Origin of the sequence: Halomonas saccharevitans, from assembly GCF_900116405.1 — a bacterium.
Lineage (GTDB): Bacteria > Pseudomonadota > Gammaproteobacteria > Pseudomonadales > Halomonadaceae > Halomonas > Halomonas saccharevitans.
The window spans coordinates 1-55800 of record NZ_FPAQ01000009.1; the positions used below are offsets into that span (position 1 = coordinate 1).

The window sequence follows — 55800 nt, forward strand, 5'->3', positions numbered from 1 at the left end:
ACGCAGCCGGCCGACAACGGCGGCGATCATGCTCGGCAGGCGCTTCGTCCACTTCCACGCGGTACGGCGCCGGTGATCACTGAGCGTCTGGGCCTGTTCAGGATCATAGCCACCTGAGGTGGCGTTGCGGCGCAGTTCACGACTGATCGTGCTGCCGTGGAGGCCCAGCTCCCTGCCGATCTGGCGCTGGCTGATGCCCAAGTCATAGCGGGCGTGGATCTGGTATCGTTGGATCTGGGTCAGCTGTCGGTATCCCATGCTCTGCTTCACTTTGGTCGGTAAAGCAGGGAGGGTATCGGCGCTGGCCCTCCTACCTCTACCGTGTGGTCCAAAGCGCTGCAGTTATTCTATGAATCCAGGATCTTAACACTCCCACTCAAAGCTCATCCCAAGTGTCGATCCCATCACCCGAAGAACCGCTACTTTCAAAAAGTTTATCAATATCCGCAATTTTGTTTAAATTCATTACGGCTTCACTGCTATAGTTAAGGCCAGCATTACCACCTGCCCTAAGATCATAGCCACCACCGTGGCCATGAGAATCTTCCGGCTTCAGCTTAACTATCCCTCCATACAGATTAAACGTTCCATTTGCGATATCAAACTCACCCCCCTCTTCGACGATAATCAATCCTTCATGATGGGCCGTACCATTAGCCTTATTAATATATCCTCCATCACGAACGATTATGATACCTGCAGTATCTACACTTCCATTGATTTTTACACCTCCCGTTATTTCTATCACAACTGGATTGCTCCGACTGCCATGCGATCCCATTTTGTTATTTTTTTTGCCTCCATAAGAAGCAACAGGTGCAGGCAAATTTTTTACCAATTCTTCCCATGCCTTTCGCCGATCTTCATACCCATCTCTATCAGGCAAAAAACCAGCAAACTCAGGCACTGAATCCAAGCCATCATCCGAAGGGTAGCGACAACTTTGACCGCTACAGTTGAAAGATTGTCCAGCCACAGGGTGGTCATCCCCATCCAAAGCGTTATCAGCATCAACCCGACTTTCTTCACAACCGAACCCAATGCAGGTAAAAACTGCGTCAAGGCCACCCCCCCCCTCCGGATAAGAAAAAACCAAATACCTCTCTGATAAAATGTCACTGGAACCATCTGCAATTACATAGCCTCGCGACAAGACCCTGCCCTCTCCATCATAATTACATCTCACCACATCACTCACAACAGAATATCCAGAATCATAGCTTTTTTTAAAAACATCTTCCCGCCAGGAAACATCAACTATGTCAACCTCGCCAGCGGAAATATCTGCACACTCCTCTTCAGAATCCGGTATATCATTAAAGCTCAATAAAGATAGCGAAGATGAAGCACCAGCTTCTGCAGCCATATGCGCTTCGGATAATGCCTTATAGTTGCCAGCCAATCGCTCTTCCACCAGCGAGGACTGCATACCGGAAAGGCCTATCATCAGCGACATGGTAAGCATGGAAAGAACGACGACCAGTGCAGCACCACTCTGCTTTTTCATAACTTACCCCCTGACCAGCCAGATACTACTGGACTGCTTGCGTACGATCCATGGCATGGAAACCAATAGGAGAAGCTTCACCAGCCAGCGTAAAGGTGATGCAAAAAAGGCCAGTCACACCATCACAGTCTTTCTCAACATTGAAATTATTATCGCACCCATCCTCAATAGACAAACCATCGACAATAGGCTCATTGGAATCTTTGTCATAGAGGGAGCAGCTCTCACCATCTTGAGATACCTTGACCTCATAGTTATGTTTGACATCCTCACCACGCCGTGCCTCTCGGACCAGAACATCCGCAGCAAACATCAACGTAGCCTGCTTATCACTCAACTCTTCAATTTTCTGAAAATTCTGGAACCCTGTGAGAAATAACTGCCCAGCGCCGAGAATGATAACGAGCCCGATCAGCAGCGCCACCATGAGCTCTACTAGCGAGAAACCCGACTGTTTCATGTTCAGTCCGAAAGAATTTGGCATAGCCTGCCTACCCGCTCAATACCGGAAGCCGAAATCGATAAACAAAGTCACCTTTACCACCTCTTATGGAAACCTCATATTCACAATCTGCTAGAGAATTACCACCCGCATCTTTATCTCGCAACTTAATTCCATTACCTTTTAATACCTTACCTTCTCCGAACCAAGTTGACTTCCACTCGCCCTCAATAGTGCTCAAAGCATCCTCATAAGACGGTTTCAGCCCCGGGCACCAATTTTCATTGCCAGCCAAATACCCCCATACTCGCTCCTGAGCATCAACAGCAGCTAAGCTAACAACAGATCGCTGATACCCCATATGCGCACTCTTTAGGGCATTGAGCTGCATGGCCGCCACGCCCAGCATGCCGATGGAAAGCACCAACAAGGCAACCAGTGCCTCGATTAGGGTAAAGCCGCGCTGACGTCCAACCATCATGAGCCACCTCTACCGACTCTCCCAAAGCCACTGATATAAATAGCTTTACTGCCAGCACCACTATAGCTAATCGTCAATGTACATCCATCTTCGCAATAAGAGCTCTTGACTATCCGCCCCAGCTTGTTAAATGACACTTCTTCACCAGCACCCTCGCCGTTGCTCAGTGCGACAGTGCTTTTCAAGCTATCACGACTCCTCAGCGCACCACCGTTAAACACTACTTCATAAGAGTTAATTTTCGGCTTTAAAGAAACATCCTGTCGCCGCTTAACAGCCTCGCTACGCGCAAGATGGAGCCCAGACAACATCTCATTATAGTCGCTAGCGAGCTGGCTACTCGCCATCATTCTTTGAAAACCGGGAACGGCAATAGTAGCCATAATGATGATCACGGCGACAGTGACCAGAAGTTCGATCAGCGTGAAACCTTTAGCCACCTTCACCAGCAGCCCCCACCATCTGGCGACTTAACTGCGCTAACTTTAGTTGGAGCAGTGTCAGAACCCCGCTGCCCAAGACTATCTACCCAAATAGTCCCACAGTTTTCTGGCACTCTTCCAGAACCTGTCGCTGAAATCACAAAAGCTGCACCGTCGTCATAAACTTTTACTACAGGGCTTGGGCTTTTCGTATCATCAGAAAAATAGGGACTTTGCTCGGATAAAGTATCGTTGATCGCGATAGCCTCATACTTATATTTTGACGTGTAACGCCTTTCCATCCGCCCCGCCGCTTCCATCAAAGCCGATTTTGCTTCAGCCAAGTTTGACCGCTCCACATATCCCTGATAACTCGGATACGCAATCGACGCCAGAATGCCGATGATGGCGACGGCGATCATCAGCTCGATCAGCGTGAAGCCGGCGCTGAGCCGGGGGCTGCCTTTGGGGCTCTGAGGCTTGGGTCGGGGCTCTGAGAAGGTCACGCCGCGCGTCTCCCTGGGAGTCAAGGCATTTGTTTCAGTATGTATCAAGACTTAGCGCTCTGATAGGGTACACGATCAAAAACGTCATGCGTCGTACATGAGTATTGCCCTACGCGAATGCGTCAACGGAGTGGCGTTGCAGCGCCGCTAGGCTAGCTCTCCTCGCGATGGCGTCGCGGTCCCCTACCCTGGGATGCAGAAACGCCGCCGTCAGGTTCCTGACAGCGGCGTTTCTATCTCGGCACGAGAAAGGGTTCGCTACTCGCTGGCGATGACCCGCTCGCGTAGCTCCCGAGGCATCGAGAAGGTGATGGTCTCCTCGCGGCCGGCGAGCTCCTCGGGCGCGGTGGCGCCCAGCGCCTGCAACCGCTCGATCACGCCCTTGACCAGCACCTCCGGTGCGCTGGCACCCGCGGTCACGCCGATGGCGCCAACCCCCTCGAGCCAGGCAGAGTCGACCTGATCGGCGCTGTCGATCAGGTAGGCCGGAGTGCCGACCCGCTCCGAGAGCTCACGCAGACGGTTGGAGTTGGAGCTGTTGGGGCTGCCCACCACCAGCACCAGGTCCGCGCCTTCGGCCAACTCGCGCACGGCGTCCTGGCGGTTCTGGGTGGCGTAGCAGATGTCGTCCTTGCGCGGCCCCTCGATCTCGGGGAACTTGGCGCGCAGGGCGTCGATGACCCGGGCGGTATCGTCCATGGAGAGCGTGGTCTGGGTGACGAAGGCAATCCGGCTCGGGTCCTTGACCTCGAGCTTGGCAACGTCCGCCTCGTCCTCGACCAGGTAGATCTGGCCGCCATGAGACGTGTCATAGCGGCCCATGGTGCCTTCCACCTCGGGGTGACCCTCGTGGCCGATCAGGATGCACTCCTGGCCGCGGCGGGCGTAGCGCAGCACCTCCATGTGTACCTTGGTGACCAGCGGGCAGGTGGCGTCGAACACCTTGAGGCCGCGCTCTTCGGCCTCCTGCTGCACGGCACGGGAAACGCCGTGGGCGGAGAAGATCACGATGACGTCATCGGGCACCTCGTGAAGTTCCTCGACGAAGATCGCGCCCCGCTCGCGCAGGCTGTCCACCACGAAGCGGTTGTGCACCACCTCGTGGCGCACGTAGATCGGCGGGCCGAAGACGTCCAGCGCGCCGTTGACGATATCGATGGCGCGATCGACCCCGGCGCAGAAGCCGCGCGGATTGGCCAGCTTGATCTGGGTGGGATTGCGTTGCATGTGGGCCTTGCCTCGATGCCTGGGCATCACGTCATGGGAGATGTCGGCGGGTGGGGCTATCCCGCGGCGCCCCACCTCCCGATAAGCTCTGGAACAGCGTTCTAGTGGGTAGTGGCGGGCTTCACATCCAGCACTTCCACTTCGAAGGTCAGGGTACGCCCCGCCAGCGGATGATTGAAGTCCACCTCAACCTGCTCACCCTCGATGCTCTTGATCACGCCGGGCAGTTCGCCGCCGGCGGCGTCGGCGAAGGACATCACCATGCCCACTTCCGGCTCGTCGCTCTCGAAGTCGTCACGCTTGAGCATCTGGATGTTCTGCGGGTTGTGCTGACCGAAGGCGTGCTCCGGAGTGATCTCGAAGGTGCCGCTCTCGCCGGTGGAAAGTCCCTTGAACGGATGCTCGAAGCCGGGCGGCAGGTTGCCATCGCCCACCTTGAACGTCGCGGCCGCCTTGTCACGGGTGGAATCCACCACGGTGCCGTCTTCCAGGCTGAGGGTGAAGTGAAGGGTCACTTCCATGCCCTCGTCGATACGGAGTTCCTGGGATTCCTGATGGCTCATGGCGTGTCTCTCAATCAGTGCGTGCGATGGGTGCGTGCGCGAAAGGTCGCGATCGTCTCGATGTCGATGATCCGGATATCGGGGCGCCGGGCCGGATTCTCAACCGCGCCGCCGGGCCCGGCGGCGCTCGGCGAAGAGCGACTCCCAGATCAGGCCGATGGCGCCGAGGGTGATGCCGATATCCGCCACGTTGAAGGCCGGGTAGTACCAGCCGGCCGCATGGAAGGAGAGGAAGTCCACCACGTAGCCGTGCACCAGCCGGTCGTAGAGGTTGCCCAGCGCCCCGCCGATGATCAGCCCGAGCGAGACGCCGAGCAGCGTCTCGTCGGCCTTGAGGCGGCGCATCCACACCGTCAGGCCGATGCTCGCCCCCACGGCGATGGCGGCGAACAGCCAGCGCTGCCAGCCGGGATGGCCGGCGAGGAAGCTGAAGGCCGCACCGGTGTTGTGCAGCAGCGTCAGGTTGAAGAACGGCAGCACCTCCACCGGCCGCGCGTAGTCGAGCAGCCCGCTGGCGAGATACTTGGTGCTGAGATCCAGCACGATCAACGCCACGGCCAGCCACAGCCAGCGCAGTGGCTGGCGCATGGGCGCCGTGTGATCCTGACCTGTCTGCCGTTCGCTCATGCGCGCCTCGCCTTGCTGGGACATCGAACTTCTCCTGCGTGAGCCTTAGGCAAACTGGCGCGTCTCGCCGGGACCGTCCGGCAGGTTGCTGATGCAGCGCCCGCACAGGTCAGGGTGCTCGGCATGAGCGCCCACATCCTCGCGATGGTGCCAGCAGCGCTCGCACTTGCCGTTGGCGCTCTCGGCCACGGCCACCTTCAGCCCTTCGAGCTCGGTGGCCACGGCCGCCTCGCTTGCTTCGGGCTTTTCGCTATTAGACAGGGGCGCCAGGCGCACTTCGCTGGTCAGCATCACGAAGCGCAGCTCGTCGCCCAGCCTAGCCAGGGTCTGGCGCAGCTCATCGTCGACGTACAGAGTGACCTCGGCGGCCAGGCTGCCCTTGATCGCCTTGGCGTTGCGGGCGTCTTCCAGGCACTTGTTGACGGCCTGCTTGACCTCGAGCACCCGCTCCCAGAAGTCGCGACCCATGGCGGCGTCATCCGCCAGGGTGTCGAGCCCGGTGTAATACTCCTCGAGCAGCACGCTGTCGCCACGCTTGCCGGGGATGTTCTCGTAGATCTCCTCGGCGGTGAAGGAGAGGATCGGGGCCACCCAGCGCACCAGCGCCTCGACCACGTGATAGAGCGCGGTCTGGGCGCTGCGACGGGCCACGGAGTCGGCCTGGGTGGTGTACTGGCGATCCTTGATCACGTCCAGATAGAAGCCGCCGAGCTCCCGGGCGCAGAAGCCGTGCACCTGCTGGTAGACGTCGAGGAAACGGTATTCCTTATAGGCGACCTCGATGCGCGCCTGCAGCTGGGCGGCGCGATCGACCACCCACTGGTCCAGGGCCAGCATCTCGTCGAAGGGCAGCACGTCGCGCTCGGGCGCGAAGCCATTCAGGTTGGCCAGCAGGAAGCGCGAGGTGTTGCGGATGCGCCGGTAGACGTCGGCGGTGCGCTTCAAGATCTCGTCGGAGACCGCCATCTCGCCGGAGTAGTCGGTAGAGGCGACCCACAGGCGCAGGATGTCGGCGCCGAGCTTGTCCATCACCGCCTGGGGCGCCACCACGTTGCCCAGCGACTTGGACTGCTTGCGGCCCTTCTCGTCCACGGTGAAGCCGTGGGTGAGCAGCTGCCGGTACGGCGCGTGGCCGTCGATGGCGGCGCCGGTGAGCAGCGAGGAGTGGAACCAGCCGCGGTGCTGGTCGGAACCTTCCAGGTAGAGATCGGCGATCGGCCCCTCGGCATGGCCGTGGGGGTGCGAGCCGCGCAGCACGTGGCGATGGGTGGTACCGGAGTCGAACCAGACGTCCAGGGTATCGGTAACCTTGTCGTAGTCGGCGGCCTCCTCGCCCAGAAGCTCGGCGGGGTCGAGGCGGAACCAGGCGTCGATGCCTTCGGCCTCGACGCGCTTGGCGGCCTCTTCCATCAGCTCGACGGTGCGCGGGTGCAGATCGCCGGTGGCCTTATGCAGGAAGAAGGGGATCGGCACGCCCCAGTTACGCTGGCGCGAGATGCACCAGTCCGGGCGGTTGGCGATCATGCTGTGCAGGCGCGCCTTGCCCCAGGCGGGGGTGAAGGCGGTGGACTCGATGCCGTCCAACGCCCGCTCGCGCAGGGTGCGGCCGTCCTTGCCCTTTACGTCCATGCCCACGAACCACTGGGCGGTGGCGCGGTAGATCACCGGCGTCTTGTGGCGCCAGCAGTGCATGTAGCTGTGGGTGATCGGCGTATGGACCATCAGCGCGCCGACCTTCTCAAGCTTGGCGACGATCTGCGGGTTGGCCTTCCAGATCATCTGGCCACCGAAGTACGGCAGGTCATCGACGTAGACGCCGTTGCCCTGCACCGGGCTCTCGATCTCGTCGAAGCTCATGCCGTGGGCGCGGCAGGTGACGAAGTCGTCGACGCCATAGGCCGGGGCCGAGTGGACGATGCCGGTGCTGCCCACTTCGGACTCCACGTAGTCGGCCAGGTAGACCGGCGACAGGCGGTCATAGAAGGGGTGACGAAAGCGGATGCCGTCGAAGGCCTCGCCCTTGGCCGTGGCGATCACCTCACCCTCGAGGCCGTAGCGCGACAGGCACGACTCGACCAGCTCCTCGGCCAGCACCAGCAGCCGCGCGCCGGTATCTACCAGGGCGTAGGTAAAGTCCGGGTGCATGTTCAGCGCCTGGTTGGCGGGAATGGTCCAGGGGGTGGTGGTCCAGATGACCACGGCCGCGGCCTTGGGCAGCGTCTCCAGGCCGAAGGTGGCGGCCAGGCGGTCGGCGTCCTCGATCGGAAAGGCCACGTCGATGGCGTCGGACTTCTTGTCTTGATACTCCACCTCGGCCTCGGCGAGGGCCGAGCCGCAGTCGAAGCACCAGTTGACCGGCTTCAGGCCCTTGAAGACGTAGCCCGCCTCGACCATGTCGGCCAGCGCCCTGATCTCGCCCGCCTCGTTGACGAAGTCCATGGAGCGATAGGGGTTGTCCCAGTCGCCGATCACGCCCAGGCGGATGAAGCCCGCTCGCTGGTCCTCGATCTGCTCGGCGGCGTACTCACGGCACAGCGCGCGGGCCTGCTCGGGCTCGAGATGCTTGCCGTGAGTGGTCTCGACCTTGTGCTCGATGGGCAGGCCGTGGCAGTCCCAGCCGGGCACATAGGGAGCATCGAAGCCGGCCAGGTTCTTCGACTTGACGATGATGTCCTTGAGGATCTTGTTGAGCGCATGCCCCAGGTGAATGCTGCCGTTGGCGTAGGGAGGGCCATCGTGGAGCACGAAAAGTTCCCTGCCCTGGCGCTCCTCGCGCAGGCGATGGTAGAGATCCATCTCCTTCCACTGTTCCACCCGGGCGGGCTCGCGCTTGGGCAGCATGCCGCGCATGGGGAAGTCGGTTTCTGGCAGGTTCAGAGTGTGCTTGTAGTCGCTCATATCCTGGGGGTCAGCCGTCGTCGTGGTCGGCGGGCTCACCCGCCGAGGAATCGGAAGTCACGGCCTCGCGCGCCAGCGGCGCCGATGCCAGAGGAAGAGAATCGTCGTGCGTATCGCCCACTGCGCCATTCGAGGACGCGTCGGCCGCCAAACCGGCACCGGGGTGCTGTAGACCGTAGGCACCGGTACCGGGGTGCTGTGGACCGTTCGCACCGGCAGCGGGGTGCTGTCGAATATCGGCACCGGGAGCGGGGTGCTGTAAAAAGTACTCCCGAGCCCGCGCCAGATCGCTGCGGATCTGCGCCTTCAGCGCCTCGAAGTGCGCGAACTTCACCTCGCCGCGCAGCTTGGCGCAAGGCAGCACCGTCAGGCGCTCGCCGTAGAGGTCGCCATCGAAGTCGAACAGGTGCACCTCGAGCACCGGACGAGTGCTTCCCACCGTGGGACGCCAGCCGATGTTGGCCACGCCGTTCAATCGGCGACCGTCGGGCAGCTCGGTCACCACCACATAGACGCCCTGCAGGGCCAGCGAGTGGGTCGGCTGGGGCAGGTTGGCGGTGGGCACGCCGATGGTGCGGCCGAGCTGACGGTCCGGCACTACCCGGCCGCCCAGCCGGTAGGGGCGGCCCAGCAGGCGCGCGGCGGCGGCGAAGTTGCCGCTGGCCAGCAGGGTGCGCACCCGGGTACTGGAGACGCGCTCGTCGGCGATGGTGAAGGTGCGGGTGTGTTCGACGCCGAAGCCCCTCGCCTGCCCCACCTCGGTCAGCAGGTGGAAGTCGCCGCGCCGATCGCAGCCAAAGCGGAAGTCATCCCCCACCACCAGGTGGCGCACGCCGAGCCCGTCGATCATCACGCGGTCGATGAATTCACCGGCGGTGAGGCTGCGCAGGGCATCGTTGAAGGGCAGGCAGAGGATGCGATCGACCCCGCACTCGCCGAGCAGCGCCACCTTGTCGCGCAGCCGGGTCAGCCTGGGCGGCGCCTGGCCGCCGGCGAAGAACTCGCGCGGCTGGGGCTCGAAGACCACCACGGTCACCGGCAGGCCGAGCCGGGCGGCCTGCTCGCGACACTGCTCGAGGATCGCCTGATGCCCGCGGTGCACGCCATCGAAGTTGCCGATGGTGGCCACGCAGCCGCGATCCTCGTCGCGCAGGTTGTGCAGACCTCGAATCACTCGCATGGGCGTCATCACGCTGGGAAATAAAGTGTTCGATTATAACGGACCGAGGGCCCCTTGACAGCCGGCGCGGCTTGGTCTTTCCCCGCGACCTCGTGACGGCGCCGAACGCGGCCCGTTACCCCCGCATCCGGAAGTGGCGAAGCCGCAGGCCGAAGGCCGCCAGCCAGGCGAAGTAGACCGTCGCGCCGGCCGCGACCAGCCCCGCCATCCAGGCGGCGCGGATCCAGACGCTCCACGCAAGCCAGGCCTGCCAGTCCGGTGCGAGCCACCAGAGCCCGCCCCCCATCACCGCGCAGCCGCCGAGCAGCTGCACGGCGTAGCGCCCCCAGCCCGGCTGGAAGACCAGCACGCCCTGCTTGCTGAGCAGCCAGCCGAGCAGCCCGGCGTTGAGGAAGGCCGAGAGCGCCGTGGCCAGCGCCAGGCCGGCGTGGGCCAGCGGCCAGATCAGGATCAGGTTGAAGACCATGTTGGCGACCATGGCGACGATGCCGACCTTGACCGGCGTCTTGGTGTCCTGGCGGGCGAAGAAGCCAGGCGCCAGCACCTTGATCAGCATGAACGCCACCAGCCCGACGGCATAGGCGCGCAGGCTCATGGCGGCCATGGTGATGTCGCGTTCGGTCATGGCGCCGTAGTGGAACAGCGAGATCAACAGCGGCTCAGCCAGCACGGATAGCGCCACGGCGGCGGGCAGGCCGAGCAGCAGCACGGTGCGCAGCGCCCAGTCGAGCATCGCCGCGAAGTGCTCGCCGGACTGTTCGGCGTGGCGCCGCGAGAGCGCCGGCAGGATCACCGTGCCGATGGCGATGCCAAACACCCCCAGCGGCAGCTCCACCAGGCGGTCGGAGTAGTAGAGCCAGGAGACGCTGCCCGCGGCCAGCAGCGAGGCCAGCACGGTGTCGAGCAGCAGGTTGATCTGCGACACCGAGACCCCGAACAGCGCCGGCGCCATCAGCCGGAGGATGCGCCGCACCCCGCTGTGGGCGAAGTCGGGCCAGGGCCGCGGCAGCAGCCCCAGTCGCGCCAGAAACGGCACCTGGAAGGCCAGCTGGGCGCCGCCGGCGATCAGTACGCCCCAGGCCAGCGCCATGGCCGGCTGCTCGAACAGCGGCGTCAGCAGCAGCGCGGCCCCGATCAGCGACAGGTTGAGCAGCACCGGCGTAAAGGCCGGCACGGCGAAGCGGTTCCAGGTATTGAGCGTGCTGCCGGCGAAGGCAGTCAGCGAGATCAGCAGCAGGTAGGGAAAGGTCAGGCGCAGCATGTCGGCGGTCAACGCCAGTTTTTCCGGGTCGCGACCGAAACCCGGCGCGAAGGCCCACACCAGCCAGGGGGCCGCCAGCATCGCCAGCGCCGTGATCAGCGCCAGCACCGCCGTGAGGCTGCCGGCCACTGCATCGAGCAGCTCCTTCACCTCGCGCTTGCTGCCCCGGGTGGCGACCTCCGAGAGCACCGGCACAAAGGCCTGGTTGAAGGCACCCTCGGCGAACAGCCGGCGCAGGAAGTTGGGGATCTTGAAGGCAACGAAGAAGGCATCGGCGCCGTCGCCGGCCCCGAAGAGGGTCGCGATCACCACATCGCGCACCAGTCCCATGACCCGCGAGAGCATGGTCATCACGCTGACCACCAGGCCGGAGCGCATCAGGCCGCCCGCCTTGGGCGCCACGGCGCGATCGTCGTCTGCGACCACTGGCGCAGCGTCGGGCGCGGTGGGCTTGTCGTCCCGGGACTCGGGGGGCTGCTCGTGATCCATCACCGTCTACTCCTCGTGCGGCGCGCTCGGCAAGAATAGCGGACACAAAAAAACCGGCCGCAGCCGGTTTTTCTGCTGGCGCTCGGCTGGCTTACGCCGCGAGAGCCTTGACGCGCTTGTTCAGGCGGCTCTTCATGCGAGCAGCCTTGCGCTTGGACATCACGTCCTTGTCGGCGATGCGGTCGATGACCGGCTGCGCCGCCTTGAAGGCACCCATCGCCTCGGCGTGGTCACCGCTCTGGATGGCCTTGATGACGCGCTTGACGTAGGTACGAACCATGCTGCGCTGGCTCGCCTTCATTACACGACGACCTTCTGCCTGACGGGCACGCTTGCGGGCTTGCTTGCTGTTAGCCACTGACTGTCTCCTTGGAGAAAGTTGTTGCCACCAACTGGGGGTGACATTTGATAACGTTTTGATCCAACAGGGAAATAAAAAAATCCCCGCCGGCCTGGCCATCTTTCCCGACGGCGCGAGTGAGCGCCATCGTCTACGGGCCGTGTCTGAGAGGATGGCGTATCCTATCACGCGCCCCCAGGGCTTGCCAGCCCTGAACACCGGCAGCCCAGGCGCCACCAGCCCGCACCGCGCGCGGCCCGAGCGGAGCGCCGGATCACCCGGCGGCGCCCTGAAGCAGCCTAGAGCACCACCAGGTTGTCGCGGTGGATCAGCTCCGGCGCTTCCATGTAGCCGAGGATGGCCTCGATCTGGTGGCTCGGCTTGCCGACCAGCAGGCGAGCCTCGTCGGCGCCGTAGTTGACCAGCCCCTTGGCCACGCGCTGACCGTGCTCGTCGACGCAGAGCACCATGTCGCCGCGGCGGAAGTCGCCGCTGACGCCGGTCACGCCCACCGCCAGCAGGCTGGAGCCGCTGCTCTTGAGCACCTTCACCGCCCCGGCGTCCAGGACCAGGCTGCCGCGCACCTGCAGCTGCCCCGCCAGCCAGCGCTTGCGCGCCGCCATCGGCGCCTGCTCCGGCAGCAGCAGGGTACCCAGCCGCTCGCCCTCGGCCAGCCGCGTGAGCACCGCCGGCTGGCGCCCGCTGGCGATCGCCGTGACCGCCCCGGAACGGGCCGCCAGCCGAGCGGCCCGCACCTTGGTAGCCATGCCGCCGCGCCCCAGCGCGCCACCGCCGCCGGCCACCGCGGCCAGGCTCGGATCGTCGGCGCGCCCCTCGGCGATCAGCGTCGCCGAGGGGTTGCTGCGCGGATCGGCATCAAACAGCCCCTCCTGATCGGTGAGGATCACCAGGGCATCGGCCTCAAGCAGGTTGGCGACCAGGGCGCCGAGGGTGTCGTTGTCGCCGAAGCGGATCTCGTCGGTGACCACGGTGTCGTTCTCGTTGACCACCGGCACCACCCGCAGGCCGACCAGGGTGCGCAGCGCCGAACGAGCGTTGAGGTAGCGCTTGCGGTTAGAGAGGTCGTCGTGGGTCAGCAGCACCTGGGCGGTCAGCAGGTCGTGGCGCGCGAAGTGGCCTTCATAGCACTCGGTGAGGCCGTTCTGCCCCACCGCCGCCGCGGCCTGCAGTTCATGAACCGCCGAGGGCCGCACCTGCCAGCCCAGGCGCACCATGCCGGCCGCCACGGCTCCTGAGGAGACCAGCACCACCTCGATGCCGCGGCGGTGGAGCTCGGCGATCTGGTCGACCCAGCCGCCGATGGCTGCCTCATCGAGGCCGCGACCGTCGTTGGTCAGCAGCGCGCTGCCGATCTTCACCACCACCCGGCGGGCGCGCTTGAGCGCCTCGCGACCGATCACCTGCTCGTTGTCTTCCATCCGACCCTCGGTTCACCGTCGACAGGCGCTCGGCCTGCATGCTGCCTCAGGGAGCGTATTCGATCTCGACGTCGTGATCATCGTCGTCATCGAAGTCGTCGTCATCGTCAACGTGCGGGCGCTTGCGACCCAGGCGGGCCTCGGTGCGCGCCACGGCCTCTTCCTCCATGCGCGAGCGCATCTCGCGAACCCGCTCGGCGGCCTCCTCGTCCTCGTGCTCCAGCCGGCGCTGCTCGGTGAGCCAGCGGTAGGCGGTCTGCACCAGGACATCGGTACCGTCGCTTCCGATCGCCGAGATACGAAACACCGGACCCTGCCAGCCGAGCCGGCGCACGATCTCGTCGACCGTCGCCTCGCGCTCCTCGACCGGCAGCAGGTCGAGCTTGTTGAGCACCAGCCAGCGCGGCAGCTCGGCCAGCGCCGGCGAGAACTCGCCCAGCTCGTGGATGATCGCCTCGGCGGCCTGCACCGGGTCGGACTCGTCGAAGGGCGCGACGTCCACCACGTGGAACAGCAGCCGGGTGCGGGTCAGGTGCTTGAGGAAACGCAGCCCGAGGCCGGCGCCGTCGGAGGCGCCCTCGATCAGGCCAGGCACGTCGGCCATCACGAAGTGCTCGTGCAGGCCGAGCTTCACCACGCCGAGGTTGGGCACCAGGGTGGTGAAGGGGTAGTTGGCGACCTTGGGCTTGGCCGCCGACACCGAGCGGATCAGCGTCGACTTGCCGGCGTTGGGTAGACCCAACAGGCCCACGTCGGCCATCACCTTCATCTCCAGGCGCAGGTTGCGCCGCTCCCCCTCGGTGCCCGGCGTGGTCCGCCGCGGCGCGCGATTGGTGGAGGACTTGAAGTGGATGTTGCCGAGCCCGCGGCGTCCCGCCTGGGCCACCATCACCACCTGGCCGATCTCGGTGACGTCAGCGATCACCTCGAGGGTATCCTCGTCGATCACCGTGGTGCCCACCGGCACCTTGACGTGCAGGTCCTCGCCGGCGCGCCCGCTCATCTGCCGACCCCGGCCGGGCTGACCGTTCTGCGCCTTGTAGAAGCGCTGGTACTTGAAGTCGATGAGGGTATTGAGGGCATCGTCACCGATCAGGTAGACGTTGCCGCCATGACCGCCATCGCCCCCGTCGGGGCCACCCTTGGGGACGTACTTCTCGCGGCGGAAGCTCAGGCAACCATTGCCGCCATTGCCGGCTTCCACGATGATCGAGGCTTCGTCGACGAACTGCATCTGTCACTCTCCAGGCGGCCTGTGCCGCCATGATACAAGAAGGCCCCGCCTGGGCGGGGCCTTCTCGCTGCAAGTGCCGGTGGTCTCAGGCAGAGACGATACTGACGAACTTGCGGTTCTTCGGGCCCTTGGTCTCGAACTTGACCACGCCTTCGTCCAGGGCGAACAGGGTATGGTCCTTGCCGATACCGACGCCGGTGCCGGCGTGGAACTTGGTGCCACGCTGGCGCACGATGATGTTGCCCGGGTTGACGACCTGGCCGCCGAAGAGCTTCACGCCAAGGCGTTTGGATTCGGAATCGCGACCGTTACGTGTGGAGCCCGCTGCCTTCTTATGAGCCATTGCAAATACCTCGCTCGTTCAGGGGGTCAGCCGCTTACGCGGAGATCCCGGTGATCTTGACTTCAGTGAACCACTGACGGTGGCCCTGACGCTTCATGCTGTGCTTACGGCGACGGAACTTGATGATGGTCACCTTGTCACCACGGCCGTGAGACACGATCTCGGCCGCCACCTTGGCGCCCTCGACCAGCGGAGCGCCGATCGTGACGTCCTCGTCGTTGCCCACCAGCAGGACCTCATCGAACTCGATGGTGTCGCCGGTCGGTACTTCCAGCTTCTCGAGCTTGAGAGTCTGGCCTTCCTGAACGCGGTACTGCTTGCCACCGCTCTTGATCACTGCGTACATGCTTTACTCTCCAGGACTCATCGGGTGTTGGCTCTTCATCGACCTGCTGCGAGTGGCGCCTCTCTTGGCAGCCATCTGACAGGGAGCATGATGAGTGGGGTCGCGGATTATAACCGCGCGCGAGATCGCACACAACCCGCACCGCGCGCGCCTCTATTCGCCGCCGCGGCCCGCTCAGGCCCCGCCGCCGCCGCGCCTTGACGCCCCCATGGGGGGCCCATAGCATGACCGGCAACCCAAGGCCACCAGGGCTATCTCGCCCCGGCCCCACCTACTCGTCGATACCGCCTCCATGCCAGCCAACGCCCCGCCCCAGTCGCCCAGCGCCACCGCCAACTCGTCGCTTCATGCGGTCGTTGCCGACGACTTCGCCGCCGTGAACCGGACCATCCTGGACCAGCTCGCTTCGCGCATCCCGCTGGTGGAGACCATCGGCCAGTACATCATCGAGAGTGGGGGAAAACGGCTGCGCCCGCTGCTGGTGCTGCTGGCGGCGCGCTCGCTGGGCTACGCGGGCGACCGGCACGTGACGCTCGCCACCCTGGTCGAGTTCATGCACACCTCAACCCTGCTGCACGACGACGTGGTCGACGAATCGCACATGCGGCGCGGCAAGGCCACGGCTAACGACTCCTGGGGCAACGCCCCCTCGGTACTGGTGGGTGACTTCCTCTATTCGCGCTCGTTCCAGATGATGGTCGAGGTCGGCTCCATGCGCATCATGGAGGTGCTCTCCCAGGCCACTTGCACCATCGCCGAGGGCGAGGTACAGCAGCTGACCAACGTCGGCAACCCCGACACCGACGAGGCCGCCTACTTCGAGACGATCCAGGGCAAGACCGCCATGCTCTTCGAGGCGGCCTCCCACAGCGGCGCCATCCTCGCCGACGCCACCCCGGAGCAGGAGGTCGCCCTGCAGCATTACGGCCGCTACTTGGGCCTGGCCTTCCAGCTGATCGACGACCTGCTCGACTACCAGGGCGACGCCGAGGCCATGGGCAAGAACGTCGGCGACGACCTGGCCGAGGGCAAGCCGACCCTACCGCTGATCCAGGCCATGGCGACCGGCACGCCGGAGCAGCGCACGCTGATCCGGCGTGCGATTCGCCAGGGCGGCCTCGACCACCTGGATGAGGTGCTGGCGATCGTGCACGACACCGGCGCGCTGGAGTACACCCGGGCTCGCGCCGAGGAGATGGCCGACAAGGCGCTGGCACAGCTCGACGCCCTGCCCGACAGCCCCTACCGAGACAGCATGGCCCACCTTGCCCGCCTGGCGGTGGATCGCCAGAGCTGAACGACGGGCATCGCACAAAGCCGCCGCGAGGGCTTGCACCCCGGCGCGGTTTGCGTATAATGCCGATCCGTCGCCAGCAGTTACGGCGAACATCGGAGTATAGCTCAGCTTGGTAGAGCGCTGCCTTCGGGAGGCAGAGGTCGTAGGTTCGAATCCTGCTACTCCGACCAAAGAATTCAGTAAAAACGGCCACTTAGCTCAATCGAGCGGTGGCCGTTTTTCGTTGCGTTCCTGCGTTACGACAGTTACCGCCGACCTTTCCCTCTCTGCCACGTTGGCGACACGCGCCCCGCACTTACCTTCCATCCGGTTGATGCTCCACGACCGTGCTAGCATTCAGGCTACACGCGTTGAGAAAGGAGTCACGACGATGTTTGATCCGCAGAGTTTCCGCCTGGAGGATCAGGTCGCTCTCGTCACCGGTGCCGGCGCCGGCATCGGTCGAGCTATCGCCGAGACCTTCGCCCTCGCCGGGGCCGCGGTGGTGGTCAGCGACCTGGATGCCGCGTCGGCCGCCGCGGTGGCCGAGGCGATCGAGGCCGACGGCGGCCGGGCGACCAGCGCGGCCTGCGACGTCACCCGGGAGGAAGACCTCGCCGCGGTGGTGGACGAGGCCGTGAGCGCCTTCGGCAAACTGACGCTGCTGGTCAGCAATGCCGGCGGCGGCGGCCCCAAGCCCTTCGACATGCCCATGGAGGAGTTCCGCCGCGCCTATGACCTGAACGTCTTCTCGCTGTTTCGCCTGGCCCAGCTGGCCGCGCCCGAGATGGAGAAGGCCGGCGGCGGGGCAATACTCGCCATCACCTCGATGTCGGCCGAGAACAAGAACCAGCGCATGGCGGCCTACGGCTCCTCCAAGGCGGCGGCCAGCCACCTGGTGCGCAACATCGCCTTCGATCTTGGGCCGAAGAACATCCGGGTCAACGGCATCGCCCCGGGGGCCACCCGCACCGAGGCCCTGCAGTCGGTGCTCAACGACGAGATCGAGCAGCGGATGCTGGCCCACACCCCGCTCAAGCGCCTCGGCGAGCCAGAGGACATGGCCAACGCGGCGCTATTTCTGTGCGCGCCGGCCTCGAGCTGGATCAGCGGCCAGATCCTCACCGTCTCCGGCGGCGGGGTGCAGGAACTGGATTGAGCGCAGACCGTCGACGGCGCACGAGATCTCGGATGGATTCGGCAGCGTCGGCGAATGGTTGATGGCACAGACACCGCCCGGAACGGCGCGAACGCCGTGGGCTCAGCGAGGCACGCCATGAAACGCACCCTGACCACGGCACTCTTCAATGCATTCTCCGTGACCCTCTCCACTACGCTGCTGCTCGCCGGCACCGCCTTCGCACAGCAGGCCCCGACCGATGCGACCAGCGGCTGGATGCAGGGCTTCCCGCCGCCGGAGGAGCGCACCATCCGCTTCACCGACGAGGATTACTTCGCCGGTGATAAGCTCCGCTGGACGGTCTGTCACTTCCGTGAGCTGATGCCCACCGCCGGGGTACGCAACGGGACCGGCGCAGCCCGCCCTCTGCCGTACGCCCTCGACCCGGCGATCGATGAGGTGAGCTTCCAGCCCACCGACGGCGACGCGCCGATGACCTGGGGCGAAGCCTTCGAGGTCAATCGCAGCGACGGCCTGCTGGTGCTGCATCGCGGTCGAGTGGTCTACGAGCGCTACGCCGGCTGCCTGGACGAGACCACCCTGCACGGCGTGATGTCGGTGACCAAGTCGATCACCGGGCTGATCGGCGAGAGCCTCGTCGCCGAGGGCACCCTGGACGAGGGCGCTCTCGTCGGCGAGCTGGTGCCGGAGCTTGCCGACAGCGCCTTCGGCGACGCCACCCTGCGCCAGGTGCTCGATATGACCACCGCGCTGGACTACTCCGAAGATTACGCCGATCCCGAGGCCGACGTCTGGACCTATGCCCGCGCCGGCAGCCCGCTGCCGCCTCCTTCCGACTACACGGGGCCGCGCAGCTACTTCGCCTTCCTCGAGACGGTCGAGAAGGCCGGCGAGCACGGCGAGGCCTTCGGCTATCGCACCATCAACTCCGATGCGCTGGGCTGGATCATCGCCCGCGCCACCGGACAGAGCGTCGCCGACTGGCTGGCCGAGCACGTCTGGTCGCGCCTGGGCACCGAGCGGGAGGCTTTCTACACGGTCGACTCGATCGGCACGCCCTTCGCCGGCGGCGGCTTCAACGCTACGCTGCGCGATCTCGGCCGCCTGGGCCAGTTGATCCTCGACGAGGGGCGCCTGGACGGCGAGCAGGTACTGCCCGCTGCCGCCATCGCGCGCCTTCAAGAGGGCGGCAGCAAGGCGGCCTTCGCCAAAGCCGGCTACGCCGCCCTCGACGGCTGGAGCTATCTCGGCATGTGGTGGGTCAGCCACGACGACCATGGCGCCTTCGCCGCGCGCGGCGTGCATGGGCAGACGATCTGGATCGACCCCACCGCCGAGATGGTCATCGTGCGCCTGGCCTCCCACCCGGTGGCGGCCAACGCGGCCACCGACCCGACCTCGCTGCCGGCCTATCGGGCGCTGGCCGCCTACCTGATGGCACAGCCGGAGACGCCTGAGTAAGGCACCGATCATGCATAAAGAGGCCCGACCGTATGCGGCCGGGCCTCTCTGCATCACCCCTCGTTGTCTCGCGAGTCGACAGACTCGCCGCTTTCTTCTCTTATCGCCGACTCAGTCACCCCGGCTCGCCCTATCGACTTCGACAGCCCCTCGCGACGACTCAGATAGAGCCCCAGGTCGTCGATCTTGACGATTCCCGCGACCTGCATGCCCAGGGCCACGCCGGCAACCGTCCCCAGGGTGATCACGATGATCTCGGCGGAGAGGATGAAGTCGGTGCGCACCGCGCCCTTGATCCGCTGCGCCTCGAAGACGCGCATGTCGGCGGTCTTCTTGGCCGCCACCCTGGTGATCAGCGAGACGTCATGAGGAGCGTGGCGATATCGTCGATCAGGGTCAGTAGGCTGCTGCCGGCCAACGCGGAGGCGCCGTGGGAGGCGGGTCGACAGTGCAGAAGATCACTGCCACAGGATCGGGCCCGCAGAAAATGCAGGCCCCGGAGGAAGGCGCTGGAAGAAGGCCCTTATCGACAGGCCCTGATCAACCGGGCCCGTCAGGTCACGGTGACCACGGTGCAGCCGGCAGTATGGCTGACCTTGTGGGAGACGCTGCCGAAGACCATGCCGCGCATATCGCTGACCCCGCGGCTGCCCATGATGATGGTATCGACGCCGAGGGTCTCGGCCGCCTCGTTGATGCGCTCGGCCGGACGGCCCTGGCGCACCACCTCCTCGACCTCGATGCCCTCGAGGTCGACCGCACTGCGGGCCTGATCGATGACCTTGCGCGCCTCGTCCTTCATGCCGGCGGCAAGCTTCTCGCGATCCTCCTCGGAGAACGGCTCGGCGGTGCCGCCGGTGAACAGGCCGATGTTGTCGGGCGGAAACTCGGCCACGGTCATCAGATGCAGGGTCGCCCCCGCGCCGCGGGCCAGCTGGGCCGCCACGGTGAGCGCCTTCTCGGCATGGGAGGATCCATCGAGCGGGACAAGGATTGAGGTATACATGGCGGGTCTCGGTCCTGTGCAGGTGGGAAGCGGGCCGCGGACGGCCGGGCCGTGGCCGGCCCTTTACTCTCAGACTAGACGCTGCCCCCATTTCGGCAAACCGCGATATATAGGCGCCCATGCCTCAGGGGGCGGCGAAGGCCTCCGAGCGAAGCGACTCGATGACGAAGGCCTCCATGGCCTGGGCCGCCGGAGAGAGGCTGCGCTGGGCGGGCCGCAGCAGGCCGAGCTCGCGCTCCACCAGCGGATCCACCAGCGGGATGAAGCGCAGCCGCTCGTACTCCTGAGGGAAGGCCAGCCGCGGCAGGGTGGTGATGCCGATCCCCGCCACCAGCATGGCGGTCAGCGAGATCATGTTGGAGATGTCGAAGGCGCTCTCGGCCAGCAGCGGTTCGGCCTCGGTGCCCTCCAGCAGCCGCGAGGTGCCGTTGCGGATCAGCACCTGGCCCTGCAGCGCCTCCCACCCCAGCGAGTCCCGCTCGGCCAGGGGATGATCGTCCCGGCACACCACGCCGACATCGTCGCGCATCAGCGGCGTGAAGGAGAGCTCGTCGTCCTCCCGCCACAGGCTGGTAAAGCCCAGCTCGACCTCGCCGCCGGCCACCAAGCGCCTGACGAAGTCCGCGCTGCCGTCCTGCAGGCTCACCTTGAGGTCGGGATAGCGCAGGATGAAGTCGCTGAGCAGCCGCGGCATCAGCCGGCTGGCCACCGAGGGCACCGCGGCCATGTCGACGTGCCCCGCCTGCTTCTGCACCTGTGCCCAGAGCTCCCGGCTCAGGCGATCGTGCTGGGTGATCAGCTCGCGGAAGCGCGGCAGGCAGTAGCGACCGAAGGGGGTGAGGGCCGCCTTGCCCCCCTTCTCGAACAGCGACTCGCCCAGCCGCTGCTCCAGCTCGCGCACCGCCATGGACACCGCCGGCTGGGTGCGATGCAGCTGGCGCGCCGCGGCGTGGAAACCACCCTCGTCGACGATGGCCAGCACGCAGCGCAGCGGTTGAATCTTGAGCTCCGGCAGCATGGCCACCTCCCGAACTTGTGGTAAGAAAAGCTGATCATCGGATCTTTTTTATTGATTATGCTTATCTTGGGCTCTCACCTAGGATGATGGCAACGTCACTAAGGAGGTTTCCATGTCACACGTTCATTCCCTCTACATCGATGGCAGCTGGGTCGACGGCCAGGACAGCATCGCCAACGTGAACCCGTCCGACACCAGCGACGTGATCGGCCACTACGCTCAGGCCGGCGTCGACCAGGTCGGCGTGGCCATCGCCGCGGCGCAGCGCGGCGTGAACGAGTGGCGCAAGAGCGGCCTCGAGCAGCGTTACGGCGTGCTGATGGCCATCGGCGACGAGCTGATCGCCCGCAAGGACGAGCTCGGCCGGCTGCTGGCGCGCGAAGAGGGCAAGGCCCTGGCCGAGGGCGTGGGCGAAGTCTACCGCTCCGGGCAGTTCTTCCACTACTACGCCGCCGAGGTGCTGCGCCAGATCGACGAGCGGGTCGACTCCGTGCGCCCGGGCGTCGAGGTCGACACGCGCCGCGAGCCGGTGGGCGTGGTGGGCATCATCAGCCCCTGGAACTTCCCCATGGCCACCGCGGTATGGAAGATCGCCCCGGCGCTGGCCTTCGGCAACGCCGTGATCTTCAAGCCGGCCAACCTGGTGCCGGCCAGCGCCTGGGCGCTGACCGAGATCATCAGCCGCCAGGCGCTGCCCGCCGGCACCTTCAACCTGCTGATGGGCCCGGGCGCAAGCGTCGGCGATGCGCTGATCGCAAGCCCCGACATCCACGCCCTGAGCTTCACCGGCTCGCTGGAGGTGGGTCGCCGCGTGGCCGCCGCCACCGCCGGCAACCTGGTCAAGTGCCAGCTGGAGATGGGCTCCAAGAACGCCCTGATTGTCGCCGATGACGCCAACCTGGACCTGGCCGTGGAGGCCGCCTTCGCCGGCGCCTACTCCGGCACCGGCCAGAAGTGCACCGCCTCCTCGCGCCTGATCGTCACCGAGGCCGTCCACGACGCCTTCGTCGAGAAGCTCATCGCCAAGCTCGAGACCATCCGGGTCGGCCATGCCCTGGAAGAGGGCGTGCACATCGGCCCCGCCGCGGATGCCCGCCAGCTGGAGTCCAACCTGGCCTGGATCGAGCGTGGCCGCGCCGACGGCGCCACCCTGGCCTTCGGCGGCGAGCGCCTCACGCGCGACACCGACGGCTTCTACATGGCCCCGGCGCTGTTCGTCGATACCACCAACGACATGGCCATCAACCGCGAGGAGGTCTTCGGGCCGATCGCCTGCGTGATCAAGGTCCGCGACTACGAGGAGGCCATCGCCACCCTCAACGACACCCACTTCGGCCTCACCGCCGGCATCATCACCGACTCCCTCGCGCTTGCCAGCGACTTCAAGGCCCGCGCCGAGACCGGCTGCGTGATGGTCAACCTGGCCACCGCCGGCACCGATTATCACGTGCCCTTCGGCGGTCGCAAGAACTCCAGCTTCGGTCCCCGCGAGCAGGGCCGCTACGCCCGCGAGTTCTACACCGTGGTCAAGACCTGCTATGTGAAGGCCGGCTGAGCCGAAGCCTGAGGAGAGCGTCATGTCAAAAGAGATGCTGATCGTCGACGGCCTGCAGTACTCCAACTGGTCGCGGGAGATCTTCGAGCAGATGCGCGAGGGCGGCGTCGATGCCGTCCACGCCACGCTCGTCTATCACGAGAACATCCGCGAGACCCTGACTCGCCTGGGCGAGTGGAATCGCCGCTTCGAGGCTCATGGCGACCTGATCATGCCGGTGAAGGAGGCGGGCGACATCGAGCGCGCCCGCCAGGCCGGCAAGGTGGGGATCTTCCTGGGCGCCCAGAACTGCTCGCCCATCGAGGACGACATCGACATGGTCGCGGTGATGCGCGACCTGGGGCTGCTGATCATGCAGCTGACCTACAATAACCAGAGCCTGCTGGCCTGCGGCTGCTACGAGGCCGAGGACAGCGGCATCACCCGCTTCGGTCGCCAGGTGATCCGCGAGATGAACCGGGTGGGCATGGTCATCGACATGTCGCACAGCGCCGAGCGCTCGACCCTGGAGGCCATCGAGCTCTCCGAGCGGCCGGTGATCATCTCGCACGCCAACCCGAGCTCCTTCCATGCGGCCAAGCGCAACAAGTCGGACAGGGTGCTCGAGGCGATCGCCGAGTCCGGCGGCCTGCTGGGCTTCTCCGCCTACCCCTTCCACCTGAAGAACGGGCCGGACTGCAGCCTCGAGGACTACTGCGACATGATCGCCCGCACCGCCGACCTGATGGGCATCGAGCATATCGGCATCGGCACCGACCTGTGCCAGGCGCAGCCGACCTCGGTGCTGGAGTGGATGCGCAACGGTCGCTGGTCCAAGGAGATGGACTACGGCGAGGGCAGCAAGGGCAACGCCGGCTGGCCGCGGCCGCTCGCCTGGCTGCGCGACAGCCGCGACTTCCCCAACCTGGTCGCGGGACTGCGCCAGCGCGGCTTCGACGAGGCATCCATCGCGCGCATCATAGGCCAGAACTGGGTCGAGCTGCTGGAACGGGCCGCCACGCCGACCCGGGCCGAGGAGACCGCCGCCTGAGATCACCGCGCGCTTTGGGACAATAATAAGGGCCCCTCAGGGGCCCCCATGCATAGGCCAACGACATGACACAACACAACGCCACTCACTCCGCTACGCCGACGCGGCGCGAGCACCGCCTGGGCGATCCTGTCGTCCTTACGCTCAGCGTCGGCTTCATCCTGCTGTTCATCGCCCTGTCGCTCTACGACATCGACCGGGTGGCCGAGGTCATCGGCGCCGGCTTCGCCTGGACCGCCAGCACCCTCGGCTCCTATTTCCAGCTGCTGCTGCTGCTGACCTTCTTCATCGGCATTGGCGTGGCCCTCACCCCCGCCGCCAACGCCCGCATCGGCAACCTCGCCACGCCGGAGATCAGCACCTTCAAGTGGCTGTCGATCATCATGTGTACCCTGCTGGCCGGCGGCGGCGTGTTCTTCGCCGCAGGCGAGCCGGTCTATCACTTCGTGGTCACGCCGCCGGCCTTCGACAGCGAGGCCGGCACGGTCGACGCCGTGGCCGGCGCCCTGGCGCAGTCGTTCATGCACTGGGGCTTTCTGGCCTGGGCGGTGCTCGGCTCGCTGACCGCGGTAGTGCTGGCCCACGCCCACTACGACAAGGGCCAGCCGCTGCAGCCACGTACCCTGCTCACCCCGATCCTCGGCGAGCGCATCATTCAGGGGCCCGTCGGCGGCGTGATCGACGCCCTGTGCGTGATCGCCGTGGTCGCCGGCACCGTGGGCCCGATCGGTTTCCTGGCCACCCAGGTGAGCTTCGGCCTGCATGAGCTGTTCGGGATCTCCGAGGGCTATGGCACCCAGCTGATGATCCTGGTGGCACTCGCCGTAGTCTACGTCACCTCCGCGGTGACCGGTATCCACAAGGGCATCCAGATACTGAGCCGCTTCAACGTCTTCCTGGCGCTGGCCATCGCCGCGGTGATCTTCGTCTTCGGCCCGACGCTGTTTCTGACCAACGCCTTCACCCAGGGCTTCGGCACTTACCTGACCTCGTTCTTCTCGATGGCCACCATGACCGCCGAGACGGCGCCCGCTTGGTGGATGCAGTGGTGGACGGTGTTCTTCTTCGCCTGGTTCATCGGCTATGGGCCGCTGATGGCGATCTTCGTGGCGCGCATCTCGCGCGGACGCTCCATCCGCCAGATGATCCTGGCCGTGGCCGTGCTGGCGCCGATCGCCACCACCATCTGGTTCACGCTGCTCGGCGGCTCGGGCATCCACTACCAGCTGACCGGGGTGATCGACCTCACCGAGGCGCTCAACAACTTCCAGTTCGACGTGGCCACCCTCACCGTGGCTCAGGCGCTGCCCGGCGGCACCCTGATGGCCCTGGCCATCCTGGTGCTGACCACCATCTTCGTCGCCACCACCGGCGATTCCATGAGCTACGCCATCGCCGTGGTGGGCTCCGGCCATGATCGCCCCAGCTCGCTGATTCGCGCCTTCTGGGGCATCGCCATGGCCATCATGGCGGGCATCCTGCTCTACATGGGCGCCGGCCAGATCAGCGTGCTGCAGCAGTTCATCGTCATCACCGCCATTCCGGTCTCGCTGGTGCTGCTGCCCTCGCTGTGGACCGGCCCCCAGGCCGCCTACGCCATGGCCCGCGAGCAGGGCCTGATCGCCCGCCGCCCAGTGGAGTCCCACGATGCTTGAGTACCGCTACCCGATCGCCGGCACGGTGCCGCTGCGCGCCGCCGGCGAGACCATGGACCTCGAGCGGCTGGGCAGCCTGCCGGCCAGCCGCCTGAGCTTCGTGCGCAGCCTGGTGCGCCAGATGGCGCGCCAGCGCTGGCAGATCAGCACCGCCCGCTTCGACCTGGACGCGCAGGGTCACGGCGTCGCCATCTATCGTCTGCAGACGCCCCAGGGCCGCTACCACGGAGTGATCTTCTCCCAGCAGCTGGCCGACGATCAGCGCTCCGACCGGGTGATCGCCCAGGCCTGGGACGTGACCTTCGGCGTGATCGAGGGCGACGTCGACGACGCCCTGCTCGAGCAGATGGCCGCCAACGTGCCGCTGCAGGAGGCCGGCCGCCAGCACCCACGGCTGCTGGTGCTGTCTCGCGCCAATCGCAGCCTGCGCAACTTCGCCCACTTCGTGGAGTCGCTGTCCGCCGGTCAGCAGCCCGACCCCGCCTGGCTGACCCGGGTCGGCTACCTCTACCGGACCACGGCGGTCTACGGCAACGGTAAGTTCGGCATCGCCGACTTCGTGCGCCTGCAGGACAACCCCGACTTCCACCGTCCCTTCTCGGCCCAGATGCTGGCGGTCTACCTGCTACGCCACTTCTCCATCGAGCAGGTGGAGCATATCGCCCGCTGCCAGGCGCCCGAGCAAGCGGTGCCCATGGCCACCGAGCTGCGCCGCTACCTGGGCATCGGCAACTCCACCGGGCTTGGCATGGCGCCCTTCCTGATCAACCACCCCCAGCTGATCCAGCAGTGGGTGACCTGCCGGGAGACCGCCCTGGCCCTGGCGCTCGGCCAGACGCCCGACGAGGAGCGTCGCCAGCGGCTGATCGCGCTGACCCGTCGCGCTATGCGCCACCTCGACCAGACCGTCACCGAGGACGCCGAGCAGGGCGAGCGCAATGCCGCCGTCGTCGCGGCGCTGCCGGAGGTGATCGCCTGGCTCGAGGAGGTGCCGCTGGAGGAGACCCTCTGGCCGCAGCTGGCGGCCTGGAGCGCGCGCACCCTGCCGCTGGAGGCCCAGGAGCTGGTCAATACCCTGCTGATCGAGCTCTATCCCGAGCAGGTCGATCCGCTGGAGGACCAGATGGGCATCGAGGAGCGTCTCGAGCTGACGCCTGACATGCCGCTAGTGCGCCTGAAGCAGCTGATCGAGACCCACTACGACTGGGCCCTGGCCGAGGACTTCGAGGCGCCCGAGTCGCGCTACTGGTTCTGGTACCGCTCCGCCGAGAAGGAGGAGCCGCGGCTCGGCGTGCGCGGCCGGGAGCCGGGTGCCGAGAAGGAGCTGTCGCTGGCCATCGCGCCGCGGGTCCATCACACCCACGGGGTGCTGTCCGAGTTCCTCGAGGCCAATCCCCGCGCCCTGGTGGTGGAGTTTTTGATCGCCCATCCCCGCCACAAGGACATCGTACGGCGCATCCAGACCATGGCCGAGACGCCCTACGGCGAGATCCGCGCCAACCTCTGGCATCACGAAATGAAGCCCATGCACCTGCTGCGCACCAAGCTGTCGTTCTTCGGCGCCGGGCGCTTCGATCCCAAGTCCGACCGCTGGGTGCGCATCACCCTCTTCCAGGGCGCGCCCCTGGTCGAGGAGATCAACGCCGAGCCCCGTGACCTCGCCGAGGTCGATGACTGGAGCTTCCCGCTGGAGCCCGAGGGGGTCATGCACGCACCACGACAAGAGGTAGGAGAGACATCATGAAGGCGTCCTACAACGAGCTGCAGGGTCTGTGCCGCAAGGCGTTCATCGGCATGGGCTTCGAAGAAGGCGACGCGGCCGATGCCGCCGACATGGTCGCCTGGATGCAGTGCTTCGGCCTGGGCGGTCTCGCCGCCCTCAACCGCGGCCTGGACTTCCTGCTCACGGACGACCCCGACGAGATGCCCAGCGTGCTCTACCAGGACGGCGACCTGGCGGTGGTCGACGGCCACGGCCAGAGCGTGCTGCGAAGCTCCACCCTGGCGCTGGAGCTGGGCTTCGCCAAGGCGCGCGCGCGCGGCCTCTCGGTGATCAAGATCCGCCACTGTCACAACCGCCAGCTGATCATGGGCTACCTGGCGCGACTGGCCGGGCGCGGCATGAACGTCACCGCCTTCTGGCGTAACGCCGAGCATCCGCCGACCGAGCAGGTCGTCGGCTTCCAGGCCAACAGCTCGGTCCCCGAGATCCGCGTCTACGCGGTCAAGGAAGTCCCCGAGGAGAACGAGCCCAACGACGGCATCACCCTGGTGATGGCCAACCACGTCGACCTGCTGCCGGCGATGCGCTCGGACTATCGCTACGACGTGTTGGCACGCCACAACGAATCCGACCTGCTGGCCTGCCGCCACCGGTCCCTGGCCGAGGGCATCGAGGTCGACGAGGCCGTCTGGGAACGCCTCAAGCACCTCGCCACCCGCATGCTGGTGGAGGCCACCGAGGCCTCCCGGGAAGGTGCCGGCGCCGGCACCAACGATAACGACTGACCCTGAGACTGAGACGAGACCACCGACATGATTCACCCCGTCAGCACCGACCTCTTCGCCTCCAAGGCGCCCCTGGAATGGGCCGTCGTCGGTAACGGCATCCTGTTCACCGCCCAGATCCCCATCGGCGCCGACGGCCAGGTGGTCCAGGGTGGCATCGAGGCCCAGACCCGCCAGACCCTGGACAACCTCGCCCACACCCTGGAGAAGGCCGGCGCCGGCGTGGAGGCCCTGACCCAGGTACTGATCTACGTCACCGCCCGCGAGGACCTGGCCACGGTCAACAAGGTCTACGCCGAATACGTGCGCGAGCCCTACCCCAACCGCGCCGCCATCATCGTCTCCGGCTTCGCCCGGGAAGAGATGCTCGTCGAGATGGTGGCCTACGCGGCCGTGGACGCCGACGCGTCCTGAGGCGCGATCCCCTCGGGAGGGCATTTCCTCAGTCCTCCCCCAGCCTGCCCAACTCCTCAAGATAGCACTCCAGCACCCGGTTGGGCGGCGCGCCCTTCCGGGTGATCGCGCTGTAGTGGGTCACGTAGCGGCAGGTGTCCGGCCTCAGGGCGCGCATCCTGCCGTCGCGCACCCAGCGCTCGGCAACGTGCGTCGGCAGATAGCCGATGTAGCGCCCGGAGAGAATCAGGAAGGCGATGCCTTCGCGATCGGTGGCCGAGGCGGTGGCCCGCAGGGGCTCATGCAGCGCCTTGATCTCGGGACTCTGGGCGTAGGCCGGCGTCACGGCATCGCTGCTCCCCAGCTGCGCCTCCGTCACGGTCTCAGCGTCGAATAGCGGATGTCCCTGCGCGCAGTAGAGCTGCGACGTCTCCTCGTAAAGCGAGAGGTAGTGCAGCCCGGGCAGGGTCTTGATCGCCGGCACCACGCCGGTGTGAAGGCGACCATCCAGCACGCCGAGCTCGATGTCGTGGGGCGGAATCATGCGGATGTTGATCTGCACCTCGGGACCGCGCGCCTTCAAGGCGCTCAAGGCATCGGTGATGTGCATCTGCGGCATGGTCACCAGGTTGTCGGTGATGCCGATGTTCAGCTCGCCCTTGAGCCAGGCGTGGAGGCCGTTGACCCGGGTACGGAACCCCTCCGTGGCCGCCTTCAGCTGCAGCGCGGCCTCATAGATCTCGGCCCCCTCATCGGTCAGCGCGAAACCGCTGCGGCCCCGCTGGCAGAGCCGCAGCCCCAGACGCGTCTCCAGGTCGCTCATCGCCATGCTGATGGCGGCGCGGCTGATGTTGAGCTCCACCTCGGCGGCGGAGAAGCCCCCGCACTCCACGACCTTGCGATAGATCCGCAACAGCCGCAGGTCCGCATCGCTGAGCTGTCCCGTCAGGGCCTCCTTGCGACGTGACATCGTTCCCTCCTCTTCCCCCAGTGAGTCGGCCCGATGGCTCGGCCCGCGCCCCGCCAGGACGCGCCGGAAAGTTAACTTTATGCTTACATGAAATTCAATACGTCGGAATTTATCTGATCGCCGTCCTGATCCACGCTGTGCTCAACCGTCACCCACACGACAATCACAAAGGGGTGTGTCATGTCAGATCGTTCTCCCCAGCAGACCGCGGGCCTGACCGACGCGCAGCTGGATGCCTACTGGATGCCCTACTCCGGCAACCGCCAGTTCAAGCGCGACCCGCGGATCATCGTCGGCGCCGAGGGCAGCTACTACACCGACGCCGAGGGGCGCCGGATCTACGACGGGCTCTCGGGCCTCTGGACCTGCGGCGCCGGCCATGGCCGTCCCGAGATCGCCGAAGCGGTCTCCCGTCAGCTTCGCGAGCTGGACTACGCCCCGGCCTTCCAGTTCGGCCACCCCAAGGCCTTCGAGCTGGCACACCGACTGCGCGAGCTGACCCCGAAGGGGCTCGACCACGTGTTCTTCACCGGCTCCGGTTCCGAGAGCGCCGACACCTCGCTGAAGATCGCCCGCGCCTACTGGCGCAAGAAGGGCAAGCCCAGCAAGACCAAGCTGATCGGCCGCATGAAGGGCTACCACGGCGTCAACTTCGGCGGCATCAGCCTGGGCGGCATCGGCGCCAACCGGATGATGTTCGGCCAGGGCATCGACGCCGACCACCTGCCCCATACCCTGCTCAAGGAGAACGCCTTCACCCGCGGCATGCCCGAGCGCGGTGCCGAGCGGGCCGACGAGCTGCTGGAGCTGATCGCTCTGCACGATGCCTCCAACATCGCCGCGGTGATCGTCGAGCCCATGGCCGGCTCGGCCGGGGTGATCCCACCGCCGGTGGGCTACCTCAAGCGGCTGCGCGAGATCTGCGATGCCAACGACATCCTGCTGATCTTCGACGAGGTGATCACCGCCTTCGGGCGCGTGGGATCGATGACCGGCGCCGAGGAGTTCGGCGTGGTCCCGGACATCATGAACATCGCCAAGCAGCTGACCAACGGGGCGGTGCCCATGGGCGGGGTCATCGTCAAGGGCGAGATCTACCACACCTTCATGGAACAGGGCGGCCCCGACTACATGCTCGAGCTGCCTCACGGCTACACCTACTCGGGGCACCCGGTGGCCTGCGCCGCGGCCCTGGCCGCCCTGGACGTGCTCGAGGATGAGCGCCTGATCGAGCGCGTAAAGGAAATGGCGCCGATCTTCGAGGATGCCCTGCATTCTCTCAAGGACGGCCCCAAGAGCAGCCGCTATCTCACCGACATCCGCAACTATGGGCTGGCGGGCGCCCTGCAGATCGCGCCCTACCCCGGAGAGCCGGCTCGCCGTCCCTTCGAGATCGCCATGAAGTGCTGGGAGAAGGGCTTCTACGTGCGTTACGGCGGCGACACCATCCAGCTCGGCCTGCCCTTCATCGTCGAGCGCGAGGAGATCGACCGGCTGATCAACGCCCTGGGCGATGCCCTCGGCGAGCTGGACTGAACGAGGCACTCACCGCGACGAGGGGCGCCGGGGGGCGGGACGAAGAGGAGGTCTTTTCCATGGGTGAGGCGTATTCGCCGAACGGGCTGGCCATGGATGGCCAGCACCGGTCCTGCGAGCGGAGCAGGATGCGAGAGCGAAGCAGGGCAAAAGTAGCCCCCATGGAAGGGTTCACGGCGCCTCCGGTGGGCCGGCCCCGCTCGCAGACCCGTCGACGGATCAGCCCCGAATATCTCAGTCAACGACGACTGACCTGCAGCGTAAAGACTTCAACCAACAACACTCCATCAGTGAGGATACCCATGACCACGCTTGGCCACCTGATCAACGGCACCCGCGTCGACGCCGACGGGCGCACCCAGGACCTCTACAACCCCTCCACCGGCCAGGTCGGAGGCCAGGTCAGCCTGGCCAGCCAGGCCACCGTCGAGCAGGCGATCGCCGCCGCCCAGGCCGCCTTTCCGGCCTGGCGCGATACCCCGCCCGCCAAGCGAGCCCGTGTCATGTACCGCTTCAAGGCGTTACTGGAGCAGCACGCCGACGAGATCTGCCGGCTGATCGGCCAGGAGCACGGCAAGATCGTCCACGACGCCCAGGGCGAACTCGCCCGCGGCATCGAGAACGTCGAGTACGCCTGTGGCGCCCCGGAGCTGCTGAAGGGCGAGCACAGCAGGAACACCGGCCCCGGCATCGACTCCTGGAGCGAGTTCCAGCCGCTCGGCGTGGTCGCCGGCATCACGCCGTTCAACTTCCCGGCGATGGTGCCGCTGTGGATGTACCCCATGGCCATCGCCTGCGGCAACACCTTCGTGCTGAAGCCCTCCGAGCGCGATCCGACCTCCTCGCTCTTCATCGCCGAGCTGGCAGTGGAGGCCGGCCTGCCCGCCGGGGTGCTGAACGTGGTCAACGGCGACAAGGAAGCCGTCAACACCCTGCTCGACGACGAGCGCGTGAAGGCCGTGAGTTTCGTCGGCTCCACGCCGATCGCCGAGACCATCTACGCCCGCGCCAGCGCCAACGGCAAGCGCTGCCAGGCGCTGGGCGGCGCCAAGAACCACGCCATCGTGATGCCCGATGCCGACATGGACAACGTGGTCAGCTCGCTGACCGGGGCGGCCTTCGGCTCCTCAGGCGAGCGCTGCATGGCGCTCTCGGTGGCCGTCGCCGTGGGCGACGCCGCCGCCGATGCCCTGATCGCCAAGATGCAGGCGCAGATGAAGACTCTCAAGGTCGGCCCCTTCCATGACGCCGAGAACGACTTCGGCCCGGTGATCACCCAGGCCCACCAAGAGAAGGTCTGCGGCTATATCGACAGTGCCGAGCGCGAGGGCGCCGAGATCGTGGTCGACGGCCGCGGCGTGCAGGTACCGGGCTTTGAAAACGGCTTCTATGTGGGCGGCACCCTGATCGACCGCGTGACCCCCGACATGACCTGCTACCTGGAGGAGATCTTCGGCCCGGTGCTGCTGGTGGTCCGCGCCGACTCCATGCAGGAGGCCATGCGGCTGATCGATGATCACGAGTACGGCAACGGCACCTGCATCTACACCCGCGACGGCGAGGCGGCCCGCTACTTCAGCGACCACATCCAGGTCGGCATGGTGGGCATCAACGTACCGCTGCCGGTACCGGTCTCCTACCACAGCTTCGGCGGCTGGAAGCGCTCGCTGTTCGGCGACCTGGCCGCCTACGGCCCGGACGCCGTGCGCTTCTACACCAAGCGCAAGACCGTCACCCAGCGCTGGCCATCGGCCGGGGTGCGCGAGGGCGCGCAGTTCTCCTTCCCCTCCTGAGGGAAGGCGGCCCTGCCGGTGGCGGGGTCGCCGCCTCGACAACATCCACCACACGCAAGGGAGAAGACGATGTTTGGACTACCCGTATCCACCACCTGGCTGGTCATCGGCGTACCGGCATTCTGGGTGCTCTACACCCTGGGCTTTCTCTGGGTGACGCGAAACTGGCCGGGGCTCAAACGCTCCGACACCGGCAGATGACGCGCAAGCTCTGACCGACACCACAACGACAAACAACAACGTAGGTGACAGGAGAAAAGTGTGAACACGACGGTATTGCTGTTTCTCGGACTCTATTTCCTCGCCATGCTGGCGGTAGGCGTCATTTCCATGCGACGAGGCGGTTCCAGCAGCATGGAAGGCTACTATCTCAGCGGGCGCAACGTCGGCCCGCTGGTCACCGCCATGACCATGCAGTCCACCTCGATGAGCGGCTACATGTTTCTCGGCGCCGGCTCCCTGGGCTACACCCAGGGCTACTACGGCTTCTGGTATGCCGCCGGCGATATCGGCGGCGGCGTGGTCAACCTCTCGGTGCTCGGGCGCCGGATGCGCAAGCTCTCACAGATCATGGGCGCGCTGACCTCCATCGAGTATCTCGAGAAGCGCTATCCGAGCAAGTGGGTGCGATTGATCGCTGCCGGGCTCTCGGTCTTCCTGCTGGGCGCCTACGTGCTGGCCCAGTTCATCGCCGGCGGCAAGGGCCTGGAGCTGGTGACCGGCCTGCCTTACGAGCTGGCACTCACCATCGCCGTGGCCGTGATCCTGGCCTACACCCTGATGGGCGGCTATGGCGCGGTCGCCTACACCGACCTGGTCCAGAGCTTCGTGATGATCATCGGTATCGTCTGGATTCTGGTCGCCACCCTGCAGGAGGTCGGCGGCCTGACCGCGGCCAACGAGGCACTGGCCGCGCTGGACCCGACGCTGCTCAGCATCTGGGGCCGAGATCTCGCCTATGAGGGCCAGTGGGGTATCGTGCTGGGCGCACTGCTGATCTTCTCCATCGGCTACATGGGCTGGCCCCACGTGGTCACGCGCCACATGGCGATGCGCAACCCCTTCCACGCGCGCCGCGCCGGCGTCTACTCCACGCTGTGGAACCTGATCTTCGTCAGCGCGCCGTATATCCTCGGCACCCTGGCGATCCTGGTACTCCCCGAGCTCGACGATCCCGAGCAGGCGATCTTCGCCCTGGCGCAGAATCTGCTACCCGCCGCGGTGGTCGGCATCGTGATGGCCGCGATCATGGCGGCGATCATGTCCACGGCCGACTCGATCCTGCTGCAGACCGGCAGCATCGCCGCCCGCGACCTCTATGAGCGCTTCATCAACCCGAACATGGAAGAGAAGCAGATGGTGCGGGTCTCCCAGGCCATCGTGCTGCTGCTGGGGATCATCTGCGGCGTGATAGCGCTATTCGAACCGCCGGCGGTGTTCTCCATCGTGGTCTTCACCACCGCGGTACTGGGCAGCGCCTTCCTGCCAGCCTACGTCGCCGCGGTGTGGTGGCGAAAGGCCAATACGCCGGGCGCCCTGGCCTCGATGATCGTCGGTAGCCTGGTGGCCTTCAGCTGGCAGTACCTGGGACTGGACCAGGTCACGGGCCTGCATCCGATGCTGGCCGGCGTGGTGCTCTCCAGCCTGTCGATGGTCGTCGTCAGCCTGCTGACCCAGGCCAGCCACCCGGTGCCCGAGCACGTCCTTCGGGCGATGGCCGAGACCGCCGAGCTTCGCCCCCTGCCGCGACCGCTCAAGGCGCAGCAGAGCTTCGAGATGGCCCACGAGGCGCTGACCCTCAAGGCCCAGGAGCGCACGGCATGAATGAGGCACACCACAATGCCGCCTGGCCGCCGGCCATCCACGAAGAGGCCTGGCTGCGCGCCAGGCTCCCCCGCGACGCCCTGGCGCGGCGGCTCGCGGGGATCGACCCCGCCCTGCGCCTGGGCGAGACCCAGGCGATCGGCTTTCCCTACCTGCTGTGCCTGTATCGCTGGGAGGTCCGACGCTTTGGCCGGCGACGCCAGGAATGGATGAGCTGCCTGGTGGATCGCTGCCAGGGCGTCAGCACCACTTTCGAGGGAGTCGAGTTCGGCGATCCGCTGGCCGTGGCCGACCTACCCCATGCCGAGCTCGAGACGCCACCTCTAGAGCGCAAGGCGCGCCAGCACGTCATGCAGGTCCGCCGCCATCGCCTGAAGCGGCGCAGCGCGACGGGTCTCGAACTGGCGCGCTGCGAGACCGTTCGCAAGCCCCTGTGGCGCGTCACTGCGCACCACGCCCAGCACGGCGAGCTGGCGCTGCTGGTCGATGGTCTCAACGGCGGCTATTACCTGCTGTAGGGGGCGCTCCGCGGCTTGCCCCTTCGACGCCGCCAGCGATCCGGCGGCTACTCCTCGCCGCGGCGCTGGGCCAGCGCCTTGCGCGCCTTGTTGCGCCGATAGAGCCGCACCAGGGCGATGCCCAAGGCAAAGGCGACCATCCCCGCCAGGGTCCAGCCCTGCCAGGGGCGTGCGGCATCGCCCATCAGGGTCTCGAGGGTGAGGATCAGGATGAAGCCCAGCGCCTGGCTGGCGATGGCCAGGGCGCGCAGGGTATCGAAGGCCGGTCGTGTCATGGAGGCTCCCGCTGGATGACAGCCCTGCCCGCCGGCAGTAGGCTTGGCGAAACGAATCCGCCCAGTGTAACCGCTGCGGCCCCCGCCGCCGACCTCCCGGAGTCACCGCCACGACATGGATGCCATCGCCCTGGGGCCCCTGCTGATCGCACTGCCGCGCCTCTATGCCCTTCTCGCCGCCCTGCTCCTGCTGGGCGCCAGCGTCGTCCTCCTCGGCCTGCCGCGGCGCCGCCACGCCCGCTGGTTCAACGGCCTGCTGGTGGCCTGGCTGGTCGGCGCTCGCCTGGGCCACGTGGCGCTTAACGCCGGCGCCTACGTTGATGCCCCGCTGGACGTGCTCAAGTTCTGGCAGCCCGGCTACCACGGCCTCTGGGGCCTTCTGGCGGCGCTGGTCTGGACGGGCTGGACGCTCAGGGATCGGCTGGGGGCGATGCTCGGCGCCATGGGCCTGGCGCTCGGGGTCTCGCTGGCGTGGCTGGCGCTGGTGACCCTGGCGCCGCTGGGCGGCGGCATGGCCATCCGCGAGCTGCCGAATCTCGCCCTGGAGAACCTCGAGGGGGAGCCGGTGAACCTCACCTCGCTGAGCGGCGAGACGGTGGTGATCAACCTCTGGGCCACCTGGTGCCCGCCCTGCCGGCGCGAGATGCCGATTCTGGCCGAGGCCGATGCCCGCGACGGCGTGAGCGTGGTGATCGTCAATCAGGGCGAGACGCTGCTGCAGGCGGTGCGCTACCTGGACGAACAGGGCCTGGACTTCCGCCATGCCCTGCTCGACCCGCGCCAGCGGCTGATGGTGCTGGCCGAATCGCCCGGCCTGCCCACCACTATGTTGTTCGACGCCGAAGGCCGCGCCCGGGAGCAGCATGTCGGCGAGCTGACCCGGGCCCAGCTCTCGGCCTGGCTGGACGCGCGCTGAGCGGACCGGGGCGATTGCCTGCTGATCGGCACCTGGACGCTTAAGCCGCGTCGGGCTTTGCTGTAAGATACCGCGCCCTGTCGCCGCCGAGCCGGGTGTGGCCCGCGGCAACGAACCGATCCCAAGCATCCCCCGAGGCACCATGAGCGACTTCTCTCCCGGCCAACGCTGGATCAGCGACGGCGAGGCCGAACTCGGCCTGGGCACTATCCTCAACGTCGACGCACGCAGCGTCACCGTGCTCTTCGGCGCCAGTCAGGAAACCCGCACCTACAGCAGCCGCAACGCTCCCCTGACCCGCGTGGCCTTCGGCAGCGGCGACCGCATCCAGTCCACCGAGGGCTGGCAGATGACCGTCGACGACAGCAAGGAGGTCGGCGGGCTGATCGTCTACATCGGCGAGGACGACGCCGGCGCGCTGTGCGAGCTGCCCGAGGCGCGACTCGCCGACACCATGCAGTTCGATCAGGCCCGCGACCGCCTGCTGACCGGCCAGGTCGACCGCAACGACTGGTTCGACCTGCGCTTTCGCACCCTGCATCATCATCACCGGATCGAGCAGAACCCGGCGCTGGGCCTAGCCGGGCCGCGCATCGACCTGATTCCCCACCAGCTCTACATCGCCGACGAGGTGGCACGCCGCCACGCGCCGCGCGTGCTGCTGGCCGACGAGGTGGGGCTCGGCAAGACCATCGAGGCGGGGCTGATCCTGCACCGCCTGCTACTCACCGGCCGCGCCGAGCGGGCGCTGATCCTGGTGCCGGCGAGCCTGACCCATCAGTGGCTGGTCGAGCTGCTGCGCCGCTTCGCCCTGGAGGTCACCCTGCTCGACGAGCAGCAGAGCCAGGCCCATGGCGACACCAACCCCTTCGAGGCCGGCCAGCTGGTGCTGGCGAGCCAGGACTGGCTGTTCGCCAACCCCCATCGCCAACAGCAGGCCCAGGCCTGCGACTGGGACCTGCTGATCGTCGACGAGGCGCACCACCTCGACTGGAGCCCCGAGCAGAGCGGGCCCGGCTACGCCTGCGTGGAGCACCTGGCCGCCCGGGTGCCCGGCATGCTGCTGCTCACCGCCACCCCGGAGCAGATGGGCCTGGCCAGCCACTTCGCCCGCCTGCGCCTGCTCGACCCCGACCGCTACCAGAGCCTCGAGGCCTTCCGCGAGGAGGAGGCCCACTACGTCGAGGTCGCCGAGGCGATCGATGCCCTCGACCGGCTGCCCGGCGAGACGGCCGACCGCGAGCGGGTCGCCGCGGTGATCCATGAGCCCGATAGCCTGGCGCTGCTCGACACCCTGGCCGACCCGGAACGCGGCGACGACCAGCGCGCCGCGGCCAGGGATCAGCTGCGCGACCAGCTGCTCGACCGCCACGGCACCGGCCGGGTGATGTTTCGCAATGGCCGCCGCCACGTGGGCGGCTTCCCGGAGCGCCGCCTGCACATCGCCGAGCTCGAGGCGCCCTCCGCCTACCGGCGCGTGTTTCGCCGCCTGGACCGTGACGAGGACTACCTGGACGAGCTGCTGATCGAGACCGGCCTGGATCACCCCGAGGTGCTGATCTATCCCGACGCCATGTACCGGGAGATGACCGACGACCCGCTCAACACCGAGCCCTGGTGGCAGTTCGATCCGCGCGTGAGCTGGCTGCTGGAGCGCCTCGCCGACGACGGCGAGGCGGGCTTTGCCGGCGACAAGGTGCTGGTGATCGCCCACGATCGCGAGACTGCCACGGGGCTCGCCGAGGGCCTTAGGGTGCTCGGCGGCTACCAGGCCCCGGTGTTCCACGAGGGGCTATCGCTGATCGAGCGCGACCGCGCCGCGGCGGCCTTCGCCGACGAGGAGGAGGGCTGCCAGGTGCTGGTGTGCTCGGAGATCGGCTCCGAGGGTCGCAACTTCCAGTTCTGCCGTCACCTGGTGATGTTCGACCTGCCGCTGCACCCGGACCAGCTCGAGCAGCGCATCGGCCGCCTCGACCGCATCGGCCAGCGCCACGCCATCGAGATCCACGCGCCGGTGTTCACCGGCAGCCCCGGCGAGAAGCTGTTGCGCTGGTACGATCAGGGCATGGACGCCTTCAGCGCCCCGCACGGCCTGGGCAGCGAGATCCACACCGCCTTCGGCGACACCCTGGCCGACAGCCTGCTCGACGACGAGGACCTCGACGAGGTGATCGCGGAGACCCGCGCCCTGTTCGAGGCCAAGCTCGCCGAGCGCGACGCCGGCCGCAATCGCCTGCTCGAGCTCAACGCCTGTCGCCATGAGCGCGCCGAGGCGGTCACCGCCGCGATCCGCGAGCTCGACGCCGACAAGGCCCTGGCCCGCTACCTGGACCAGGCGCTGGACATCTTCGGCGTCGACAGCCAAGACATCGGCGGCGGCATCCAGCATCTGCAGCCCAGCCCGCAGATGCTCGACGGCCTGCCGGGCCTGGTGAAGGGCGAGGAAGGCTTCTCGGCCACCTTCTCCCGGGAGCGCGCCCTGGCCCGTGACGACGTCCAGCGCCTCTCCTGGGAGCATCCGCTGCTGCGCGAGATGATGGGCCGGATCCTCGGCGGCGCCATGGGCAACACCGCCCTGGCGCTGCTCAAGCACCCCGCCATTCCGGCCGGCCGGCTGATGGTCGAGCTGGTCTTCCGCACCCACTGCCCGGCGCCGAAGCGCCTGCACCTCAATCGCTTCCTGCCGCCCACCGCGGTGCGGGTGCTGCTCGACGAGTCGGGGGCCAACCTGACCGCCAAGATCTCCTTCACCGGGCTCTCCAAGGCGGTAAAGAAGGTCAAGAAGGCGGTCGCCCGCGACCTGATCAAGAGCCGCCACGACCAGCTGCGCGAACTGCTCGACGGTGCCGAGACCGAGGCCCAGCGGGAGCTGCCGAGCATCGTCGAGGCCGCCCAGGGGCGCATGCGCGCCGAGCTGGACGCCGAGCTGAGTCGCCTCGAGGCGCTCTCACGGCTCAACCCCGCAGTGCGTGCCGACGAGCTCGAGGCGCTGCGCCGCGAACGCGCCGAGCTGGATGCCGCCATCGAGGCCACCCGGCTGCGCCTGGACGCGGTGCGGGTGATCGTCACGGTGGGTGACGACGCGCGCTGAATGCCTCGCGCCGGTCCCTACGCACGGGTCCATAGCGACATCCCACGAGACACGGCCCCGCCGGCAATGCCGGCGGGGCCGTATGCGTTCGGGCGTGGCGAACCGCCTCCGGCACCCCGGTGTCGGGAAGTGTCACCCCAGAATATCGGCCAGGGCCTTGTCCAGGGTCGGGAAGCGGAACTCGAAGCCGGCCTCCTGCAGCCGCGCCGGGCGCATGTCGGCGCCGGTCAGCAGCAGCCGTGCCATCTCGCCGAAGGCGACCTCCAGGGCGATGGCCGGCACCGGCATCAGCGCCGGGCGACCCAGCTGCTTGGCCAGGGTGCGGGAGAACTCGGCGTTGGTGACCGGATGGGGGGCACTGCCGTTGAAGGGGCCCTCCAGGTCGTCGCGCTCGAGCAGGAACAGGATCGCGCCGACCAGGTCCTCGCGGTGGATCCACGGCATGAACTGCTTGCCGTCGCCGAAGCGCCCGCCCAGCCCCATCTTGAAGGGCGGCAGCATCTTCGCAAGGCTGCCGCCGCCGACGTCGAGCACCAGGCCGATGCGCAGCAGGGCGAGCCGCACGCCAAAGTCCGTCACGTCGCCGGCGACTTCCTCCCAGCGCTTGCAGAGCCGGTGGGCAAACTCGTCGTGGGGCGGGGTCTGTTCGGTGACCTCACGATCGCCCTGATCGCCGTAGAAGCCCATGGCCGAAGCCGAGACCATCACCTTGGGCATGCGCCCTTGGCTGGCCTTCAGCTGTTCGCAGAGCATCACCAGGTCGCCGGTGACGTTGACCCGCGAATCGATCAGTCGCTCCTTCTGCTCCTCGCTCCAGCGCTTGGCGGCGATCGGCTCGCCGGCCAAGTTGACGATGGCGTCCGGCGGGGTGTCGACGAAATCCAGCACTGAGCGCCGGATATCGCTGCCCTCCGGCAGGCGGTCGCGCACCTCGTCGGGGGATCGTGACACCACCAGCAGCTGGTGCCCCGCCTCCTTCAACCGCCGGCATAGACACTGCCCGACGAACCCGCTGCCGCCCGTGATCAGCACTCGCATCCGGAATCCCTCCCAAGCCATCTGTGGCCAGTCGTGACGACAAGCCATCATGAGTTATACAGCCGTTGTACACTTCTGCTAGTCTAGCGATGAACGCCGTTGACTGCACGAGAGGCCCATGCCCCACTCCCCCGCTCCCATCGCCATTATCGGTGCCGGTATCGCCGGCCTCGCCTGTGGACAAGCCCTGCAGGCCCACGGCCTGCCGGTGCGCCTCATCGACAAGGCGCGCGGACCCGGGGGGCGCATGTCCAGCCGCCGCCTCGAGAAAGCCGCAGTAGACCTGGGGGCCCAGTTCTTCAGCGTGCGCGATCCGGCCTTCCGCCGCCAGGTCACGGCGTGGCGCGAGGCGGGCGTGGTCGCTCCCTGGCCCGACTCCCTGTGGGAGGCGAGTGAATCCGGCTGGCATCGCCATCATGACGACGTCGAGCGCCTGATCGGCGCGCCCCGCATGAGTGCGGTCACCCGCCACCTGGCCAACGGCCTAGAGGTACAGGCCGGCACCCGCATCGAGCGCCTCGAGCGGCAGGACAACGAGCACGGCCAACGGCACTGGTGGCTGGTGGACCAGCACGACGTCCACCACGGCCCGTTCAAGCACGTGGTGCTTGCCCTGCCCTCGCCCCAGGCACAGGCGCTGCTGGAGCCCCACGAGCCGACCCTCGCGGCCGCCTGCGAAGCCGTCATTCAGCGCCCCTGCTGGGCCGCCTGGGCCTGCTTCGAGGCGCCGCTGCCCGCCCTCCCGAATGTCGACGACGACTGGCAGGCGGTGCGCCTGGCCCCCGATCCCAACCGGCCGCCGGCCGAGCAGTCGCTGCGCTTCGTCAGCCGCAACGACCACAAGCCCGGCCGTCACGGCCAGGGCGAGAGCCTGAGCCTGCTGGCGCGACTGGAGTGGAGCGAGGCAAACCTGGAGCGCGACGCCGAGAGCGTCGCCCGGCGCCTGCTCGAGGCCTTTCTCGCGCACCTGCCGGTGGGCGTGACGCTGCCCGCACCGATCTCGCTGGGCGCCCATCGCTGGCGCTACGCCCAGCCTGACGTCTTCGCCGGCGGCGAGGCGGTCAACCTCGACTACCGCCGCTCGCCCACCGGCCTCTCGCTGTGCGGCGACGCCTGGCGCGGGCCGCGGATCGAAGACGCCTGGCTCTCCGGTCATCATCTCGGCGAGGCCCTGGCGGCCGACGCTTCCTGACTCCCTCTTCGCGACTGGAGACTTCCATGTCCTATGCCCTGATCCTGCTCGCCCACGGCTCCAGCGACCCGAACTGGCGAGCCCCCTTCGAACACTTCGCCAAGGCCCTGACCGAGCGGCTGTCGACCCCGCTGCGCCTGGCCTACATGGAGCTCAGCGAGCCGTCGCTAGAGTCCACGGTGGCCGAGCTGACCGAGGCGGGCATCGAGCGGGCCGAGATCCTGCCGCTGTTTTTCGCCGCCGGTCGTCACCTGCGCCGCGACGTGCCCGGCCAGGTCGAGGCGCTGACCGCCGACCATCCGAGCCTCGAACTGACCCTGCTGTCTCCGGTCGGCGAGCACCCGGCCTTCGTCGAGGCGCTGGCGGCGGTGGTCGCCGAGCAGGCAGGGGAGTCGGCACGCTCATGAACGACGAGGCACGGCGTCCGGCCGACACCCCGCTCTACCCGATCCGCGAAGTCTCCCGGCTGACCGGCGTGAACTCCGTGACCCTGCGCGCCTGGGAGCGTCGCTACGGGCTGATTCAGCCCCAGCGGACCCCCAAGGGCCATCGCCTCTATGCCCGCGAGGACATCGAGCGCGTCGAGCGCATCCTGCAGTGGCTCAACCGCGGCGTGCCGGTCAGCCAGGTCCGCGAGCTGCTCGACCAGCCGGAGACGGCCGAGAACCCGGCGCCGGCGGCCGGCGACTGGCCGGGGCAGCGTCGACAGCTGATCGGCGCCCTCCAGGCGCTCGACCTCGACCGCCTCGAGGCGCTGTTCAATCAGTCGCTGGCGCTCTACCCGGTCCCGACCTGCCTGGCCGAGCTGTGGCAGCCGGTGGTGCGCCAGCTCGAGGAGGGCTGGGGCGAGCAGCTGGGTGACACCCTGCAACGCCGCACCCTGGAGGCCTTCCTGCGCACCCGCGTCGGCACCCGGCTGCTGCACGCCAACCGGCTCTCCGAGGGCCCCACGCTGATCGTCGCCCCGCTGCCGGACGACCCCTCGCCGCTCTGGGTACTGCTCGCGGCGCTGGCCGCCAGCGACCGCGGCTATCGCATCCGGCTCTTCGATGCCCCGCTGCCCTTCGGCGAGGTGCCGCTGGCGGTGGAGCGCTTTCAGGCCGCCGGCCTGCTGCTGGCCAGCGGCAAGGCCGAGAAGGCCGAGCTGATCCGTCGCCAGCTGCCGCGGCTGGCCGAGCAGCTCGAGGTGCCGCTGATGGCCTGCGGTCCCATGGCGCGCATCCGCGAGGCCGACCTGGAAGAGACCCGGGTAGAGCTGCTCGGCGACGACCTCGACGAGGCCATGCAGCGCCTCCAGGCCCGACTCCCCGCCCGCTGACCCGGAGCCGTCCATGTCCACTCCCGCCATCGTCTGGTTTCGCAGCGACCTGCGCACCCACGACAACACCGCCCTGGCCGCGGCCGCCCGCCGGGGCCCCGTGATCGCCGTCTTCCTGCGCTGCCTGCCCCACTGGCAGCGCCACGGCCACGGCGCCAACAAGCTCGACTTCTGGGGCCGCGGCGTGGCTGCCCTGGGCGAGAGCCTGGCGGGCCTCGGCATCCCGCTGCTGCACCGCGATATCGACGATTTCAACGAGGCCCCGGCCGCGCTGCTCGAGATCGCCAGGGAGAGGGGCGCCGGCGCCCTGCACTTCAACCACGAGTACCCGCTGGACGAGCAGCGCCGCGACCGCGACGTGATCGCCGCCTTCCAGGAGGCGGGCCTCACGGTCACCGGCCATCATGACGCCGTGGCCTTCGCCCCCGGCGAGCTGCTCACCGGCAAGGGCGACTACTACGGGGTCTTCACCCCCTTCGCCAAGGCCTGGCATCGCCAGCTGAGCGCGGAGCGCATCGCCCTGCACGACGCCCCCGCGCCCCAGGCGGCGCTTGATATCGCCGCCGATCCGCTGCCCGCGCTTCCCGAGCTCGATGACACCCCGATCGACGGCCGGCTATGGCCCGCCGGCGAGGGCCCCGCCGCCGATCGCCTGGAGCGCTTCCTGCGCTTCCGGGGCCGCCACTACCAGCGCCAGCGCGACTTCCCGGCGATCCGCGGCACCAGCGAGCTGTCGCCCTACCTGGCGCTGGGCATGATCTCCCACCGCCAGTGCCTGCAGGCGGTGCTCGCCGAGAACGACGGCGCCCTGGCCGAGGGCGATGCCGGACTCACGGCCTGGGTCAACGAGCTGGTGTGGCGGGAGTTCTACCGCCACGTGGCCGTGGGCTTCCCGCGAGTCTGCCGCCATCGCGCCTTTCAGCAGCATACCGAGGCGCTCGCCTGGCGCGACGACGAGGCCGGCTTCGCCGCCTGGTGCGAGGGGCGCACCGGCTACCCGATCGTCGATGCCGCGATGCGCCAGCTGGTGGCCACCGGCTGGATGCACAACCGGCTGCGCATGGTCACCGCCATGTTCCTCACCAAGCACCTGCTGATCGACTGGCGCCGAGGCGAGGCCTTCTTCCTGCGCCATCTGGTGGACGGCGAGTTCTGCGCCAACAACGGCGGCTGGCAGTGGGCGGCCTCCACCGGCACGGACGCCGCGCCCTACTTCCGCATCTTCAACCCCACCACGCAGTCCACGCGCTTCGATCCCGACGCCACCTTCCTGGCGGAATGGCTGCCGGCGCTGGCCGAGCTGCCCAAGAAGGCTCGACACGCGCCCTCGGGCGATCTGCTCGGCGGGGCCGACTACCCTTCGCCCATCGTCGATCACCGGGCCGCCCGGGCGAGGGCGCTGGAGGCCTTCAAGGCCCTGAAGACGGACTGATCACCCACTCACCGCGGGAGATCCTGGATGCACCCGACGGCGGATCTGGAGGCCTTCTGCGCCTTCTTTAATAAGCTAGACAAGACCTGTACAAATCAACTAGACGAGGTATACACTGCAGACGTGAGCTTCACCGACCCGCTGCACCATATAGAGGGTATAGAGGCGCTCGAGGGGTACTTCCAGAACCTGTACGACAACGTGACATCGTGTCGTTTCACCTTTCACGAGCGGTCGCAGCAGGAAGAGACGGCCTTCGTCACCTGGACCATGCGACTGGAGCACCCCAGGCTCGACGGGGGACGGTGCATCGAGGTCGAGGGCTGCTCGCATCTGCGCTTCGCCCTGGACGGCCGGGTGACCAGGCATCGCGACTACTTCGATGCGGGCGCCCTGCTCTACGAGCGCCTGCCTCTGCTGGGCGGCGTGATACGCCGGGTGAAGCGACAACTGGGCCAGTGACGGTCCACCGACGACGGGGAAAGCGCATGACCAACGCGAGCGACACACAGCGCATCTGGCTGACGGGGGCCACCTCGGGCATCGGCCGCGCCCTCGCCGAGCGCCTGCTCGATCAGGGGCACCGGGTGGCACTCAGCGCGCGCAGCGAGTCGGCTCTGGCCGAGCTTTGCGAGGGCCATGACAACGCCCTGCCGCTGCCCCTGGACGTGGCCGATCGCCAGGCCGTCGAGCGAGCCGGTGAGCGCCTGGCCGAGGCCTTCGGCGGCCTGGACCTGGCGATCCTCAACGCCGGCACCTGCGAGTACCTGGACGCCGGCGACTTCGAGGTGGATCTCGTCGAGCGCGTCTTCGCCCCCAACTTCTTCGGCGCCGTCTACTGCATCGACGCGGCCCTGCCGTTGATGCGCCGCGCCCGCTCGGAGGGCGGCCATCCGCTGCTGGCCGCCACCTCCAGCGCCGCGGCCTATCTGCCGCTGCCCCGGGCCGAGGCCTACGGGGCCTCGAAGGCGGCGCTGAGCCACTTCATGGAGTCGCTGCGCCTGGACCTGGCCGGCGAGGGCATCGGGGTCAGCCTGATCCATCCCGGCTTCGTGAAGACGCCGCTCACCGACCGCAACGACTTCGACATGCCCATGCGCATCTCCACCGACGCCGCCGCCGAGGCGATCCTCACCGGTCTGGAGCGCCGCCGCCTGGATATTCACTTCCCGCGCCGCTTCACGCTGCTGGTGCGGCTGATGGGTATCCTGCCCCCCGGCCTGCGCCACCGCCTGGGCCTGCGCATGACCCGCCAGGACTCGCCCGCGGAGGCCCGCCGATGAACGCGCCGATCCATGCTCCTCATGACGCCCCCCAACGGAGCGCCGCCCGACGGAGTGCCGCCCAACGGGGTGCCGTCCAACGCATCGCCGTGATCGGCAGCGGCATCGGCGGCATGGCGGCCGCCTGGTACCTGTCGAGCCGCCACGAGGTAACGCTCTTCGAGGCCGAGGACCGCCTCGGTGGCCACACCGCAACGATCGACGTCGCGCTCGACGGCCGAGACTACGCCATCGATACCGGTTTCATCGTCTTCAACGACTGGACCTACCCGCACTTCCAGCGACTGCTGGCGCGCCTCGGGGTCGCCGCCCAGCCCACCGAGATGAGCTTCTCGGTGCACGAGACGGCCCGCGACTTCGAATACAACGGCCACACCCTGGCGAGTCTCTTCGCCCAGCGAGGCAACCTGCTGCGCCCGCGCTTCTACCGGCTGCTGCGCAACATCCTGCGCTTCAACCGCGAGGCCACCCAGGCGCTGGAGGAGGGGCGGCTGGACCCGGCCATGACGCTGGGCACCTGGCTCGACGCCGGCGGCTACGACGACGATTTCCAGCAGCGCTACCTGCTGCCCATGGGGGCGGCCATCTGGTCGGCGAGCATCAGCGACCTGCGCGACTTTCCGCTGCTGTTCTTCGTGCGCTTCTTCCGCCATCACGGCCTGCTGTCGGTCAACGACCGTCCCCAGTGGTACACCCTGATCGGCGGTTCGCGCGCCTACATCCCCGCCCTGACCGCCCCCTACGCCGAGCGCATCCGGCTTTCGACCCCGGTGCGCGGCATTCGCCGCCATGCCGACCGGGTCGAGGTGCGAAGCGATGCCGGCGTGGAGTCCTTCGATCAGGTGGTGCTGGCCTGCCACGCCGACCAGGCCCTGGAAATGCTCGGCGACGCCAGCGCCGCCGAGCGCGAGATCCTCGGCGCCATGCCCTACCAGGACAACGAGGTGGTACTGCACACCGACACCCGCCTGCTGCCGCGTCGGCCGCGCGCCTGGGCGAGCTGGAACTACCGGCTCGACGGCCGCGGCGATGACGCTCGCGTCTCGGTCACCTACGACATGAACATCCTGCAGCGCATCACGGCCCCACACACCTTCTGCGTGACCCTGAACGACAGCGCCGCCATCGACCCCGCCAAGGTGCTGGGCCGCTTCACCTACGCCCACCCCCAGTTCACCCTGGCCGGCCAGGCGGCCCAGGCTCGCCATGGCGAGATCTCGGGCCCCGTTCAGCGCACCCACTACTGCGGCGCATACTGGCGCAACGGCTTCCACGAGGACGGCGTCTGGAGCGCCCTGCGGGTCGCCCGAGACCTGGGCTGCGACGAACAGGGCCCGGGCGAGCGCCTGGTCAGCCGATCGAAGACGGCCGAGGAGAGCGCGGCATGAGGCGAACACCGCGCTCGCGGATCTACCGGGGCAGCCTGCGCCATCGACGCTTCCTGCCCCGCCCCCACGCCTTCAGCTATGACCTGTGGATGGCCTGGCTCGACCTGGACGAGATGCCTGAACTGTTCGACGGCGTGCCCGCCTTCAGCGCGCGGCGACCGGCCCTGGCGCGCTTTCGCCGCCACGACTACCTCGGCCCCCACGACCGCCCGCTGAAGCAGGCCGTGCGCGAGGAGCTCGAGCGCCAGCTCGGCAGCGCCCCGGACGGTCGCATCTGCGTGCTGACCCAGCTGCGCACCCTGGGACTCGGCTTCAATCCCGTCTCGCTCTACTACGCCTTCGATGCCCGCGGCGAGCTGCGCGCCCTGCTCGGCGAAGTGAGCAACACGCCCTGGGGCGAGCGCACCCGCTATGCCTGCGCCGTGGAGCCCAGGCGCCATGGCCACACCGCCGAATTCGACAAGGCCATGCACGTGTCACCCTTCAACCCCATGAACATGAGCTATCGCTGGCGCTTCGATACGCCCGGCGAGTCGCTGACGATGCACATGGAGAACTGGAAGGAGGGCCAGCGCCACTTCGACGCCACTCTGACCCTACAGGGCCGCCCGGCGACCCGCGGCGTGCTGCTCGCCACCCTGGCGCGCCAGCCCTGGATGAGCCTGAAGACGCTGGCCGGCATCCACTTCGAGGCGCTACGGCTATGGCTGAAGCGCATTCCGGTCCATGACCACCCCGGACAAGACCCCCCTTCCCGTGAGGAGAGCTCGCCGTGAACACGCTTCGCTCCGCCACCGCCCGTCCCCTGACCGCCGAGGGTGATCGCCTGACTCGCTGGCTCAAGCCGCGGGTCATGGCTCAGCTCGACCGCCTGGAGGGCGGCACCATCATCCTGACCGACGGTCACCAGCGTCATCGCCTGGGCCAGGGCGGCGCGCTGCGCGTGACGCTGGTGGTGCGCCATCACCGCGCCTGGAAGCGCCTGGCCCTGGGCGGCACCGTAGGCGCCGCCGAGGCCTATATGGACGGCGACTGGGACGCCGACGACCCGGTGGCCCTGGTGCGGCTGTTCGCCGCCAACCTCGAGCGGGTCAACGGCGAGATGGAGAACGGCACCGCACGGCTCGGCCGCTGGCTGCTGGGCGGGCTCTACCGCCTGCAGCGCAACAGCCTGAGCGGCTCGAAGCGCAATATCGCCGCCCACTACGATATCGGCAACGCGCTCTTCTCCACCTTCCTCGACCGCGACCACCGCATGTATTCCAGCGCGGTCTTCCCCCACGCCGAGGCGAGCCTCGAGGAGGCCTCCACCCACAAGCTCGACCTGATGCTCGAGAAGCTCGACGTCCAGGCCCACCACCACCTGCTGGAGATCGGCACCGGCTGGGGCGGGCTCGCCATCCACGCGGCCAAGACCCGCGGCTGCCGGGTCACCACCACCACCATCTCCGCGGAGCAGCACGCCTTCACCGCCAAACGCATCGAGGAGGAGGGGCTCGGCGATCGCATCACCCTGCTGCAGCAGGACTATCGCAAGCTCGAGGGGCGCTTTGACCGGCTGATCTCGGTGGAGATGATCGAGGCGGTGGGCCATCAGTACCTCGGCACCTACCTGGCGACGCTGGATCGCCTGCTTACCGACGACGGCCAGGCGATGCTGCAGGCGATCACCATCCGCGACCAGCGTTACGAGGAGGCCAAGCGCGAGATGGACTTCATCAAGCGCTACATCTTCCCCGGGGGCTTTTTGCCCTCGCATCGCGCCATCCTCGACGGCGTGACCCGCCACACCTCGCTCAACCTGACCGACCTGGACGAGATCGGCCTGCACTACGCCCGCACCCTGCGCGAGTGGCGCCACCGCTTCGAGGCGAGCCTCGAGACCGTGCGCAAGCTCGGCTACGACGAGCGCTTCATTCGCATGTGGCGCTACTACCTCTGCTACTGCGAGGGCGGCTTCATGGAACGCAGCATCGGCACCTGCCAGCTGCTGCTGGCCAAGCCCGGCGCCCGGCCGGCACCGCTGACGGGGGACCTGTGAGACTCAACTTGCCCGAGGGCACCAGCCGGCTGCTGTTCAACCTGGCCGCCTTCCAGGCAGGCTGGTTCGCCTGCGTGATGGGCGGCTCGCTGGTCGGGCTGCTGGTCGTGGGGCTGATCGTCACGCTGCATCTGGCCTGGCTGGGTCGCCCCGGGGAGTGGCGCTGGCTGGCGGCATTCGCCGCGCTAGGGCTCATAGTCGACGGCATGCTGGTGCTGGCCGGCGGCTTCGCGTTCCCCGACGGCACGTTCGCCATCGCCGGCATGCCGCCCTGGCTGTGGCTGCTCTGGCCGCTGTTCGCCACCCTGATTCATCACTCGCTGGCCTGGCTCTGGCAGCTTCCCTGGCTCGCCATGCTCGGCGGCGCCACCAGCGGCCCGCTCTCCTACTATGCCGGCGCGCGACTCGCCGGCGTCGAGCTGGCCCCCTGGCTGCTGCCCGTCGAGGCGCTGGCCTGGGCGCTGATCTGCCTGACGCTAAGCCGTCGCCTCGGCCACTCGCTGGCCCTGGGTGAACGACCCCGCTGAGGCCTGCGCCTGCCACTCGGCCTCCAGCCGCGCCGCCGGCTGGGGCCTGGCATAGAAAAATCCCTGCACCTCGGCGCAGCCCTGAGCCAGCAGAAAGTCGCGCTGCGGCTCGGTCTCCACGCCCTCCGCCACGACCTCAAGTCCCAGCCCTTCGGCCATGGCCAGGACGGCACAGACGATGGCGGCATCGGCGCGATCATCAGGCAGCGCGCGGATGAAGGCGCGATCGAGCTTTAGCTTGTCCAGCGGCAGGTGCTTGAGGTAGCCCAGCGACGAGTAGCCGGTACCGAAATCATCGATGGCCACGCGATGACCCTGGCCGCGCAGCCGCTCCAGCCGCGGAGCGATGTCGCCGGCCCGCTCGTCGAGCAGCACCGATTCGGTCAGCTCCAGCCCCAGCAGACGCGCCGGCACCCGATGACGGGCGAGCCCGGAGGCGAGCGCCGTCTCCAGGTCGCCCTGGAACAGCTGCATGGCCGAGATATTGATCCACACCACCGCCTCCGGCAGACCCTTGCGCTGCCAGTGGGCCAGCTGAGCCAACGCCTGGTCGATCACCCAGTCGCCGAGGGTCGACATCAGGCCGTGGCGCTCGGCCAGCGGGATGAAGTCGCCGGGCGAGATCATGCCGTCCCGAGGATGACGCCAGCGCAGCAGGGCCTCCAGCCCCACCAGGCGATCGTCCGCCAGCCGGTACTGGGGCTGGTAGTGCAGCTCCAGCTGACCGCCGACCGCCAGCGCATTGCGCAGGTCGTTGAGCAGGCCCAGCTGCGGACTGGCCTGGACGTCGAGGGCCGGCCGGAAGCGCTGGCTGTGGTTGCGGCCGTTGCGCTTGGCGCTGAACAGCGCCGATTCCAGCCGCTGGAAGAGCTCGCCGGACTCCCGGCCATCCTCCGGGCAGCGGCAGCTGCCGATGGTCAGGCCCAGCCGCAGGCTGTGCCGGTCGATCTCGAAGGGCTGACCGAGATGCTCCTGCAGCCCCTTGATCCAGCGATCGTGGTCGTTGTGGGTGGTGACGCGGATCACCATGAACTCGTCACCGCCCAGTCGCCCGACCACGCCGCCGGCCACGTGCCGAGCCAGCCGCTGCCCGAAGCGCGCGAGCAGTCGATCGCCGAGTTCCACCCCGAGGCCGTCGTTGATCTCCTTGAAGCCGTCGATGTCGATCAGCGCCATGTCGAGGCTCTCGCCCGCCCGCAGATGGCGCAGCCGCGAGGCCAGCAGGTCGTTCAGCCGACGACGGTTGGGCAGGCCGGTCAGCGGATCCTCGAAGCCGATGCGCTGCAGATCGCGCTCACGGGCCTTGTGGACGGAGATATCGGTGAACAGGCAGACATGGTGGGTGATGCGGCCCGTTTCGTCCGCGACGACCCGGGCCCGCAGCCATTCGGGATACTCGTCGCCCTGCTTGCGCCGGCTCCATATTTCCCCTTCCCAGCGGCCGGTGCTGTGCAGAACCTGCCAGTAGTGCTCGTAGAACGCCTTGTCGTGGCGCGGGGCCGACAGGGAACTGGCGACGCGGCCGCGCACCTCCTCGAGGGTATAGCCGGTGATGCGGGTGAAGGCCGGGTTGACGGCCTGAATACGGTTGGCGGCATCGGTGATGATGACGCCCTCGTCCGAGAGCGAGAGCGCCTCCTCTCCCAGGCGTGAGCGCTGGTGCTCCAGGCGCACCTGGCGCCAGGCATCCAGCAGTCCGAGCGCTACCAGCACGGCCGCGGCCAGGCGCAGCGGAACGCCGGGCAGCCAGATGCTGGCCGAGAAGGCCGAGAGGGCCATCCAGGCCATCGGTCGGTTGAGGGAGAAGGCTGGCCACATGGGCTGACGCTCACTTGGTGGATGGAGTGACGCCGCGGCACGCACCGGGGCTGTGAAAGGGTTATCGGCCGTCCTGGCGGGAGCTGAACCCCTCCTCGACGAGCGATTTTCCCGGGCCGGCGGCGATCGCCACGCGCCTCGTCCGCACGAGCTAGCGCCGCGCGTCTCGCTGCAAGGTCGGCCGCGCGTGGCAACGCCTCTGGCTCGAGAGCGGCCTGGCGACCCGCTCGGCGTGCATTCATCGAGTGTGGACAGTAGACTAGGCACAGCCGCCCGGCGGCTCCAGGCCGCTTTCGGCAGACCATGATCCCGACACTCGGAACGATTCAGTGACCAAGCAACACTCCTTTGATCGCGAAGAACTGCTGGCCTGCTCGCGCGGCGAGCTGTTCGGTCCGGGCAATGCGCAATTGCCGGCCCCCAACATGCTGATGCTCGATCGCATCATGCACATCCACGAGGAAGGCGGGGATCACGGCAAGGGCGAGTTGATCGCCGAGCTGGATATCCGCCCCGACCTGTGGTTCTTCGACTGCCACTTCCCCGGTGACCCGGTGATGCCCGGCTGTCTGGGCCTGGACGCCATGTGGCAGCTGGTCGGCTTCTACCTGGGTTGGCTCGGCCACCCCGGTCGCGGCCGCGCCCTGGGCTGCGGCGAGGTCAAGTTCTCCGGCCAGATCCTGCCCGAGGCCGAGAAAGTCACCTACCGCATCAATATCAAACGCATCATCACCCGGCGTTTGATCCTGGGCATTGCCGACGGCACCGTGTGCGTCGACGGCCGCGACATCTATCAGGCCAACGACCTCCGCGTCGGCCTGTTCACCTCCACCGCGAATTTCTGAACAGGAGGCTCCCATGCGACGAGTGGTAGTCACCGGCCTGGGCATCGTGTCCTGCCTGGGCAACGACGCACAGCAGGTTCTGGAGGCGCTCAGGAACGGGCGCTCGGGCATTCGCTTCAAGGAAGAGTATGCCGAGCGCGGCTTCCGCAGCCAGGTAGCCGGCAGCGTCGACATCGACCTGGACGCCCTGATCGACCGCAAGCTGCGCCGCTTCATGGGCGATGCCGCGGCCTACGCCTACGTCTCCATGGCTCAGGCCATCGAGGATGCCGGCCTCACGCCGGAACAGGTCTCCAGCGAGCGCACCGGCCTGATCGCCGGCTCCGGCGGCGCATCCAGCGCCAACCAGGTCGAAGCCGCCGACGTCATGCGTGAGAAGGGCCTGCGCCGCGTGGGTCCCTATCGGGTCACCCGCACCATGGGCAGCACCGTCTCGGCCTGCCTGGCAACGCCGTTCAAGATCAAGGGCGTCAACTACTCGATCTCCTCGGCCTGCGCTACCTCGGCCCACTGCATCGGCAGTGCCGTCGAGCAGATCCAGCTGGGCAAGCAGGACGTGGTGTTCGCCGGCGGCGGCGAGGAAGAGCACTGGACCCTGTCCTGCCTCTTCGATGCCATGGGCGCACTGTCGACCCACTACAACGAGACGCCGGACAAGGCCTCGCGCCCCTATGACCAGGCCCGCGACGGCTTCGTCATCGCCGGCGGCGGCGGCATGCTGGTGCTCGAGGACCTGGAGCACGCCCGCGCCCGTGGTGCCAAGATCTACGCCGAGGTCGTCGGCTACGGTGCCACCTCCGACGGCCACGATATGGTCGCCCCGTCCGGCGAGGGCGCGGCGCGCTGCATGCGCCAGGCCATGGCCACGGTCGACGGCGACATCGACTACGTCAACACCCACGGCACCTCCACCCCGGTGGGCGATGTCGCGGAGCTGAAGGCGATCCGCGAGGTGTTCGGCGACCGGACGCCGGCGATGAGCTCGACCAAGTCGCTGACCGGTCACTCGCTGGGCGCCACCGGCGTGCAGGAGGCGATCTACTCGCTGCTGATGATGGAGAACGACTTCATCACCGCCTCGGCCAACATCGAGCACCTGGACGAGCAGGCGGCCGGCTTCGACATCGTTACCGAGCGCCGCGATGGCGTGACGGTCGATCGCGTGCTGTCCAACAGCTTCGGCTTCGGCGGCACCAACGCCTGCCTGGTGCTGGAGAAGTTCAAGGACTGAACTCAGCGACTGATCTCAGTCACTGATCCAGCGCGACACATCGATCGACGCAAGAACGCAAGAACGCAAGAAGGCGCCCCGAGGGGCGCCTTCTTGCGTTGACCATGCTTGCATTGGCCACGAGGGGTCGAGACCGGCTCAGGCCGGGCGCTTCACCGGCTCGGCCGTCTCGGGCCGCGGCACCTCGGAGATCTCGGCCAGGCGCGCCTCGATCCAGGCCTCCGCCTCGGCCATCACCTCTTCCGCCGTGCGCCCCTCGGTCTCGATCGGCGGACCGACCTCCAGGGTCAGCCGTCCCGGCTTCTTGACCCAGTGACGACCCGGCCAGCGCTCTCCGGCGTTGTGGGCCACCGGCACCACCGGCATCCCGGCGCGACAGGCGATCACCGCGCCGCTCTTGTTGTAGCGCACGCGCGTCCCCGGCGAAACCCGGGTGCCCTCGGGGAAGATCAGCACCGAGAGCCCCGACTCGAGGCGCGCCTTGCCCTGAGTGAGTACTTGCTTCATCGCTCTGGCCGGTCGCGAGCGGTCCAGGGCGATGGGGTGCAGCAGGCGCAGCGCCCAGCCGAAGATCGGGATGTTCAAAAGCTCGCGCTTGAGTACCGTGCAGACCGGCGGATGCAGCAGCTGAAGGTAGACCGTCTCCCACTCGGACTGATGGTTGGAGAGGATCACGCAGGGGCCGTCCGGCAGGCGCTCATGGCCGCGAAACTCATAGCGCACGCCGCAGATCAGGCGGAACCAGGCGATGATGAAGTGGTTGTAGAGGTTGAGCAGCCGGTAGCGGGACTGCAGCGGCAGGAAGGGGGCCGGGGGCAGGAAGAGCACCCCGCAGACCAGCATGGCCAGGACATAGCCGACATAGAAGATCAGGCTGCGGATCACATTCATTGCGGCGTGGACTCCTCGGCCCTGACCAGGCACCAGGCATCCAGCATGCGGCCGACCTCCAGGCGCCAGGGCTTTTGATGGACGCCGAACACGTCCAGCACCCGCCGGCAGTTCAGCACCCGGCGCAGCGGCTGGTCGTGGTGATGCTTGAGCGCCTTGGCGTTGCCCAGCGCGACCCGCTCGCCGCGCCCCTCGAGGCGCGTATCGAGCTGGGTGCGCACCATCGAGACGAAGGTGAAGGCGCTCACCGGCTCGGTGCCGGCCAGGTGATAGCTGCCCCAGGCGTCGGCGCCGCAGTGCTGCTGCTGGAGCATGCCGATCAGCGCCATGGCCACGGCATCCGCCGAGGTCGGGCAGAAGATCACGTCGGACTCGGCGCGCACCTCACCGCCCTCGATGAAGGTATCGAGCAGCTCGCCGAGCCAGGCATGACTGCCCTCCAGGGCGAACAGCGGCCCCAGACGCACGATCAGATGGTGCGGCAGCTCGGCGCGGATCCGATCACCGGTGCGCACCAGCCGCCGCAGGCCGTCGTCCCGGGGCTCGGGGATCACGTGCTCGTCGATGGGAACGTCGAAGCCGTCCTCGTAGAGCTGGTCGGAGACGCACCACACCAGCGGGATGCCCGCCTCGCGACAGGTCTCCATGCAGGCCTCGACCGCCTCGGCGTGGGCCGTGACGGCCGCCGGCTCGGCGCTGAGCGGCCGCGACAGCGGCGGGATCACCAGCGCATCCGGGCGCAGCGTCTCGAGCCGCGTCGGCGTGGTCTGCAACGCCGGCTCGATGGTGAGCTCGGTATCGCTGCGCCGGTTGGCCTCGCGGGCCATCGCCAGGCTCAGGCAGTGGCCGGCCTCCAGAATCAGCAGCTTCACGACATCTCCTCGGCTAACGCTCGCTTAGAACGGGATCTCGTCGTCGAAATCATCGAAGCTGCCCGGATCCGGAGCGCCGTAGTTGCCGCCCTGCTGGGGCGGTGCCGGCTGCGGGGCCGGACGCTGGGGCTGACCGCCACCGTACTGGCCGCCCTGCTGAGGCGGCTGCTGACCGCCGCCGAAATTGCCACCCTGCTGGGGGGGCTGGCCGCCGCCGTACTGACCGCCCTGCTGCGGGGGCTGACCACCGCCGTACTGACCGCCCTGCTGCGGGGGTCGACCGCCGCCCTGCTGGCCGCCGCCGAAGCCGCCGCCCTGGCCGCCGTCACCGCGACCGTCGAGCATCTGCATGTCGTTGGCGACGATCTCGGTGCTGTACTTGTCCTGGCCGTTCTGGTCCTGCCACTTGCGGGTCTGCAGGCGGCCCTCGATGTAGACCTTGCTGCCCTTCTTGAGGTACTGCTGGGCGATCTCGGCGGTCTTGTTGAACAGCACGATCCGGTGCCACTCGGTGCGCTCCTGGCGCTGGCCGCTCTGCTTGTCCATCCAGGTGTCGCTGGTGGCCAGGTTGAGGTTGGCCACGGCAGTGCCGGAGGGCGTGAAGCGCACTTCCGGGTCCTGGCCGAGGTTGCCGATGAGGATGACCTTGTTGA

At 67.4% G+C, this 55800-nt stretch carries 55 protein-coding genes and 1 tRNA gene (1 of these 56 only partly in view); 29 read left to right on the forward strand and 27 right to left on the reverse strand.

The genetic code is table 11. The features are described from left to right. The 17 genes from BM388_RS05760 to rplU form a co-directional block, all read right to left on the reverse strand. Positions 1 to 258: helix-turn-helix domain-containing protein (locus tag BM388_RS05760; RefSeq protein ID WP_139233900.1), on the reverse strand; the 258-nt coding region annotated here is incomplete at its 3' end. A 118-nt stretch (positions 259 to 376) separates the two neighbouring features. Beyond that, positions 377 to 1507 (reverse strand): pilus assembly PilX family protein, encoded by a 1131-nt coding sequence (locus BM388_RS05765; protein ID WP_089848130.1) that lies wholly within the window; start codon positions 1505 to 1507, stop codon positions 377 to 379. 25 nt (positions 1508 to 1532) lie between these two features. Then, positions 1533 to 1967, reverse strand: a complete 435-nt coding sequence (locus BM388_RS05770; protein ID WP_217641046.1) for a PilW family protein — start codon at positions 1965 to 1967, stop codon at positions 1533 to 1535. Positions 1968 to 1998: 31 nt separating this feature from the next. Continuing rightward, positions 1999 to 2430, reverse strand: coding sequence for a type IV pilus modification protein PilV (gene pilV / locus BM388_RS05775; RefSeq protein ID WP_245781471.1), 432 nt, complete (start codon positions 2428 to 2430; stop codon positions 1999 to 2001). Then, on the reverse strand, positions 2427 to 2876 hold the full coding sequence (locus BM388_RS05780) for a GspH/FimT family pseudopilin (protein ID WP_089848134.1): 450 nt from the start codon (positions 2874 to 2876) through the stop codon (positions 2427 to 2429). The genes pilV and BM388_RS05780 overlap by 4 nt, the downstream gene beginning before the upstream one ends. Continuing rightward, positions 2873 to 3358: a type IV pilin protein gene (locus tag BM388_RS18170; RefSeq protein WP_281245178.1), complete on the reverse strand. Its 486-nt coding sequence runs from the start codon at positions 3356 to 3358 to the stop codon at positions 2873 to 2875. Before BM388_RS18170 ends, BM388_RS05780 begins: the two co-directional genes overlap by 4 nt. A gap of 258 nt (positions 3359 to 3616) precedes the next feature. After that, positions 3617 to 4585: a 4-hydroxy-3-methylbut-2-enyl diphosphate reductase gene (gene ispH, locus BM388_RS05790; protein WP_175535043.1), complete on the reverse strand. Its 969-nt coding sequence runs from the start codon at positions 4583 to 4585 to the stop codon at positions 3617 to 3619. Between the two features lie 101 nt (positions 4586 to 4686). Then, positions 4687 to 5148, reverse strand: a complete 462-nt coding sequence (gene fkpB, locus BM388_RS05795) for an FKBP-type peptidyl-prolyl cis-trans isomerase (protein WP_089848138.1) — start codon at positions 5146 to 5148, stop codon at positions 4687 to 4689. Between the two features lie 99 nt (positions 5149 to 5247). Then, complete coding sequence (gene lspA / locus BM388_RS05800; RefSeq protein ID WP_425431909.1) at positions 5248 to 5799, reverse strand: signal peptidase II; 552 nt, start codon at positions 5797 to 5799, stop codon at positions 5248 to 5250. Between the two features lie 21 nt (positions 5800 to 5820). After that, a complete protein-coding gene (gene ileS / locus BM388_RS05805) occupies positions 5821 to 8673 on the reverse strand; it encodes an isoleucine--tRNA ligase (protein ID WP_089848140.1) in 2853 nt (950 codons plus the stop codon). Positions 8674 to 8683: 10 nt separating this feature from the next. Continuing rightward, on the reverse strand, positions 8684 to 9853 hold the full coding sequence (gene ribF / locus BM388_RS05810) for a bifunctional riboflavin kinase/FAD synthetase (protein ID WP_089848142.1): 1170 nt from the start codon (positions 9851 to 9853) through the stop codon (positions 8684 to 8686). A gap of 115 nt (positions 9854 to 9968) precedes the next feature. Next, complete coding sequence (gene murJ / locus BM388_RS05815) at positions 9969 to 11492, reverse strand: murein biosynthesis integral membrane protein MurJ (RefSeq protein WP_245781474.1); 1524 nt, start codon at positions 11490 to 11492, stop codon at positions 9969 to 9971. Positions 11493 to 11694: 202 nt separating this feature from the next. Continuing rightward, entirely contained in the window at positions 11695 to 11961 is a 267-nt protein-coding gene (gene rpsT / locus BM388_RS05820; RefSeq protein WP_089848146.1) for a 30S ribosomal protein S20, read from the reverse strand. Positions 11962 to 12242: 281 nt separating this feature from the next. Next, positions 12243 to 13382, reverse strand: a complete 1140-nt coding sequence (gene proB, locus BM388_RS05825) for a glutamate 5-kinase (RefSeq protein WP_089848148.1) — start codon at positions 13380 to 13382, stop codon at positions 12243 to 12245. A 46-nt stretch (positions 13383 to 13428) separates the two neighbouring features. Further along, positions 13429 to 14616 carry an Obg family GTPase CgtA gene (gene cgtA / locus BM388_RS05830; RefSeq protein WP_089848150.1) on the reverse strand — a complete coding sequence of 396 codons (1188 nt, stop codon included), beginning with the start codon at positions 14614 to 14616 and terminating at the stop codon, positions 13429 to 13431. A gap of 85 nt (positions 14617 to 14701) precedes the next feature. After that, positions 14702 to 14959 (reverse strand): 50S ribosomal protein L27, encoded by a 258-nt coding sequence (gene rpmA / locus BM388_RS05835; RefSeq protein WP_089714316.1) that lies wholly within the window; start codon positions 14957 to 14959, stop codon positions 14702 to 14704. 34 nt (positions 14960 to 14993) lie between these two features. Continuing rightward, complete coding sequence (rplU, locus tag BM388_RS05840; RefSeq protein ID WP_089848152.1) at positions 14994 to 15305, reverse strand: 50S ribosomal protein L21; 312 nt, start codon at positions 15303 to 15305, stop codon at positions 14994 to 14996. A gap of 292 nt (positions 15306 to 15597) precedes the next feature. Here rplU and ispB point away from each other — a divergent pair, with 292 nt between their 5' ends. From ispB to BM388_RS05860, 4 genes are all read left to right on the forward strand, one after another. Then, a complete protein-coding gene (gene ispB, locus BM388_RS05845; RefSeq protein ID WP_089848154.1) occupies positions 15598 to 16602 on the forward strand; it encodes an octaprenyl diphosphate synthase in 1005 nt (334 codons plus the stop codon). Positions 16603 to 16695: 93 nt separating this feature from the next. Beyond that, positions 16696 to 16772, forward strand: a tRNA-Pro gene (locus BM388_RS05850). 200 nt (positions 16773 to 16972) lie between these two features. Then, positions 16973 to 17740, forward strand: coding sequence for a 7-alpha-hydroxysteroid dehydrogenase (gene hdhA, locus BM388_RS05855; protein ID WP_175535044.1), 768 nt, complete (start codon positions 16973 to 16975; stop codon positions 17738 to 17740). A 117-nt stretch (positions 17741 to 17857) separates the two neighbouring features. Further along, on the forward strand, positions 17858 to 19183 hold the full coding sequence (locus tag BM388_RS05860) for a serine hydrolase domain-containing protein (RefSeq protein WP_175535045.1): 1326 nt from the start codon (positions 17858 to 17860) through the stop codon (positions 19181 to 19183). Between the two features lie 53 nt (positions 19184 to 19236). Here BM388_RS05860 and BM388_RS18205 read toward each other — a convergent pair whose 3' ends face one another. The 3 genes from BM388_RS18205 to BM388_RS05875 all read right to left on the reverse strand — a co-directional run bounded on the left by BM388_RS18205 (position 19237) and on the right by BM388_RS05875 (position 21207). Then, positions 19237 to 19527: a DUF808 family protein gene (locus BM388_RS18205; protein ID WP_342714224.1), complete on the reverse strand. Its 291-nt coding sequence runs from the start codon at positions 19525 to 19527 to the stop codon at positions 19237 to 19239. Positions 19528 to 19736: 209 nt separating this feature from the next. Then, positions 19737 to 20189, reverse strand: a complete 453-nt coding sequence (locus tag BM388_RS05870) for a universal stress protein (protein ID WP_089848157.1) — start codon at positions 20187 to 20189, stop codon at positions 19737 to 19739. Positions 20190 to 20313: 124 nt separating this feature from the next. Next, complete coding sequence (locus BM388_RS05875) at positions 20314 to 21207, reverse strand: LysR family transcriptional regulator (protein WP_089848159.1); 894 nt, start codon at positions 21205 to 21207, stop codon at positions 20314 to 20316. Between the two features lie 112 nt (positions 21208 to 21319). Between BM388_RS05875 and BM388_RS05880 the strand changes: the two genes are divergently transcribed. The 6 genes from BM388_RS05880 (at position 21320) to BM388_RS05905 (ending at position 28369) form a co-directional block, all read left to right on the forward strand. Continuing rightward, complete coding sequence (locus tag BM388_RS05880) at positions 21320 to 22762, forward strand: aldehyde dehydrogenase family protein (protein WP_089848161.1); 1443 nt, start codon at positions 21320 to 21322, stop codon at positions 22760 to 22762. Between the two features lie 22 nt (positions 22763 to 22784). After that, positions 22785 to 23792 carry a dipeptidase gene (locus tag BM388_RS05885; RefSeq protein ID WP_175535046.1) on the forward strand — a complete coding sequence of 336 codons (1008 nt, stop codon included), beginning with the start codon at positions 22785 to 22787 and terminating at the stop codon, positions 23790 to 23792. A gap of 65 nt (positions 23793 to 23857) precedes the next feature. Then, positions 23858 to 25447, forward strand: a complete 1590-nt coding sequence (locus tag BM388_RS05890; protein ID WP_089848163.1) for a BCCT family transporter — start codon at positions 23858 to 23860, stop codon at positions 25445 to 25447. Beyond that, entirely contained in the window at positions 25440 to 27191 is a 1752-nt protein-coding gene (locus BM388_RS05895; protein ID WP_089848165.1) for a metallophosphoesterase family protein, read from the forward strand. Before BM388_RS05890 ends, BM388_RS05895 begins: the two co-directional genes overlap by 8 nt. Beyond that, positions 27188 to 27955, forward strand: coding sequence for a DUF3726 domain-containing protein (locus tag BM388_RS05900; protein ID WP_089848167.1), 768 nt, complete (start codon positions 27188 to 27190; stop codon positions 27953 to 27955). The genes BM388_RS05895 and BM388_RS05900 overlap by 4 nt, the downstream gene beginning before the upstream one ends. A 27-nt stretch (positions 27956 to 27982) precedes the next feature. Next, positions 27983 to 28369: a RidA family protein gene (locus tag BM388_RS05905; protein WP_089848169.1), complete on the forward strand. Its 387-nt coding sequence runs from the start codon at positions 27983 to 27985 to the stop codon at positions 28367 to 28369. 28 nt (positions 28370 to 28397) lie between these two features. Here the strand turns inward: BM388_RS05905 and BM388_RS05910 are convergent, their stop codons facing one another. Beyond that, positions 28398 to 29318, reverse strand: a complete 921-nt coding sequence (locus BM388_RS05910) for a LysR family transcriptional regulator (protein ID WP_089848171.1) — start codon at positions 29316 to 29318, stop codon at positions 28398 to 28400. A gap of 180 nt (positions 29319 to 29498) precedes the next feature. On the opposite strand from BM388_RS05910, the gene aptA reads away from it, so the two are divergent. The 5 genes from aptA (at position 29499) to BM388_RS05930 (ending at position 34989) form a co-directional block, all read left to right on the forward strand. Continuing rightward, entirely contained in the window at positions 29499 to 30854 is a 1356-nt protein-coding gene (gene aptA, locus BM388_RS05915) for an omega-aminotransferase AptA (protein WP_089848173.1), read from the forward strand. Positions 30855 to 31156: 302 nt separating this feature from the next. Further along, positions 31157 to 32647 carry a CoA-acylating methylmalonate-semialdehyde dehydrogenase gene (locus BM388_RS05920; RefSeq protein WP_089848175.1) on the forward strand — a complete coding sequence of 497 codons (1491 nt, stop codon included), beginning with the start codon at positions 31157 to 31159 and terminating at the stop codon, positions 32645 to 32647. Between the two features lie 69 nt (positions 32648 to 32716). Then, complete coding sequence (locus tag BM388_RS18175; RefSeq protein WP_281245179.1) at positions 32717 to 32848, forward strand: hypothetical protein; 132 nt, start codon at positions 32717 to 32719, stop codon at positions 32846 to 32848. A gap of 60 nt (positions 32849 to 32908) precedes the next feature. After that, a complete protein-coding gene (locus tag BM388_RS05925) occupies positions 32909 to 34471 on the forward strand; it encodes a sodium/proline symporter (protein WP_217641047.1) in 1563 nt (520 codons plus the stop codon). Further along, a complete protein-coding gene (locus tag BM388_RS05930; protein ID WP_089848177.1) occupies positions 34468 to 34989 on the forward strand; it encodes a hypothetical protein in 522 nt (173 codons plus the stop codon). The genes BM388_RS05925 and BM388_RS05930 overlap by 4 nt, the downstream gene beginning before the upstream one ends. A 47-nt stretch (positions 34990 to 35036) precedes the next feature. On the opposite strand, the gene BM388_RS05935 is transcribed toward BM388_RS05930, so the two are convergent. Further along, positions 35037 to 35264, reverse strand: coding sequence for a hypothetical protein (locus BM388_RS05935; protein ID WP_089848179.1), 228 nt, complete (start codon positions 35262 to 35264; stop codon positions 35037 to 35039). A gap of 115 nt (positions 35265 to 35379) precedes the next feature. Between BM388_RS05935 and BM388_RS05940 the strand changes: the two genes are divergently transcribed. Together BM388_RS05940 and rapA are read left to right on the forward strand one after the other, a co-directional pair. Continuing rightward, on the forward strand, positions 35380 to 36180 hold the full coding sequence (locus BM388_RS05940; RefSeq protein ID WP_089848181.1) for a TlpA disulfide reductase family protein: 801 nt from the start codon (positions 35380 to 35382) through the stop codon (positions 36178 to 36180). Between the two features lie 142 nt (positions 36181 to 36322). Further along, positions 36323 to 39271: an RNA polymerase-associated protein RapA gene (gene rapA / locus BM388_RS05945; RefSeq protein ID WP_089848183.1), complete on the forward strand. Its 2949-nt coding sequence runs from the start codon at positions 36323 to 36325 to the stop codon at positions 39269 to 39271. A gap of 132 nt (positions 39272 to 39403) precedes the next feature. Here rapA and BM388_RS05950 read toward each other — a convergent pair whose 3' ends face one another. Further along, the gene (locus tag BM388_RS05950; protein WP_089848184.1) at positions 39404 to 40309 is read right to left on the reverse strand and encodes a TIGR01777 family oxidoreductase; all 906 of its coding nucleotides are present in this window, start codon (positions 40307 to 40309) and stop codon (positions 39404 to 39406) included. A gap of 118 nt (positions 40310 to 40427) precedes the next feature. On the opposite strand from BM388_RS05950, the gene BM388_RS05955 reads away from it, so the two are divergent. The 10 genes from BM388_RS05955 to BM388_RS06000 all read left to right on the forward strand — a co-directional run bounded on the left by BM388_RS05955 (position 40428) and on the right by BM388_RS06000 (position 49490). Continuing rightward, positions 40428 to 41501: an NAD(P)/FAD-dependent oxidoreductase gene (locus BM388_RS05955; RefSeq protein ID WP_089848186.1), complete on the forward strand. Its 1074-nt coding sequence runs from the start codon at positions 40428 to 40430 to the stop codon at positions 41499 to 41501. 26 nt (positions 41502 to 41527) lie between these two features. Beyond that, positions 41528 to 41908: a sirohydrochlorin chelatase gene (locus BM388_RS05960; RefSeq protein WP_089848188.1), complete on the forward strand. Its 381-nt coding sequence runs from the start codon at positions 41528 to 41530 to the stop codon at positions 41906 to 41908. Further along, complete coding sequence (locus tag BM388_RS05965) at positions 41905 to 42819, forward strand: MerR family transcriptional regulator (protein ID WP_089848190.1); 915 nt, start codon at positions 41905 to 41907, stop codon at positions 42817 to 42819. Before BM388_RS05960 ends, BM388_RS05965 begins: the two co-directional genes overlap by 4 nt. A gap of 13 nt (positions 42820 to 42832) precedes the next feature. Beyond that, positions 42833 to 44251 (forward strand): deoxyribodipyrimidine photo-lyase, encoded by a 1419-nt coding sequence (gene phrB / locus BM388_RS05970; protein ID WP_089848192.1) that lies wholly within the window; start codon positions 42833 to 42835, stop codon positions 44249 to 44251. Between the two features lie 27 nt (positions 44252 to 44278). Next, entirely contained in the window at positions 44279 to 44713 is a 435-nt protein-coding gene (locus tag BM388_RS05975; RefSeq protein WP_089848194.1) for a nuclear transport factor 2 family protein, read from the forward strand. A 26-nt stretch (positions 44714 to 44739) separates the two neighbouring features. After that, positions 44740 to 45534 (forward strand): SDR family NAD(P)-dependent oxidoreductase, encoded by a 795-nt coding sequence (locus BM388_RS05980; protein ID WP_089848196.1) that lies wholly within the window; start codon positions 44740 to 44742, stop codon positions 45532 to 45534. Continuing rightward, positions 45531 to 46922 (forward strand): NAD(P)/FAD-dependent oxidoreductase, encoded by a 1392-nt coding sequence (locus BM388_RS05985; protein WP_089848198.1) that lies wholly within the window; start codon positions 45531 to 45533, stop codon positions 46920 to 46922. Before BM388_RS05980 ends, BM388_RS05985 begins: the two co-directional genes overlap by 4 nt. Beyond that, complete coding sequence (locus BM388_RS05990; RefSeq protein WP_089848200.1) at positions 46919 to 47698, forward strand: DUF1365 domain-containing protein; 780 nt, start codon at positions 46919 to 46921, stop codon at positions 47696 to 47698. Before BM388_RS05985 ends, BM388_RS05990 begins: the two co-directional genes overlap by 4 nt. 77 nt (positions 47699 to 47775) lie before the next feature. Beyond that, positions 47776 to 48963 (forward strand): SAM-dependent methyltransferase, encoded by a 1188-nt coding sequence (locus tag BM388_RS05995; RefSeq protein WP_089848298.1) that lies wholly within the window; start codon positions 47776 to 47778, stop codon positions 48961 to 48963. Then, a complete protein-coding gene (locus tag BM388_RS06000) occupies positions 48960 to 49490 on the forward strand; it encodes a DUF2878 domain-containing protein (protein WP_245781472.1) in 531 nt (176 codons plus the stop codon). Before BM388_RS05995 ends, BM388_RS06000 begins: the two co-directional genes overlap by 4 nt. On the opposite strand, the gene BM388_RS06005 is transcribed toward BM388_RS06000, so the two are convergent. Continuing rightward, positions 49440 to 51308 carry a putative bifunctional diguanylate cyclase/phosphodiesterase gene (locus BM388_RS06005; protein ID WP_089848202.1) on the reverse strand — a complete coding sequence of 623 codons (1869 nt, stop codon included), beginning with the start codon at positions 51306 to 51308 and terminating at the stop codon, positions 49440 to 49442. The two genes, BM388_RS06000 and BM388_RS06005, sit on opposite strands and share 51 nt — an antisense overlap. A 329-nt stretch (positions 51309 to 51637) precedes the next feature. Here BM388_RS06005 and fabA point away from each other — a divergent pair, with 329 nt between their 5' ends. Together fabA and fabB are read left to right on the forward strand one after the other, a co-directional pair. Then, positions 51638 to 52153, forward strand: a complete 516-nt coding sequence (gene fabA / locus BM388_RS06010) for a 3-hydroxyacyl-[acyl-carrier-protein] dehydratase FabA (RefSeq protein WP_089848204.1) — start codon at positions 51638 to 51640, stop codon at positions 52151 to 52153. 13 nt (positions 52154 to 52166) lie between these two features. Continuing rightward, on the forward strand, positions 52167 to 53384 hold the full coding sequence (fabB, locus tag BM388_RS06015) for a beta-ketoacyl-ACP synthase I (protein ID WP_089848206.1): 1218 nt from the start codon (positions 52167 to 52169) through the stop codon (positions 53382 to 53384). Between the two features lie 138 nt (positions 53385 to 53522). Here the strand turns inward: fabB and BM388_RS06020 are convergent, their stop codons facing one another. The 3 genes in view from BM388_RS06020 to ssb are tightly spaced (at most 24 nt apart) and all read right to left on the reverse strand, a layout consistent with a single transcriptional unit that may run on beyond the window. Further along, positions 53523 to 54275: a lysophospholipid acyltransferase family protein gene (locus BM388_RS06020; protein ID WP_089848208.1), complete on the reverse strand. Its 753-nt coding sequence runs from the start codon at positions 54273 to 54275 to the stop codon at positions 53523 to 53525. Then, the gene (locus BM388_RS06025; protein ID WP_089848210.1) at positions 54272 to 55147 is read right to left on the reverse strand and encodes a sugar nucleotide-binding protein; all 876 of its coding nucleotides are present in this window, start codon (positions 55145 to 55147) and stop codon (positions 54272 to 54274) included. The genes BM388_RS06020 and BM388_RS06025 overlap by 4 nt, the downstream gene beginning before the upstream one ends. Before the next feature lie 24 nt (positions 55148 to 55171). Continuing rightward, positions 55172 to 55800 carry the 3' portion of a single-stranded DNA-binding protein gene (ssb, locus tag BM388_RS06030; protein WP_089848212.1) on the reverse strand. Its footprint extends 13 nt past the window's final position, so 629 of the gene's 642 nt are visible here — the last part of the coding sequence; its start codon lies off the right edge, out of view; its stop codon occupies positions 55172 to 55174.

What these genes read in the sequence shown, in the direction of transcription:
- BM388_RS05765 (WP_089848130.1), bottom strand. Translation starts at nt 1,507, where the DNA reads ATGAAAAAGCAGAGTGGTGCTGCACTGGTCGTCGTTCTTTCCATGCTT.
- BM388_RS05770 (WP_217641046.1), bottom strand. Translation starts at nt 1,967, where the DNA reads ATGAAACAGTCGGGTTTCTCGCTAGTAGAGCTCATGGTGGCGCTGCTG.
- pilV (WP_245781471.1), bottom strand. Translation starts at nt 2,430, where the DNA reads ATGATGGTTGGACGTCAGCGCGGCTTTACCCTAATCGAGGCACTGGTT.
- ispH (WP_175535043.1), bottom strand. Translation starts at nt 4,585, where the DNA reads ATGCAACGCAATCCCACCCAGATCAAGCTGGCCAATCCGCGCGGCTTC.
- fkpB (WP_089848138.1), bottom strand. Translation starts at nt 5,148, where the DNA reads ATGAGCCATCAGGAATCCCAGGAACTCCGTATCGACGAGGGCATGGAA.
- lspA (WP_425431909.1), bottom strand. Translation starts at nt 5,799, where the DNA reads ATGTCCCAGCAAGGCGAGGCGCGCATGAGCGAACGGCAGACAGGTCAG.
- ileS (WP_089848140.1), bottom strand. Translation starts at nt 8,673, where the DNA reads ATGAGCGACTACAAGCACACTCTGAACCTGCCAGAAACCGACTTCCCC.
- ribF (WP_089848142.1), bottom strand. Translation starts at nt 9,853, where the DNA reads ATGCGAGTGATTCGAGGTCTGCACAACCTGCGCGACGAGGATCGCGGC.
- murJ (WP_245781474.1), bottom strand. Translation starts at nt 11,492, where the DNA reads ATGCGCTCCGGCCTGGTGGTCAGCGTGATGACCATGCTCTCGCGGGTC.
- proB (WP_089848148.1), bottom strand. Translation starts at nt 13,382, where the DNA reads ATGGAAGACAACGAGCAGGTGATCGGTCGCGAGGCGCTCAAGCGCGCC.
- cgtA (WP_089848150.1), bottom strand. Translation starts at nt 14,616, where the DNA reads ATGCAGTTCGTCGACGAAGCCTCGATCATCGTGGAAGCCGGCAATGGC.
- rpmA (WP_089714316.1), bottom strand. Translation starts at nt 14,959, where the DNA reads ATGGCTCATAAGAAGGCAGCGGGCTCCACACGTAACGGTCGCGATTCC.
- rplU (WP_089848152.1), bottom strand. Translation starts at nt 15,305, where the DNA reads ATGTACGCAGTGATCAAGAGCGGTGGCAAGCAGTACCGCGTTCAGGAA.
- ispB (WP_089848154.1), top strand. Translation starts at nt 15,598, where the DNA reads ATGCCAGCCAACGCCCCGCCCCAGTCGCCCAGCGCCACCGCCAACTCG.
- hdhA (WP_175535044.1), top strand. Translation starts at nt 16,973, where the DNA reads ATGTTTGATCCGCAGAGTTTCCGCCTGGAGGATCAGGTCGCTCTCGTC.
- BM388_RS05860 (WP_175535045.1), top strand. Translation starts at nt 17,858, where the DNA reads ATGAAACGCACCCTGACCACGGCACTCTTCAATGCATTCTCCGTGACC.
- BM388_RS05870 (WP_089848157.1), bottom strand. Translation starts at nt 20,189, where the DNA reads ATGTATACCTCAATCCTTGTCCCGCTCGATGGATCCTCCCATGCCGAG.
- BM388_RS05875 (WP_089848159.1), bottom strand. Translation starts at nt 21,207, where the DNA reads ATGCTGCCGGAGCTCAAGATTCAACCGCTGCGCTGCGTGCTGGCCATC.
- BM388_RS05880 (WP_089848161.1), top strand. Translation starts at nt 21,320, where the DNA reads ATGTCACACGTTCATTCCCTCTACATCGATGGCAGCTGGGTCGACGGC.
- BM388_RS05885 (WP_175535046.1), top strand. Translation starts at nt 22,785, where the DNA reads ATGTCAAAAGAGATGCTGATCGTCGACGGCCTGCAGTACTCCAACTGG.
- BM388_RS05890 (WP_089848163.1), top strand. Translation starts at nt 23,858, where the DNA reads ATGACACAACACAACGCCACTCACTCCGCTACGCCGACGCGGCGCGAG.
- BM388_RS05895 (WP_089848165.1), top strand. Translation starts at nt 25,440, where the DNA reads ATGCTTGAGTACCGCTACCCGATCGCCGGCACGGTGCCGCTGCGCGCC.
- BM388_RS05900 (WP_089848167.1), top strand. Translation starts at nt 27,188, where the DNA reads ATGAAGGCGTCCTACAACGAGCTGCAGGGTCTGTGCCGCAAGGCGTTC.
- BM388_RS05905 (WP_089848169.1), top strand. Translation starts at nt 27,983, where the DNA reads ATGATTCACCCCGTCAGCACCGACCTCTTCGCCTCCAAGGCGCCCCTG.
- BM388_RS05910 (WP_089848171.1), bottom strand. Translation starts at nt 29,318, where the DNA reads ATGTCACGTCGCAAGGAGGCCCTGACGGGACAGCTCAGCGATGCGGAC.
- aptA (WP_089848173.1), top strand. Translation starts at nt 29,499, where the DNA reads ATGTCAGATCGTTCTCCCCAGCAGACCGCGGGCCTGACCGACGCGCAG.
- BM388_RS05920 (WP_089848175.1), top strand. Translation starts at nt 31,157, where the DNA reads ATGACCACGCTTGGCCACCTGATCAACGGCACCCGCGTCGACGCCGAC.
- BM388_RS18175 (WP_281245179.1), top strand. Translation starts at nt 32,717, where the DNA reads ATGTTTGGACTACCCGTATCCACCACCTGGCTGGTCATCGGCGTACCG.
- BM388_RS05930 (WP_089848177.1), top strand. Translation starts at nt 34,468, where the DNA reads ATGAATGAGGCACACCACAATGCCGCCTGGCCGCCGGCCATCCACGAA.
- BM388_RS05935 (WP_089848179.1), bottom strand. Translation starts at nt 35,264, where the DNA reads ATGACACGACCGGCCTTCGATACCCTGCGCGCCCTGGCCATCGCCAGC.
- BM388_RS05940 (WP_089848181.1), top strand. Translation starts at nt 35,380, where the DNA reads ATGGATGCCATCGCCCTGGGGCCCCTGCTGATCGCACTGCCGCGCCTC.
- rapA (WP_089848183.1), top strand. Translation starts at nt 36,323, where the DNA reads ATGAGCGACTTCTCTCCCGGCCAACGCTGGATCAGCGACGGCGAGGCC.
- BM388_RS05950 (WP_089848184.1), bottom strand. Translation starts at nt 40,309, where the DNA reads ATGCGAGTGCTGATCACGGGCGGCAGCGGGTTCGTCGGGCAGTGTCTA.
- BM388_RS05955 (WP_089848186.1), top strand. Translation starts at nt 40,428, where the DNA reads ATGCCCCACTCCCCCGCTCCCATCGCCATTATCGGTGCCGGTATCGCC.
- BM388_RS05960 (WP_089848188.1), top strand. Translation starts at nt 41,528, where the DNA reads ATGTCCTATGCCCTGATCCTGCTCGCCCACGGCTCCAGCGACCCGAAC.
- BM388_RS05965 (WP_089848190.1), top strand. Translation starts at nt 41,905, where the DNA reads ATGAACGACGAGGCACGGCGTCCGGCCGACACCCCGCTCTACCCGATC.
- phrB (WP_089848192.1), top strand. Translation starts at nt 42,833, where the DNA reads ATGTCCACTCCCGCCATCGTCTGGTTTCGCAGCGACCTGCGCACCCAC.
- BM388_RS05975 (WP_089848194.1), top strand. Translation starts at nt 44,279, where the DNA reads ATGCACCCGACGGCGGATCTGGAGGCCTTCTGCGCCTTCTTTAATAAG.
- BM388_RS05980 (WP_089848196.1), top strand. Translation starts at nt 44,740, where the DNA reads ATGACCAACGCGAGCGACACACAGCGCATCTGGCTGACGGGGGCCACC.
- BM388_RS05985 (WP_089848198.1), top strand. Translation starts at nt 45,531, where the DNA reads ATGAACGCGCCGATCCATGCTCCTCATGACGCCCCCCAACGGAGCGCC.
- BM388_RS05990 (WP_089848200.1), top strand. Translation starts at nt 46,919, where the DNA reads ATGAGGCGAACACCGCGCTCGCGGATCTACCGGGGCAGCCTGCGCCAT.
- BM388_RS05995 (WP_089848298.1), top strand. Translation starts at nt 47,776, where the DNA reads ATGGCTCAGCTCGACCGCCTGGAGGGCGGCACCATCATCCTGACCGAC.
- BM388_RS06005 (WP_089848202.1), bottom strand. Translation starts at nt 51,308, where the DNA reads ATGTGGCCAGCCTTCTCCCTCAACCGACCGATGGCCTGGATGGCCCTC.
- fabB (WP_089848206.1), top strand. Translation starts at nt 52,167, where the DNA reads ATGCGACGAGTGGTAGTCACCGGCCTGGGCATCGTGTCCTGCCTGGGC.
- BM388_RS06020 (WP_089848208.1), bottom strand. Translation starts at nt 54,275, where the DNA reads ATGAATGTGATCCGCAGCCTGATCTTCTATGTCGGCTATGTCCTGGCC.